The organism is Amycolatopsis sp. NPDC051758 (assembly GCF_044453095.1).
Taxonomy (GTDB): Bacteria; Actinomycetota; Actinomycetes; order Mycobacteriales; family Pseudonocardiaceae; genus Amycolatopsis.
Genome location: NZ_JBITCJ010000015.1, coordinates 170,074 through 226,140 on the forward strand (window position 1 = coordinate 170,074; position 56,067 = coordinate 226,140).

A 56,067-nucleotide genomic window follows, 5' to 3' on the forward strand; every position below is an offset into this window, starting at 1 on the left:
CGAGGGCGGCACGCTGGCTTACCAGGTGACCGGCGGCGGAGCGAGCGTCCTGGACTTCGGCGGCTCGAACTACGTCGAGTCCGAGCTGACGGGGTTGCGCCCGGACGTGGTGCTGGTCCCGGCGGGCGGCGCCAAGGTGACCCAGTACGTTCCGCGCCTGCTGCGGACGCTGGGCAACCCTCCCCACGTGGCGGCAACCCACTGGGACGACTTCGACCTGCCGCTGGGCCAGGCCCACGACCCGAACGGCGGCTTGGAGGTGCTGCGGAAGGCAGTGGCGGCGGCGAGCCCGGGCAGCGAGTTCGTGGTGCTGGACCACCTGGGCGAGTTCTCGCCGTAAGTCACCGGCTGCGAACTCGGCGACGGAACATGCTGAAGGCCCCCACCGCGAGCGATGGGGGCCTTCAGCGCGGAGAAACCTCAGCCGCTCTTGCGGCGGAACGTCCGCTTGTTCGCGGCCGGTCCGTGGGCGTGCTGGTTCTTGCCGCCGGCGTTCTCGTGGGCCGCGCCCGAGCGGGCGTGTGCCTGCTTGCGCTCCAGCGCTTCCCGGAACTTGCGCTTGACGTCGTCCTCCTCGCCGCTGGGCGGCGACGGATTCGGTTCACTCATGCTTACCTCCGGAGATGACGACGTGTGACCGCTCCAGCCTGGCATCAGACAAACCGCTTGGCGAGTCGATTACGTCACTCGGTCAGCGTTTGGGCGTCGGGACTCCGCCGAACTGCACCGTCTTCCGGGTCAGCGGCCGGCCGCAGTGGTCGCACAGCAGCATCGGCTGCAGCCGGTTGCCGCACTCGACGTGGTTCAGGGTGATGTCCGGCTCCTGGCCGGCCACCTCGAAGCCGCGTGACCACTCGGCGATGAACGCCAGGGCCGGGAAGAACGCCAGCCCCTTCGCGGTCATCCGGTAGTCGCGCGCGTCCGTGCGGGTCTTCGCCGTGCCGGTGCGCAGCACGCCGACCTCGACGAGCTTGCTCAGCCGCGCCGACAGCACGCTCGGCCCGATCCCCAGCTCCCGCTCGAACTCCGAGAAGTGGTGGCAGCCGAGCAGCGCCGAGACCAGCAGACCGGTCGACCAGCGGTCGCCGAGCAGCTCCATCGTGTCGGGGAAGAACATCATCGGGTCGCCGGCCAGGGATTCCGCGTCCTTGCGGCGGAAGCGCTTGGACGCCGTCGCGGCCGCCACGCCCGTGCTGTCGAGCCGGGTGGCCCGGACGTCGCGAGCGTCGACCCGGCGGCCGCAGGCTCCGCAGCCGAGGGGTGCTGATGTAGCCAGCTCGCAGTCGAGGTGGATCAGCGTCGGCAGCACCTCACGGCGTCCCTCGACCCACTCGCGCTCCCAGGCCCAGATCGAAATCAGCAGCGGCCACAGCTCCAGGCCGCGCTCGGTGAGCCGGTACTCGTGCCGCGTGCGGCGCGCGTCCCGGTACGGCACGCGGGTGAGCATGCCCGCTTCCACCATGTCCCGCAGCCGCCCGGACAACGCGGTCGGCGAGATGCCCAGCCGCAGGCGCAGCTCCTCGTACCGCCGGAAGCGCAGGAACAGGCTCTGCAGGATCAGCAGCGTCCACTGGTCACCGACCAGCTCCAGCGCTCTGCGGAGTGGATCCCCCGCGGGCCGGATGCGTTGTGCGGTCGCCTCGGTCACCGAAATCCCCCTTGTAACTTGCTGCCTCAGCGTACACCTGACTACAGCAAAAGAAGCCTATTGACACCTGACTACACAAATCATAGTCTCGTCCTCATCAGCCAGCGCGGTGAGCCCGACATCCAGGGAGAAGCCCGATGACCAGCACCTCCGAACAGCCGCTGATGGTGGCCCGGACGGCGGACACGGACGAGGCCAATCCCTACCTGCTCGGCGTCTACGCCCCGGTCGGCGAAGAGATCGACGCGGAAGACCTGCAGGTCATCGGCGAGATCCCGAAGGACCTCAACGGCGTTTACCTGCGCAACGGCCCGAACCCGCGGTTCGCCCCGGAAGGCCGCTACCACTGGTTCGACGGCGACGGCATGATCCACGCCGTCCACCTCGAGAACGGCAAGGCGCGCTACCGCAACCGCTGGGTCCGCACGAAGGCCTTCGAAGCCGAGTCCGAAGCCGGCCGGGGTCTCTGGACCGGCGTCATGGAGAACCCGAAGGACAACCCCTTCGGCAACGGCCACGGCCTGGGCCTCAAGGACAACGCGAACACCGACGTCGTCTTCCACCGCGGCCGGATCCTCGCGACCTGGTACCTGTGCGGCTCGCCGTACGCGGTCGACCCGCTCTCGCTGGAGACGCTGGGCGCCGAAGACTTCCTCGGCACGCTGGTCGGCGACATGATGGCCCACCCCAAGGTGGACGAAGCCACCGGTGAGCTGTTCTGGTTCGACTACGGCCCGCGCCCGCCGTACCTGCGCTACGGCGTGATCAGCGCGGACGGCCAGGTCGTCAAGACCACCGAGATCGAGCTGCCCGGCCCGCGCCTGCCGCACGACATGGCCATCACCGAGCACCACGCCGTGCTGATGGACCTGCCGCTGGTCCAGGACCTGGAAGCGGCGAAACAGGGCCGGCACAAGCTCCACTTCGACCGTTCGATGCCGAGCCGCTTCGGCGTCATGCCACGCTACGGGAACGGTAGCCAGATCAGGTGGTTCGAAGCGAGCCCGTGCTACATCTACCACGTCGTCAACGCCTGGGAAGAGGGCGAAGAGGTCGTCCTCGACGTCTGCCGCGTGCAGAAGCCGCAACCGCGAGCCGACGCGCACACCCCGCTGGCGAAGATGCTGTCCTACCTGCGTCTCGACGCCCAGCTGCACCGCTACCGCTTCAACCTGCGGACCGGCGCGTGCCGCGAGGCCCCGCTCGACGACGCCAACACCGAGTTCCCGACCGTCGACGCCCGCAGCGTCGGCACGCGGAACCGGTACTCCTACGCGGTGCACATCTCGCCCGAGTCGACGCTGAAGTTCGACGGGCTGGTGCGCCACGACAATCTTGCCGGCTCCAAGACCGAATACCGGTTCGGTCCAGGTCGGTGGGGCAGTGAGGCGCCCTTCGCACCCCGCGATGGCGCATCCGTCGATTCGGCGGACGGTTATCTGGTGACGTTCGTGCAGGACGAGCGCGAGGGACGCTCGGAACTGGACATCTTCGACGCCGCCGATCTTGCTGCCGGACCCGTGGCCAGGGTCCTGTTGCCCCAGCGGGTTCCGCTCGGTTTTCACGCGACCTGGGTCCGGGCGGACCAGCTGGAAAACCTCCGTTCATGAGATGCCATCGAGAGGGTCGCGCCCGGGATTTCCGGACGCGGGGATGGTGGAGTGCGGAGACGATCGACCGGCTCGTGAAGGAGCGGGTCAGTGCCGACCCGGAGGGTCTCGCGCTGGTCGATCCACCGAACACCGCCGCACTGGTCGGACGCGACCCGGTGCGGTGGACCTGGAACCGGCTCGACGAACGTGTCGACGTCCTGGCCGCGTTCCTGCTCGCCAGAGGGGTGCGAGCAGGTGACGTCGTGGCCGTGCAGCTGCCGAACTGCTCGGCCCTGGTCCAGGCGTTCCTCGCGATCGTGCGGATCGGTGCCGTGGTCACCCCGTTCCCGGTGTCCTACCGGGAACACGAGATGGTTCCGATGTGCCGGCGCACCGGGGCCGTCGCGGTGGTGACCGCATCCAGATACGGCGAGCACCCGCTCGCCGGGGCGGCCCTTGGGCTAAAAGGCGCTTCGGCGCCGTCGGTCCGGTTCGTCGTCGCCCGGGGGGACGACGAACCGGCCGGCGCCCTGGCCTGGCCCGAAGCTCCACTGTCCGAAGCGGAGAAGTCCACTTTGGACGCGCACCTGAGCGCGCTCGACACCGACGTCAACGACTGCGTGACGATCTGCTGGACGTCCGGCACCGAAGCCGAGCCGAAGGCGGTCCCGCGCTGTCACGGCGACTGGCTCGCGACGGCCGCGGGCTGCGTCCAGGCCGCGGGCATCACCCGTGCCGACGTCCTGCTTTCCCCGTTCCCCATGACGAACATGGCCGGCATCGGCGGGATGTTCCTGCCGTGGCTGCTCACCGGCGCGGTGTTCGTCCCGCACCACCCCTTCGACCTGCCGGTGTTCCTGGGGCAGCTCGCGGCCGAGCGCGTGACGTACACGCTCGCACCACCGGCGTTGCTGACCATGCTGCTGCACAACGAAAAGATCCTGTCCGGAGTGGACATTCGGGCGCTCGGGAAGATCGGGTCGGGCTCGGCGCCGCTCTCGCCCTGGCTGGTGCGCACCTGGGCCGAGCGGTACGGCATCAACATCATCAACTTCTTCGGCTCCAACGAAGGCACCGCGCTGCTGTCCGGTCCCGTCGACCTCCCGGACCCGGACCAGCGGGCGAGCTACTTCCCGAACTACGCCTCCGACGTCACCTGGTCGACCCCGGTCGCCGGCCGGACGTCGGTGCGGCTGCACGACCCGGTCACCGGCGAGCACGTGACCGAACCCGGGCGGCCCGGTGAGCTGCACATCGCCGGGCCGACGGTGTTCGCCGGCTACCTGAAGCAAATGGGCGAGCCGCTCGACACGTCGTCGTTCGACGACGACGGGCACTTCCGCACCGGTGACGTCTTCGAGATCGCCGGGGAGCGCGGCGAGTTCCTGAAGTACGTCGACCGCGCCAAGGACCTGGTCATCCGCGGCGGGATGAACATCTCGCCGGCCGAGGTCGAGGGCCTGCTCGCCGGGCACCCGGACGTCGCCGACGTCGGTGTCGTCGGCGTGCCCGACGAGGTCATGGGGGAGCGGGTCTGCGCCGTCGTCGTGCCGGGCGAGCGCAAGCCGTCGCTCGAGGACCTGGTGGCCTACCTGCGCGAGCGGCAGGTCGCCGCGTTCAAGCTGCCGGAACGGCTGGAGTACGCGGACTCCTTGCCCCGCAACCCGGTCGGGAAGATCCTGAAGCGGCAGCTGCGGGAGAGTCTGGAGTGAAACCATGACGGTGTTCGTGCTGGGCGGGGCGCAAACCGACTTCGCGCGCAACTACACGAAGGAGGGGCGCGGGATCCTCGAGCTGTTCGCCGAGGTGGTGCCCGCGGCCCTCGCGGACGCGGGGGTGACCGCCGAGGACGTCGAGGTCGCGCACGTCGGCAACCTCGCCGCGGAGCTGTTCACCGGCCAGGCCCAGCTCGGCGGGCTGCTGGTGGCGGCGGTCCCCGAGCTCGACGGGGTGCCCAGCACCCGGCACGAAGCCGCGTGCGCGTCCGGCAGCACCGCCGTCCTCGCCGCCTGTGCGGACCTCGAAGCGGGCCGCTACGACCTGGCCCTCGTCGTCGGGGTCGAGCTCATGCGCAACACCGACGGGCAGCGCGCCGCCGAGCACCTCGGGTCGGCCGCGTGGGCCGGCCACGAGGCCGTCTCCGCGAAGTTCCCGTGGCCGGCGCTGTTCGCCGAGGTCGCCGACGCCTACGACGCGCGGTACGGCCTCGATCCCGCCTGCCTCGGGCAGTTCGCGTCGCACGCGTTCGACCGGGCGACGCGGAATCCGCTCGCCCAGGCCCGCGACTGGCGCTTCCCGGACGGCGCGTTCGGGGCCGACGACGAACTGAACCCGCTGATCGAGGGGCGCCTGCGCAAGCAGGACTGCGGCCGGATCACCGACGGCGCCGCGGCGGTCCTGCTGGCCTCGCCGTCGTTCGCCGAACGCCTCGGCGGCGATTTCCCGCGCATCGCGGGCTTCGGCCACCGCACTGCGCACATCGGCCTGGCGGACAAGATCGCTGCCGAGGGCGAGTACCTGTTCCCGCACCTGCGTGGCGCGGTTGTCGACGCCTACCGGCGGGCGGACGTGCCCGGGCCGGACACGCTCGACGTCGTCGAGCTGCACGACTGCTTCACGATCACCGGGCTCGTCGCGCTGGAGCACCTCGGCGCCGCGCCGCCGGGTGGCGGCGGCCGGTTCATCACCGATGGCGGTCTGGACACGGCCGGGATCAACCCGGGCGGCGGCCTCATCGGCCTCGGTCACCCGGTTGGCGCGACCGGCGTCCGCATGCTGCACGACGTGGCGCGGCAGGTGAGCGGGACGGCGGGCGCGACGCAGGTCGACGGCGCGCGCACGGCGTTGACGCTCAACGTGGGTGGCTCGTTCACTACTGTCGTGACCATGATCGTGACGAAGGACGCCGCGTGAGGCTTTCGGTTTCGCTCGGGTTCTGGCAGGACCGCCCGCCGGAGGAAGTGCTGGAAACCGCGCGCGCCGCCGAAGCCGCGGGCTACCCGGAGCTGTGGATCGGCGAGATGGCGACGTGGGACGCGTTTGCGCTCGGCACGGCGATCGGGGCGGCGACGTCCCGGATCTCGCTCACCTTCGGGCCGCTCCCGGTGACCGTGCGGGACCCGGCGACGATCGCCATGGGGGTCGCGTCGGTCGCGGCGCTGACCGGCCGGTCGACCGGCGTGGCGCTGGGGACGTCCAGCGACGTCCTGGTGCGCGGCTGGCACGGCCGGTCCCGCGACCGGTCCGCGACGGCGCTGGAAGAGTCCGCGATCGCCGTGCGCCAGCTGGTGCACGGCGAGAAGTCCACTGTGGACGGCAAGGTCGTCGGCTCACAGGGGTACCGGTTGCGGGTGGCGGCACCGAAATCACCGGTGACGATCGCCGCGTTCGGCCCGCGGGCCCTCGACGTCGCCGCGCGGCACGCCGACCGGATGGTGATCAACCTCGTCAGCCCCGCCGCGGCGGCGACCCTGGTGCGTGGTCTGCGCGAAGCCGCGTCACGCGCCGGGACCACCCCGCCGCCGGTGGCCGCGTGGGTGGTCGGCGCGGCGGATCCGGGCCCCGCCGAGCTGGAGCAGCTCCGCCGTGGTGTTGTCGGATACCTCGCCGCACCCGGCTATTCGGACATGTTCCGCGCCGAAGGGTTCGGCGACCTGGTCGACTTCGCGCGCACCCGGCCGCACCCGCGTGAGCTCCTGGCCGCGGTGCCGGTCGAGGCCATCGCGACGGTGGGCCTGCTGGGCTCGTCGGCGGAGATCGCCGCGAAGGCGCAGGAGTACGCGGAAGCCGGCGTCGACGAGCTGGCGATCGTCCCCGCAACCAGCGACGACGACCCCGGCGGCGGGAAAACTCTCGTCGCGTGTCGATCCGCCGTCGTCTCGTTCGACGCGTAAGCATGACTGAGCCGACGAAGACCAAGAACCTCGACCAGAACGGGCTCCCGGCGCTGCCGTGGAGCCGGGCGCGCGACCTCCTCGCGACCCAGACCCCCAAGGAGGACCTGACGTTCTTCGTCGGGACCGTCCGGCCCGACGGCCGGCCGCATTCCGCCGGCGTCGGGGCCATCTGGGTGGACGACGTCCTCTACTTCGTGAGCGGGGCCGGCACGCGCCGGGCCCGCAACTTGGCGGCGAACCCGGCGTGCAGCGTCTCGGTGCGCCTGAACGGCCTCGACCTCACCTTGGAAGGCGAGGCCGAGCACGTCGCCGATCCCGCCACCCTCGAGCGGGTGGCGGCCGTCTACCGCGAGGGCGGCTGGCCCGCGACGGTGACCGGCGGCGGGTACGACGCGCCGTTCATGGCGCCGAGCGCCGGACCCGCGCCGTGGCTGCTGTACCGGCTCGTGCCGACGCGCGCGATCGGTGTCGCCTGCGCCGAGCCGCACGGCGCCACCCGCTGGGACTTCAGCCGCTGACCGCCGCCCCGATGGCCGAAGCGACCTGAGCGCCGATGGCGCGCATGCCGTCGGCGTTCGGGTGCAGCGGCGCCGCGATCGACGTCGGGATGACGCTCTCGAACCACTTCACGCCGGGCAGCTTGCAGACGTCGTGCCCGATCGAGTGCGTCCGCACGTCGACGTAGTGCGCGTTGTGCGCCGCGGCCTGCCGGGCCAGGGCCGCGTTCGTCTTGTCGATGCTGCCCTGGATGTAGTTGGCGTCGCGCGGGGTCAGCGGCGCGATCGGCCAGCACCCGTTGCGCGGCAGGTAGGTGCCGTAGCCGGCGACGTACACCTCGGCGTTCGGCGCGCGCGTGTGGACGGCGTCCAGCAGCGCGCCCCACGTCGGCTCGAACGCGGCGATCTTCTCGGCCAGCTGGTCGTGGCCGCCGGCGGTGTACCGGTCGACGCAGTCGGGGTTGATGCCCGGCAGCAGGTTGATGCAGCTGGTCGCGGCGCCGACGAGGCCGACGTCGTTGCCGCCGATGGTCAGGCTGACGATGCGCGTGGACGCGCTCAGCGCGTCGAGCTGGGGTGGCACCGCGCCGGTCTGGGTCTGCTGCGGCGACGTCATGTCCGCGGTGGTCGCGCCGGAGCACGTGACGTCCTTGAGCGGCACGCCGAGTTTCTTGGCCGCGACGTGCGGATAGTCGGCCAAGGACCGAAGGCAGCCGGGTGAGGAAAGATCCGGCGGGAGGACCAGCGGCCCGGCTGCCGCGGAGTCTCCCAGTGCGACGTATTCCACCGTGGTGGCCGCCGTGGCCGTGCCCGCCGTCGCGCCCGTGAGCGCGGTGACCATGATCGTGATGAACGCCGTCGTTCTTCCTCGCACGCCGTCCTCCTTGACGTTGTGCCGATGTCTGGTCTCCGTGACACCATCGGCACCGGGCGTGCCCGGATTGACTGGGAATCCGGGCAGAGAACGAGGGGATCGGTTGTGACGGAGCACAAGTCCGGTGGCGACCTGACCCTCGGCGGGCAACGGGTGCACGAGCGGCTCAACCAGGAGGAGCCCGAGCTGATCGCGCGGGTGCTGGCGCGCATCCAGACCGAGGTCGCCGACTACCGGCGGCTGCCGGTCGAAGAACTCGCCGGCGACATCGCGCGGATCACCCAGCAGGCAGTGCGGGCCTTCGCCCGGAGCCTGCGTGAGGACCGCGAGCTCAACACGGCCGAGCTGCAGCAGATCGGCGCGTCCGCGGTGCGCCGGGCCGAGGAGGGCTTTCCGCTGGAGGCGGTGCTGACCGCCTACCACGTCGGCGCGCGGGAGATCTTCGCCGTCGGCTCGGCCGACGCGGGCAGCACGGACGTCGCCGACCTGCTGGACGTCGCCGACCGGGTGCTCGCGTTTGTCGGCACCGTCACCGGCGCGGTCACCCGCGGCTACCTGGAGGAGCTGCGCACCAAGGTCGGGCAGGAGCACACCGCGCGCCGGACGCTGCTTTCGGTGCTCGTCGACGGGGGCCAGGTCGACGTCGTCGCCCGCAGTGCCGGGATCACGCTGCCGGGGCGGTACCTGGTGCTGAGCGTCGAGCTCGGGCCGCACGCCGACGAGGCGTCGCCCGGCGTGGACGCCGAGATCGCGGTCCGCCGCAAGCTCCGGCGGTTCCTCGCCGCGTTCGAACGCACCTGTGGTGACGGCGTCCTCGCGTCCCTGGACGGCCCGGGCGGTCTTGTCCTGGTGCCGCTCGGCCGGCTTTCGTCGATCCCGGAGTGGCGGGCCCTGCTGGCGGCGGCCGGGCGCGCGGCGGACGTCGACGTGCTGGCCGCGGCCGAGCCGGCGGAGCCGTCCGACGTCCGCGAAGTGGCCGGCCGGACGGCCGAGGTGCTGGACGTGCTGCGCTGGTTCGGCCGCGCACCGGGCCTGTACTGCCTCGACGACGTCCTGCTCGAGTACCAGCTGACCCGCCCGGGCGCGGCCCGCGACCGGCTGGCCGCGGTGCTCGAGCCGCTGGCCCCGCACCCGGAGTTGTTCGAAACCCTGGCGGCCTACCTCGAGCTGGACACGAACCGCCGCCGCACGGCGACCCGCCTGCACGTCCACCCCAACACCGTCGACTACCGCCTGCGCCGGGTCCGCGACCTGACCGGCATCGACCCGGTCCACCCGGCGGGCCTGCCGCGCATCATCGCGGCCCTGGCCGCCCGCCGCGCGTCCGCACCCCGCCGAACCTGACGTGTCGTCCACCCAGGTACGTGTGTCGTCCATCGGGGCACGCGTGTCGTCCGGCCAAGCACGCGAGTCGCGTACTCAGCCGGACAACTTGCGTACCTGGACGGACGACTCGCGTACTCAGACGGACGACTCGCGTACCTGGAGGGTCGGTTCGCGTACCGGGAGGGTCGGCGCGGGGCGGCGGGGTGCGGGGATCCGGACCGGAGTCCGGGTGACCGCCTTGGCGACCACGCCCGCGGCCAAAGCCGTGGTCAGCACCAGGGCGGCGGCTGCCGAAGCCGGGCTGAACGCGAGCGCGCCGGCGCGGCCGAGCACAAAGCCGTCGTGCAGGGCCCAGGCGACCACCGCGACGCCGGCAGCGGCGGAAAAGGACGTCCGGTACCCGGTCGCCAGCACGACCGCACCCAGCGTGACCAGCGCGTACCACGGATACACCGTCGCCCCGGCCAGGTCCGCGAGGATCACCGCGGCCACCGCCGCGGCGCAGCCGACCGGGAACCCGAACCCACCACTCATGCCGTCCAGGAGAACCCGGCGGGCGGGCGCGGACCATGACCCAGGACACCTTCCCTACGCCCGGACCACCGGATCTTGACGCGTTATTGACCCGTCACGCGCCCGATCGCGTCGGCGACCTCCGGCCAGACCGCGCGGGGCAGGTTGTGGCCCATCCCGGGGATCACGACCAGCTCCGCGCCCGGGATCGCCTCCGCCGTCGCCTTGCCGCCGCTGACGTTGATCAGCGGGTCGGCTTCGCCGTGCACGACCATCACCGGCAGCCGCACGTCACGCAGCCGCGAAGTGCGGTCGCCCGAGGCCATCACCGCCGCCGCGTGGCGCAGCGTGCCGACGGGGTGGCGGGCGCGGTCGAAGTGCAGCGTCGCCTTGGCCAGCAGGAACGCCTCGTCGTCCGGGTAACCGGGGGAGCCGAGGCTCCGGTAGCCCTCGACGCTGTCGGCGAGGGCCTGCTCGCGGGTCGTCGCCGGCGGGCGGGTCAGCACGGCCAGGGCCCACGGCTCGGCCTGGCCGACCGCGGGGTCACCGGTGGTCGACATGATCGAGGTGACGGACAGCAGCCGGTCCGGGTGGTCGATCGCCAGCTGCTGGACGATCATCCCGCCCATCGACGCGCCCACGACGTGCGCCTTGGTGATGCCGAGCGCGTCGAACAGCCCGATGGCGTCGTCCGCCATGTCCGAAAGCCGGTACGGCGCGCTCGCCAGGTCGCCGCCGGCCAGCGCGGCCAGGTCCGGCGCGGGCAGGTCGTCGAGCCAGGTGGAGAGCCCGACGTCCCGGTTGTCGTAGCGCACCACGAAGAACCCGCGGCCGGCGAGCAGCTCGCAGAACGCGTCCTCCCAGGTGATCATCTGGGCGCCCAGCCCCATCACCAGCACCAGGGGCGGGCGCGCCGGATCACCGAAGGTGTCGTACTCGAGCTCGAGACCATTGGCCTGTGCACGTGCCATGCCCCGATCCTGCCGTACCCGCGCGGACCTGGCACCGGCCCGGCTCGTGCCGTTACCGTTACCCCCCATGCCGACCTCATCCTCGGGCACCGGAGAACGCCCCCGGTCACGGGCCGCCGCGGGACTGCCGGCGCTCACGGCCGACCGGATCATCAGCGCGGCGACGACCCTCACCGGCGAACGCGGGCTCGACAACTGGACGTTGCGGGAGCTCGCACGCTCGGTCGAGGCCTATCCGGCGGTGATCTACCACCACGTCGGCGACCGGGACGCGGTGGTGAACGCCGTGGTCGACCGGGTGGTCGGCCTGCTGGAGCTGCCGGACGAGCAGCTGCCGTGGCAGGAGTGGTTCACCGAACTGCTGGCGAACCTGCGCGCGGTGCTGCGGGCCTACCCGGGCTGCGCGCGGCGGCTGGCGCTGTTCGGCCCGTCGGTGAAGGCGGCCACGCGCAGCATCGACGCGGGGATCGGCGTGCTGCTCACCGCGGGCTTCGGCCGCGAGAGCGTGCTCGCCTACAACCTGCTGCTGATGACGGCCTGCCAGTTCGTCGCGATGGAAGACGACCGCGAGGGCGCGCTCGCGCTGCGGATCGGCAACACCGAGGAGTACGCGGCCTACCGCGAGCGGGACGACCTGCCGGGGATGGCCGAACTGGGCTCGGCGATGCACGACCTGATGGGCGACCCCGACCTCGCCGCGGGCTATTACGCGCAGATCTACGACTACGCCGTCCAGCGCTGCCTGGACGGCCTCGCCCATCGCCTGGACGAACTTCGCGAATCGGACGGCGACGGGTTGACAGCGACTTGACAGTGCTCCGGCGTACCGTGGGCGTGCGTCGGTGGTTCGCCCATCGACCCGGAGCCCCTGGCGCCCTCCTCCCCCTCGTGGCGCCGGGGGCTTCGGTCTTTCAACCGCGGCGCGGTGACGGCGGTTCGGTGCGCGGCGGCTCCTGCTGAATGGCGGGGAAGATCTCGCCGACCAGCGTCACCAGCGACTTGGACAGCAGCAGGTGCACCTGTTCGCGGGTCAGCGAGCCGCGCACGAGCCACTCCCGGCCCGCCGACTTCACCATTCCGCCGAACGCCCGCACGAGCGCGTTGAGCTCGGGGCCGTGTTCACTCTCGCTGGACAGGCCGACGGCTTCGAGCACGCGGTCGGCGGACTCCCGGTCGGCCTCCTCGAGGATGCGCTCGACCTCGAGGTCCCGGCCGATGCCTTCGGGCGCGATCGCGGCCAGCCACATCCGCTCCTGGCTGGTGACCATGTCGAGGAACCACTCGATCGCGACGTCGGCCCGCAGTTCCAGCGGCCCCTCCGGCAGGATTTCCACGGCGAGCCGCGGCACGGTCAGCGCGCGCCGGATGATTTCCAGGTACAGCTCGCGTTTGGTGCCGAAGTAGTGGTTGATCAGCCCCCGCGCCACGCCGGCCGCGGCCGCGATGTCCGAAGTGGACACTTCGGAGTAGGGGCGTTCACCGAACAGCCGCGCCGCGCAGGCGTAGATCTGTTCCTTCCGTTCGTCCGGTTCCAGTCTTCGCCATCTCGGCGCCGGCTCGGTGTTCATCCTCCCATCGTCGCATGAGCGGTTGCGCCGGGCAGCTCAGTCCGTGCGTTGCCGGGCGCGATGCCACGATCGGGGCACGGTCAGTCCGGCAGCGTGATCGGGGCGATGTCGGCAAAACCGTCACCCGGGCCCGGGTTCGTGCCGTGCGTCTCGCCGCCGAAGTGGTGCAGCACGCCCCACACCGCGTTCAGCGCGGTCTGGACCGCGCCCTCCGCCCAGCCCGCCGTCCACGAGATGTCGTCACCCGCGAGGAACAGCCCCCGGTACCGCGCCGGCAGCTCGTCCTGCACGAAGTGGGTGAACAGCCGGTGCTGGTAGCGGTAGTGCCCGGGCAGGTTCGCCTTGAAGGCGCCCATGAAGTGCGGTTCGGCTTCCCACGACACGGTCACCGGATCGCCGGTGATGTGCCGCCGGACGTCGACACCGGGGTAGATCTCGCGCAGCGACTGCAGCATCACCTCGACGCGCTCGCCGACGGTGAGCGGCAGCCACTTCAGCGAGTCGTCCGCCCACGTGTAGGACAGGCAGATCACGGCGGGTTTCGCGGGATCGTCGCCGAGCAGGTAGGTGCCGCGCGGCATCCGGTCGGTGAGCGTCATGCTCATCGTGTCGCGGCCGGTCGCCGGGTCGCGGTCCAGCCAGAACGGCCGGTCGACCGGCACGAACACCTTCGACGACTCCATGTAGTGCGTGCGCTCGATCGCCGTCCAGTGGTCGATCGGGAACAGCGCCTCGTCACATTCGATCTTGGACAGCAGCATCCAGCTCTGCGCGGTGAACACGGCCGCCGGGAACGTCTTGATGTGGCCTTCGGTGTCCGTCACGGTGATGTTGTTCGGCGCGGTGCGGTGCAGCCGGGCGACACCGGGGTTCGGCCGGCCGCCGTGCAGCGTGCTCAAACTCGTGCCGGCCGGCCAGAAAACGATCTCCGGCGGCGCGTGCTCCCACAACCGTTGCGGCAGCTGCTGGCTGCCGCCGACGATGCTGCGGTGCTCGTCGTCGGCTCCGGTGTAGACCACCCGCAGGATTTCCAGGATGGAGTTGGGGAAGTCGGTGTCCCAGCCACCGGTGCCGAACCCGACCTGGCCGAAGATCTCGCGGTGGCGGAAGGAGGCGAACGCGGGTGCGCTGCAGAGGAAGCCGTAGAACGTCTGGTCGTCCAGCCGCGGGACGATCTCGTTCCACAGCCGCTTGATCGTCTTCGCGTCGCGGTCGCGGATCGCCGTCTGCATCTCGGCGAACGCGGCGTGCTCGGCGAGGGTCCGGTCCCAGGCCGCCGCGACGTCGCGGAACACGTCCGGCAGGTCGGCCGGCGTCCGCGCGTAGTGGCTCCGTCCCTTGAGGTCGACCACCGTGCTCGGCGTCTCCGGCGCCAGCGGGTTCGGGAACGGCGTGGTTTCGAGCCCGACCTTGGTGATGTAGTGGTAGAGCGCGGTCGACGCGGGCGGGAAGCGCATCGCGCCCATTTCCGCGACGACGTCGTCCGGGCAGCCGGGGAAGCGCACGCTGCGCAGCCGGCCGCCGATCTCGGCGATCTCGTAGACCACCGGGCGCAGGCCGAGCTTCATCAGCTCGTACGCGGTGACGATGCCGGAGAGGCCACCGCCGATCACCGCCACCTCGGTGCCGTGCCGGTCGGCGGGCAGCGCGCCCAGCCCGGCGGGGTGGGCGAGGTAGTCGTCGTAGGCGAACGGGAAGTCGGGGCCGAACATGGTGATCGGGCGGCCCGCCGGTTCGTCGTGATGGATCGCGGTGGGCAGGGCGGAGGTCATGCGGTGGTTCCCCGGTACAGGTCGGGCCGTCGGTCGGCGAGGTGGGTGTTCTCCAGGCGTGACGCGACCAGCGCGGCACGCGTGACTTCGGCGGTGATCAGCTCGGGCCCGGCACCCGCGCGGGCGAGCACGTCGCCGGTCGGCGCCACGACGCAGGAGCGTCCGCAGTAGGTCAGCTCCTGCTCGGTGTCGCAACGGTTCGCGTAGGCGACGAACAGCTGGCTTTCGTAGGCCCGCGCGGGCACGAGCGTGTCGGCGACGAGGTGGTACGGGCTCATCAGCGCGGTCGGCACGACGAGCAGTTCGGTGCCGGCCAGCGCGTGCGCGCGGACCAGCTCCGGGAACTCGACGTCGTAGCAGATCAGCAGCCCGACCCGGACGCCGTCGAGGTCGGCCTGCACGACCGCTTCACCACCGGGGGTGAACCACGCCCGGTCGAGGTCGCCGAACAGGTGCGTCTTGCGGTAGTTCGCGAGCCGGTGCCCGGCCGCGTCGACGAGCTGGACGCTGTTGTAGACGTCGCCGCCGTCGAGTTCCGGGTAGCCGTAGGCCAGCGCGACGCCGGTTTCCCCGGCCAGCGCGGACATCCGCGCCGCGGTGGGCCCGTCGGCGGGTTCGGCGAGCTCGTGCGTCCGCGCGCCGATGTGGTAGCCGGTGGTGATCATCTCCGCGGCGACGACGAGGTCGGCGCCGGACGCCGCGACCGCGTCCGGCAGCTCGGCGAACGGGCCCTGGTGGATCGCGACCTTCATGCCAGCCTCGACCTCCGGATGCCGTAAGCGAAGTAGATGACCAGGCCCAGCGCCATCCAGCCGCCGAAGACCACCCAGGTGGCGCCGTCGAGGCTGAGCATCATGTAGCCGCAGCACAGGACCCCCAGGATCGGCGTGACCGGCGAGAACGGCACGCGGAACGAGCGCGGCCGCTCGGGCTGGCGCCGGCGCAGCAGCAGGACGGCGACGTTGACCAGCCCGAACGCGAAAAGCGTGCCGATGCTGGTGGCGTCGGCCAGCTTCCCCAGCGGGATGAACGCGGCGAGCGCGGCGACAAATCCGGAAACCACCAGGGTGTTGATCCGCGGTGAACCGGTCTTGTCGTCCACTTTGGACAGCGCGCGCGGCACCAGGCCGTCGCGGGACATCGCGAACAGGATGCGGGTCTGTCCGTAGAGGACGGTCAGCACCACGCTCGAGATGGCCACGATCGCGCCGACGGCGAGCAGCCCGGCCCAGAACGGGTTGTCCGACACCACGCCGAGCACGTGCGAGAGCGCGGCTTCCTGGCCGTCGAACTGCTGCCACGGCAGCGCGCCGACTGCGGCCACCGCGACCAGGCAGTACAGCACCGTGACGATGCCGAGCGAGAGCAGGATCGCCCGCGGCAGGTCGCGCTGCGGGTTCTTCGCCTCTTCGCCCGCGGTCGACGCGGCGTCGAAGCCGATGTAGGAGAAGAACAGCTTGGCGCCGCCGGCACTCAGCCCGGCCAGCCCGAGCGGCAGGAACGGCGTGAAGTTCGCGGCCCGCACCGCGCTGAACGCGATCGCGCAGAACAGCACCAGCGTGCCGATCTTGACCACGACCATGATCGTGTTGGCCCGCGCGCTCTCCTTCGCGCCGGACAGCAGCAGGACCATCGCGAGCAGCACGACGACGATGGCGGGCACGTTGACGATCCCGCCGGAGCCGGGTGGCTGGCTCAGCGCGTCCGGGATCGTGAAGCCGAAGGCCAGCCGCAGGAGTTCGTTGAGGTACTGACCCCAGCCGACGGCCACCGACGCCACCGAGACGCCGTATTCGAGCACCAGGCACCAGCCGCATACCCAGGCGACCAGCTCGCCGAGGGTGGCGTAGGCGTAGGAGTACGACGAGCCGGACAGCGGGATCATGCCCGCGAGCTCGGCGTACGACAGCGCCGAGAACAGCGCGGTGATCCCGGCGAGCACAAACGAGAGCACCACCGCCGGGCCGGCCACCGGGACGGCTTCGCCCAGCACGACGAAGATGCCGCTGCCGAGCGTCGCGCCAATGCTGAGCGTGGTGAGCTGGCCGAGACCGAGCGACCGCTTCAACGTGCCATGATCACCTTCGGCGACCAGATCGGCGACCGGTTTCCGCCGCACCGTCGCGGCTCGCAGATTCATGCCGCCGACGGTATCTGCCGTCGCGACTGTAGATAACAGGGAAACATTGCGCATAAAGATGAATCACAGGTGATTCATTGCACAAGCGAGGCACATCTCGGCGATTCGTTCCACCCGCGCCGGCGTGCTCAGCGGGGCATCACCCGTGACTGGAGGGGCATCACGCGTGACTGAGCGGGCATCACGCTCGATGCCCTTCTGATCACGCGTGATGCCTCTCTGATCACGAGTGATGCCTGCCGGATCACGGGTGCTGCCCGTCCGGGCACGGGTCGGCGGTGGGGAGCAGCAGGGTGAACGTCGGCGGGTCCGGGCGGCTCAGGCGGAGCCGGCCGCCTTCGGCCTCGGCGAGGCTGCGCGCCAGGCGCAGGCCGATCCCGTGCCCGGTCGGCGCGGACGCGAACGGGTCGTTCTCACCCAGGTCGGGGCCCTCGTCGGCGACGTCGACGGCCAGCGCGTCCCCGGCGTCGCGGGCCACCACCGTGACCGTGCCGCGCCCGTGCGTCGCCGCGTTGTCCAGCAGCACGCCGAGCACCTGCCGGACCGCCGCGGCCGCCACCCGCGCCGGCGGTGGGTCCTGCCGGATGATCCGCAGCGCACGCCCGTGCGGCTCCAGCAGCCCCGCACCGGCCTGCCGGACCTCATCGAGGAGAGCGTCGAGGTCGAGCTCGGCTCGCGGCGCGCGACGCTCGCGGCCCAGCGCGAGGAGGTCCTCGATGGTGCGTTCCAGCCGGTCGGCGGACGCGATCCCGGCGCGGATCGCGTCGTGCGGGTCCGCGCCCGGTGTCTGCAACGCGGCCTCGAGCTGCAGGCGCAGGCCGGTCAGCGGCGTCCGCAGCTGGTGTGACGCCTCCGCGGAGAACGCGCGCTCGCGTTCCAGGGTCCGGCCGATCCGGGCCGCGGTGGCGTCCAGCGCCTCGCCGACGCGGTCGATCTCGGTGATCCCGGCCCGCGGGCCGCGGGCGGTGAAGTCGCCGTCGCCGAGCCGCTCGGCCGCGCAGACGAGCTCGTCCAGCGGCCGGACCAGCCGGGTGGTGAACCGCCGGGCCATCAGCCAGCTCGCCCCGATCGCCGCGACGGCCAGCCCGGCCATGCCCAGCCAGGTCAGCCCGACCCGCAGGGTCAGGTCGGCCACCGGCACCGCGGCGCGGACCACCCCGGTCGTGCGGGCCCCGCTGACCACCGGGACGGCCAGCACCAGCTCCCCGCCTTCGCGCCCGGTGACGACGTCCATGGTGGCGCTCGCCGCCTGCCGCTCGATCGGGCCGCCGACCGCGGGCCCATGCCCGGCGAGCAGCCGCCCGTCCGGACCGTAGATCCCGACCTGGCCTTCGGCCTCGTCGTCCTCGTCGGGCGGCGGCACGTGCGGCGTCAGCCCGGTGTTCAGCTCGTGCGACACGGCGAGCGCGGCGGCGTCGGCGGCCCGCTCCAGGTCGGCGGTGGTGTCGTCGCGGTAGTACTTCAGCACCGCGATGCCCAGCGGCAGCGCGAACAGCACGGTCGCGACCAGCGCGGCCAGCACCGTCAGCGAGATGATCCGGCGGCGCACGGTTACCCCTCGGCGAGGGTCCGGGCCGGGTCCTCCAGCCGGTAGCCGTGCCCGCGCAGGGTGGCGATCCGCGGCAGCTCGGTGCCGGGCGGCGGCTCGCACGCCGCGAGCTTGCGGCGGACCGCGGCGATGTGCACGTCCAGCGTCTTCGTCGAGCCGTACCAGTGCGCGTCCCAGACCTCGGACATCAGCGTCTCGCGGCTGACGGCGACACCGGGCTGCTCGGCGAGCCGGGCCAGCAGGTCGAACTCCTTGGCGCGCAGCACGACTTCGCGCCCGCCCACGGTGGCGCGCCGCCCGGCGATGTCGACGGTCAGCCCGCCGATCGTCACCGGCGGCCGCGCCCCGGCCGGCGCGCCGCGGCGCAGGTGCGCCCGCACCCTGGCCAGCAGCTCGCCCAGCCGGATCGGCTTCGTGAGGTAGTCGTCGGCCCCGGCGTCGAGGCCGACGACAACGTCCATCTCCTCCTGCCGGGCGGTGAGGATGACCAGGACGGCGGCGGGCAACGCGGCCCGCAGGCGGCGGCAGACCTCGACGCCGTCGAGGTCCGGCAGGCCGAGGTCGAGCAGCACGAGGTCGAACTCACCGGCCTCGGCGGCCTGCAGGGCGCTGCGGCCGTCGCGGCGCCAGCACACCTGGTGACCGTGCAGTCGCAGAGTCGAATCGAGCACGCTGCCGATCGCCGCGTCGTCTTCCACCACCAGCAGGTTCGGCATGCGGAGAGCCTACGTTCTCCCGCGGCCGGACGCGGTTCGTCCCCGGGGGTGACGGCTCAGGTCACATACCGGTCGAACGCGGCGACGGTCTCGGCGAGCACCTCCGCGCCCGGCCGGGCCCACAGGTCGGCGTTGAACACCTCGACCTCGATCGGGCCGGTGTATCCCGCTGCTTCGACGCAGCCGCGCAGGTGGCGGTGGTCGATCGGGCCGTCGCCGGGCAGTGTGCGGCCCAGCAGCGGGTCCGGCAGCGGCACGAGGACGTCGCACACGTGGAAGCCGGCGATCCGGCCGGCGGCCGCGGCGATCGACTCCTCGATCCGCGGGTCCCACCACACGTGGAACTCGTCGACGATCACCCCGACCTGCTCGGCCGGGTGCCCGGCGGCGATCGCCAGCGCCTGCTCCACAGTGGACAGCACCGACCGGTCCGCGCACTGCATCGGGTGCAGCGGCTCCAGGCCGAGCCGCACCCCGCGCTCCCCGGCGTACGGCGCGAGCTCACCGACGGCGTCCGCGACCCGTTGCCGGGACGCGGCGAGGTTGTTGCCCGCGATCCCGCCGACGACCAGCACGAGGACGCCGGCGCCGAGCGCGGCGGCTTCGTCGATCGCCTCCCGGGTCTGTGCCACACCGTCCACCGGGGACCCCTCGGGGGTCACGCCGGTGAAGAACCCACCGCGGCACAACGAGGAAACCCGGACACCGTGCTCCTCGAGCAGCCGGGCGGCTTCGTCGACGCCGGTCTCGGCCACCTTGTCGCGCCAGAGCCCGATCCAGCCGACACCCGCCGCCGCGCACCCGGCCACCGCTTCGGGCAGCGACCAGGCCTTGGTGGTGATCTGGTTGAGGCTGAGCCGGTCGTCCATCACCCCACCCCCGCGGCCTGCAGCAGCGGCCGCATCCGCGCCACGGCCAGGTCGGGGTCGGCGAGCACACCGGCCTCGTCGGCGAGCCGCAGGAGCGTGGCCAGGTGCGTGATCGTCCGCGCGGACTCGCTCCCGGCGAGCATCCGGAAGTGGCGCTGGTGGCCGTTGAGGTGGGCGAGGAACACCACACCGGTCTTGTAGTGGCGGGTCGGCGCGCGGAAGATCTCGCGGGCCAGCGGCACGGTGGGGTCGAGCAGCGCGCGGAACCCGGCCGCGTCGCCGTCGTCCAGACGACGCAGCCCCGCCGCGGCGACCGGGGCGATCGGGTCGAAGATGCCGAGCAGGGCTTCGCTGTGGCCTTCGCCGTCCCCGGCGATGAGCTCCGGGTAGTGGAAGTCGTCGCCGGTGTAACACGCGACCCCGGCGGGCAGCGCCCGCCGGAATTCGGTCTCGACCTCGGCGTTCAGCACCGAAACCTTCACCCCGGCGACGGTGCCGGCGTGCTCGGCGCAGAGCGCGGCCAGCTCACGCGCGGCGGCGCGGACGTCGTCGTGTCCCCAGTAGCCGGCCAGCGCCGGGTCGAACTGCTCACCCAGCCAGTGCAGCAGGACCGGGCCGCCCGCCTCGGACAGCAGCTTCCCGTACGCCGCGTGGTAGTCGGCCGGACCGGACGCCGCCGCGGCCAGCGCCCGGCTGGCCATCACGACCGGGACCGCGCCCGCGCCGCCGACCAGGTCGAGCTGCTCGCGCCAGGCGTCCACAATGGAGGCGACGGTGGCCGGCCCCGGCGGCAGCTGGTCGGTGCCGACCCCGGCGCACCATCGCCGCCCGGCAGCGACGGCGGCGGTGCGGGTCACGAGCTCCTGGGTCGTGGTCCAGTCGAGGCCCATGCCGCGCTGCGCGGTGTCCATCGCCTCCGCGACGCCGAGCCCGCACGACCAGAGGTGCTCGCGGAAGGCCAGGGTGGTGTCCCAGTCCACGGTGCCGGGCTCGTCGGCCAGCGCGTCGGCGACGACGTGCGCGGCGGCGTAGACGATCCGCGACGCCGGCGGTGTCTTGGGCGGCTCGGGCAGCGGCGGCCCGGACGGCGACCAGTCCAGGAACCCGCCGCCGGGGACCGGGAGCACGAGCATCAAGACCTCCGGAGGTGGTCAGAAAGCGCTTTCTCGAATCCACGGTAGGGGGTGTACCAGGGCTCGACAAGGCCCGTTCGGTCAGCGCTTGGGGCGCGCGGTGCTTTCCCTCAGGACAACTTCGCCGGAGAGCCGGACCGTGCGCGGCCGGGTGCCCGAGGCGCCCTTGATGGCCAGGTCCATCGCCCGTTCGCCCAGCTCTTCCAGCGGCAGCCGCACCGTGGTCAGCGCCGGGGCCAGGTCGCGGACCACCGGGATGTCGTCGAAGCCGGCCACCGAGATGTCGCCGGGCACCGACAGGCCTTCCTCCCGCAACGCCGTGAGCGCGCCGATCGCCATCACGTCGGTGACGGCGAAGACACAGGTCGGCAGCTTGCGCTTGCGGCCCGCGAGCAGCCGCTTCGTCGCGTCGTAACCGCCGTCGCGGGTGAAGGCCGCCTCGACGACGTCCTCCTCGCGCAGCGTGATGCCGTGCTCGGCGAGCCCTTCGCTGAAGCCGGCCAGCCGGTCGATGACGGTGCTCAGCTGCCGCGGCCCGGCGAGCACGGCGAACCGCTTGTGGCCGAGCCCGGCCAGCGCCTTCGCCAGCGCCGCGGCGCCGCCCTTGTTGTCCGGCTGCACGGTGTCGATCTTGAGCCCGCGGTGCCGGCTGACCGCCGCGACCTGCCCGCCACCACGCCGGTAGGGCTCAAGTTCGGCGGCCATCGCGCGTTCCCACGCCCGGTCCTCGAACGCAGAGCCGATCAGCAGGATGGCGGCGGCCCGCTGCGCGCGCAGCGTCGAGACGTAGGCGACCTCGCGGTCCGGGTCGCGGAACGTCCCGGCCAGCATCACCAGCAGCCCGTTGTCGGTGGCCACCCGCATCACGCCGCCGGCGATCGCGGCGAAGTAGGGGTCGCTCACGTCGTGGCAGATCACGCCGACCGTGCGGTGCGTGCCGCCCGCGAGGGCCTGCGCGTGCGCGTTCGGGGCGTAGGCCAGCTCGGCCGCGGCGGCGGAAACCCGCTCCCGCAGGTCGGCGCGGACGGACGCGGTGCCGTTGAGCACCCGCGACGCCGTCGCGAGCGAGACGTTCGCGCTGCGTGCCACGTCTTCCAGTGTCACGTGCGGCCGGGCCTTCATGGCTGGCTCCTCCAAGATCGGGTTCGGGGTCTCCGCGTGCTCGGTCGGTGCAATCTACTGGGCGGGGGGTGGGCGAGGAGAAGCCGCTGGCCGGGGGACTTGACCCGAACGAGTGAAATACGCCGGAAGATCGGCGGGGGTCCGTGTGTTGGAAACAAGGAGAACCTTCAAGTGGTGAGCACGCCACTGCATTTTCGATTCTGAAAGGACCCAGCATGCTGTTCGGTGACGAGCACGTCCGCCGCTACGAGGAGACCGACGGCGAGGTCGGCCACGAGTGGAAGGAAGGCGTCCCGACGCTGGTGCTGACCACCACGGGCCGCAAGACCGGCCAGGAGCGCAAGTTCGCCCTCATCTACCAGGAGATCGAGGGTGACGCGGTGGTCGTCGCCTCCAAGGGCGGCGCGCCCAACCACCCCGGCTGGTACTTCAACCTCGTCGAGCACCCCGAGGTCGGCGTCCAGGTGGGGGCCGACCGGTACCGGGCCCGCGCCCGCACGGCCGCCGGCGAGGAGCGCTCGAAGCTGTGGGACGCGCTCGCCGCCGTCTGGCCGGACTACAACGAGTACGCGAAGAAGACCGACCGCGAGATCCCCGTGGTCGTGCTCGAGCGGCTCTGACCCGGTTGCTGTGATCTGCGCCGCGTTCGGCGCGCGCGGGGGCCGATCCACCCGGTCGTGGGCTACGAATGACAGTCATGGACCGCTGGACCGCCCTGGACACCGAAGGTGAGCTGCTCACCCGACGCCGGATGATCGCCTACGGCCGGCGCTTCGCCCGCGCCGGCCGGGGCGCCTGGTACAGCTTCGCGATCGAGGTGGTCTGGCAGTTCCTCGTCCAGACGACCCGGTTCCGGGTGCGCGGCTCGCACCACATCCCGAAGTCCGGCGGTGTGCTGGTGGCGTCGAACCACCTGTCGTTCGCCGACCCGACGACGCTCACGGCGTTCTGCCTCGCCGCCGGCCGCGTGCCGCGGTACCTGGCGAAGGCCTCGCTGTGGAAGCTGCCGGTGGTGGGCCGCGTGATGCGCTCGGGGCGGCACATCCCGGTCTACCGCGGCGCGGCGACGGCGGCGGAGGCCTACCGCGACCTGGTCGCCTCGGTGCGGGCCGGCGAGTGCGTCGCGGTCTTCCCCGAAGGCACGTTCTCCAAGGACCCGGCCGGCTGGCCGATGCGCGGCAAGACCGGCATCGTGCGCGCCGCCCTGGAGACCGGCGCGCCGGTGATCCCGGTGGCCAACTGGGGCACCCACCACCTGCTGCCGTCGACGGCGTGGTTCCCCCGCGGGGTGCCGCGCAAGACGGTCGAGCTGGTGGCCGGGCCGCCGGTCGATCTCTCCGACCTGCGTGACTGCCCGCTCACGCGCGAGGTTTTGGAGGAGGCGACGGCCCGGATCATGGCGGCGATCACCGAGTTGCTGGCCGGGATCCGGGGCGAAGTCCCGCCCGCGGAGGGTAGGTTCGCGTCATGAGTGCACAACACTTTGACGTCGTAGTGCTGGGGGCCGGAGTAGGCGGTTACGTCGCGGCGATCCGCGCGTCCCAGCTGGGGCTGAGCACCGCGGTGATCGAGGAGAAGTACTGGGGCGGTGTGTGCCTGAACGTCGGGTGCATCCCGTCGAAGGCGCTGCTGCGCAACGCCGAACTCGCGCACATCGTGACGCAGGAGGCGAAGGCGTTCGGCATCTCGTCGGACAGCCCGATCCGCGTCGACTACACGGCCGCCTACGAGCGGAGCCGCAAGGTCGCCGACGGGCGCGTCAAGGGTGTGCACTTCCTGATGAAGAAGAACAAGATCACCGAGATCGACGGCCACGGCACGTTCGTCGACGACCACACCCTCGAGGTGAACGGGTCGCAGGTGACGTTCGGCCACTGCATCATCGCGACGGGCGCGACGACCCGGCTGCTGCCGGGGACCTCGCGCAGCTCGCGTGTGGTGACGTACGAAGAGCAGATCCTGTCGGACGAGCTGCCGTCGAGCATCATCATCGCCGGCGCGGGCGCGATCGGCGTCGAATTCGCCTACGTGCTGCACAACTACGGTGTCGACGTCACGATCGTCGAGTTCCTCGACCGGATGGTGCCGCTGGAAGACGCCGAGGTCTCGGCGGAGCTTTCGCGGCGTTACCGCAAGCTCGGCATCAAGGTGCTGACGTCGACCCGCGTCGAGTCGATCGACGAGTCGGGTTCGTCGGTGCGCGTGACGGTGTCTTCGGAGAAGAACGGCGAGCAGGTCCTCGAAGCGGACAAGGTCCTGCAGGCGATCGGCTTCCAGCCGCGCGTCGAGGGTTACGGCCTGGAGAAGACGGGCGTCGCGTTGACGGACCGGGGCGCGATCGCCATCGACGGCCGCGGCCGCACGAACGTCTCGCACATCTTCGCGATCGGCGACGTGACGGCGAAGCTGATGCTGGCGCACGCGTCCGAGTCGATGGGCGTGGTGGCGGCGGAGACGATCGCCGGCGCGGAGACGATGGAACTCGACTTCCCGATGATCCCGCGCGCGACGTACTGCCAGCCCCAGATCGCGAGCTTCGGCTGGACCGAGGAACAGGCCCGCGAGAAGGGTTTCGACGTCCAGGTGGCGAAGTTCCCGTTCACCGCCAACGGGAAGGCGCAGGGACTCGGTGACGCCGGCGGGTTCGTGAAGCTGATCAGCGACCGCACGCACGGCGAACTCATCGGCGGCCACCTGATCGGGCCGGACGTCACGGAACTGCTGCCGGAGCTGACTTTGGCGCAGCAGTGGGACTTGACGGTGCACGAGGTGGCGCGGAACGTCCACGCGCACCCGACGCTCGGGGAAGCGGTGAAGGAAGCTCTCCACGGCCTCGCGGGGCACATGATCAACATGTAGTGCGGACGCCTGTCCTGACGCCGTCTTGCCGGTCAGGACAGGCGTCAGGCTGTAGTCACGCCGTTGAGCGAAGGGTTGCATTCCGGGATGACCGACGAACAGAGCGGTGCAGGCGACTACAGGAGCTATGCCGACCGTGTAGTCATCTCTGTTCGCATCGCTGACGCACCTCTCGATGAGCGTGTCGACGAAGTGATCGAGATCGAGACGGCAGGCGCAGCCTGGCACCGAGACTGGCTCGTAGCCGAGGTCGAAGCCATACCGAATGTGAAGAACAGGGAAGGATTTCCGGCCCCGTACGCCATCGACGTTCAAGAGAAGCGTCATGAATGGGGGGCTTCTGCGGCGGCTATCGCGATAACTGTATTTATCGCTTCGGCGGTGGGTAGTGGCGTTGTTGGTAACGGGGCATATGACGCCCTGAAGGTCGCGGCGAGAAATATGGCAGTTAAGCTTCGGGAAGCTGGCAACGGTGGAGCGGATCCGCTAGGGGAGGCTGAAGCTCTGGGGCGATCGCAAGCCTTGATTCTGGCCAGATATGGTGAGCCGGCAGAGGACCTCAAGTTGGTCTCCGTTGAGGTTGTCCCGCCATTTTCCGCTTCGGTTGTCTATTGTGGCTCTCGTGGTTGGATTTACGATTGCGACCTGAGTGTGGTGGATGGGCTTGTCACTTTTACGAGAGTTAAGCGACGCCGCGATTGACTTGCGCTGCCTCCCGGTTCGCGCGCTGAGGTGTTCGGACGGCGGCCTGAACTTGGGGCGCGTGGCGAAGGCTGTGGGCATCGATCAGAAGGCGGGCGCTGATGATCAGGCGTATGGACAAGGCCTTGCGGTCGCTTCCGGGTGATCAACTTGAGTTCGAGGAAGCTCTGCCCAAAGATCAACATGTAGGCACGTCGAAGCGGAGCTCCGGCCGTTCCCAGCGGACCTTCGGCGGTTTCGCCGGGATCGTGCCGGTGCGCCGCGCGCCCATCCGGACGTAGAACGGCAACGCCGGTGGGTGCGAAACGACGCGAATGCTGCGGATCCCGCGTGCGCGGGCTTCGTCGAGCATGTGCCCGACCAGGCTCCTGCCGATGCCGAGACCTTGCGCGCTGTCCGCCACGAAGAGGATGTCGAGTTCGTCGTTGACGAGTGCGTAGAAGCCTCGGATTTCGCCGTCGGTCATTGCGACGAAGGTGGGGTTGGCTTCGATGTATCCGGGTGTGACTTCGTAGCCCTCCAGGATCGACGCGTAGTCGCCTTGGTATGCCGATGATGCGTGCATCAGCGCGGTCAAGGCGCCGGCGTGGGTGGTGGTGGCGCGGTGGATTTTGATCTGCCCCATGTGGTGAGCCTAGCGACTTGACTTCAAGGTAACTCGAGGTATCAGGCTGAACTCCGACAACCTGGAGGAAAGCCATGAAAGCCGCAGCGTTCACCGAGTTCGGTGGGCCCGAAGTACTGAAAGCCCTCGACCTGCCCGAGCCACACGCCGGGCCCGGGCAGGTGAGAGTGCGGGTCAAGGCCGCCGGGGTGCAGCCGTATGACGCAGCCGTTCGGGGTGGTTGGGAACCGCCCGGGCTCGCGTTGTCGTGGCCTCGGGTGCCCGGCAACGAGTTCGCCGGTGTGATCGATGAGGGGGACGGGGCCGGCACCGAAGTGCTGGGCTTCACCGCCGTCCAGGCCGCCGCCGAATACATCGTCGTGCCCGCCACCGACGTCACGCCGAAGCCGCCCGAGATGCCGTGGGAGGTGGCCGGCGGGTTCTCCGCGGGCACGCAGACCGCCTCCATCGCGCTCGAAGTGCTGCAGCTGGCGGAAGGCGAGACGCTGCTCGTGCACGCCGCCGCCGGGTCGGTCGGCACCGCCGCCGTTCAGCTCGCGCAGCTCAAGGGCGCCAGGGTGATCGGCACCGCGAGTGAGGCGAACCAGGATTACCTGCGCGAGCTGGGCGTCACGCCCGTCGTCTACGGCGAAGGGCTCAAACAGCGGGTCGAGGCCGCCGCGCCGCAGGGGATCGACGTGGTGCTCGACGGGGCCGGCGGTGACGCTCTCAACGTCTCACTCGAACTGGTGAAGCAGCGCAACCGGATCCTCACCCTGGTCGACCACGGACGGGCCGCGGAGCTCGGGGTGCTCGTCTCGAAGTCCGGACGTTCCGCCGCGCGGCTCGCCGAATTGGCCGCGCTCTACGCCAAGGGCGACTTGCGCTTCCACGTACGCCGCGTTTACCCGTACGCCGAGGCAGCGGCGGCGCACCGGGAAATCGAGACCGGGCACGGGCGGGGAAAAATCGTTCTCACGTTTCCCTGAGTGTTCCACCATGTGGGCGGCCGGACGTTCCCGACTTTGGTGGGTGGACCACCGCACGGTCACTACTTAGATTCTCCCCATTACACCCGGTCGGGTGTCATTCGGTCGAGCGACCGAGTACCACAGGGAGACATCGATGGTGAGATTCAGCCGGGTCGCCGCGCACGCGGTTCCGCTGACGGTCGGCGCGTTGCTGCTGGCGACGGGGGTCTCGGCGGCGCAGCCGTCCACGGTGGACGCGGCGGCCGCGCGCACTGAGGCGGGCATCAACGCGCTGCAGGGCATCAAGAAGAGCCTCACCCCCGCCGAGCGCAAGCAATCGAGTCAACTGGTCGTCGAGAAGCGGTTGCGGGCCGACCGTTCGCTCGCCGCGAAGCTGCCTGACTACCGCTCGGGTGTCGGTGTGAGCAACGCCGGCACCGTCTCGGTCGACATCGCCGCCCACGGCAACGCCGCCGCGAACGCCGTCAAGGCCGCGGGTGGCACCGTCCGCTTCGCCTCACCGGACGGCGCCATCCGCGCCGACCTGCCGCTGTCCGCCGTGGACACGATCGCCGGGCGCGCCGACGTCGCCGAGGTCAAGCCCGCGTCTCAGGCCACGACGTGGCACGAACCGGGCAACCGGGACGCCGGCGTGACCGCGGCCGTGCAAGCCGCCGGAGCGCAGGCTGCCGCCGCGACCCAGGTGTCCGAAGGGGACAAGGCGCACGGCGCCGACACCGCGCGCACGACTTACGGCGTCAGCGGCTCCGGCATCAAGGTCTGCGTGCTCTCCGACGGCGTCGACTCGCTGGCGAAGTCCCAGAGCGCCGGCGAGCTGCCCGCGGTGGACGTCCTGTCCGGCCAGAAGGGCAGCGGCGACGAGGGCACCGCGATGCTCGAGATCATCCACGACCTCGCGCCGAACGCGACCCTCGGCTTCGCCACCGCCTTCACCAGTGAAGCCAGCTTCGCCGCGAACATCCGCGCGCTGCGCACCACCGGCAAGTGCCAGATCATCGTCGACGACGTCGCCTACTTCGACGAGTCGCCGTTCCAGGACACCCAGGTCGCGCAGGCGGTCAACGACGTCACCGCGGCCGGCGTCCTGTATTTCTCCTCGGCCGGCAACTCGGGCAACGCGACCGACAGCACCAGCGGTTACTACGAGGGCGACTTCCGTGCGTCTTCGACGAAGATCAGCGGCGTCACCGGCACCCCGCACGACTTCGACCCCAGCAGCACCACGCAGAACTTCGACGCGCTTTCGGCCGGCTCGCTCGGCAAGCCGGTGACGCTGTTCTGGTCCGACCCGTGGGGCAAGTCCGCCAACGACTACGACCTGTTCATCCTGAACTCGTCGGGCAGCGTCGTGGCCTCCAGCGAGAACGGCCAGTCCGGCTCGCAGAACCCGTACGAAATCGCGAGCGTGCCGACGACGGGCTCCGGCTACAAGGTCGCCGTGGTCAAGTACAGCGGCGCCGACCGGTTCATCGCCCTGAACGTCATCCGCGGCCGGTTCGTCGCTTCGGGCTCGCTCAAGGCGTTCAGCACCAACGGCGTCACGAACGGCCACTCGGCCGCGGCGAACGCGTTCAGCGTGGCGGCGGCCCCGGCCGGCCCGGCGTTCGGCCGGCCGCTGGAGACCGGTGACCCGGCCAACCCGGCGGGCCCGTACCCCGGCCTGTACACCGCGTCGAGCAAGTGGGAGCGGTTCTCCTCCGACGGCAAGCGGCACCTGTTCTACAACGCCGACGGCACCGCGCTCACCCCGGGCAACGTCTCCTCGACCGGCGGCGCGACCCGCAACAAGCCCGACATCACCGCGGCGGACGGCGTGGCCACTTCGGTGACCGGCTTCCAGCCGTTCTTCGGGACGTCGGCGGCGGCCCCGCACGCGGCGGCCATCGCGGCCCTGCTGCTCTCGGGCAAGCCGACCGCGACCCCGGCCCAGGTCCGCAGCGCGCTGGTGTCGTCCGCGATCGACCTGGGCGCACCCGGGTTCGACACGGTGACCGGCAGCGGCGTGATCATGGCGGGCCCGGCGCTGGCCGCGCTGGGTGTGGCGGCGAAGTAGGTTCCGCTCGCTCAAAGAGGGCCCGGCGTTCGCCGGGCCCTCTTTCGTTAGGGTCGGGGCATGGTGAAGACGGCGGTGGTGACCGGGGCCGGATCGGGCATCGGGCGGGCGGTGGCGCGGGCGCTGCTCGACGACGGCTGGTCCGTCGCCCTCGCGGGACGACGCTCCGACGTACTGGAAGAAACCGCCGCGGGTGCGGAGAACGCGCTCGTCGTGCCCACCGACGTCTCCGACGAGGACTCCGTCGAAGCCCTCTTCGACGGCGTCCGGGCGCGCTGGGGACGGCTCGACCTGCTGGTCAACAACGCCGGTGTCGGCGCGGCCGGGACCATCGCCGACCTGTCCGTCGAGGACTGGAAGCGGACCGTCGACGTCAACCTCACCGGGATGTTCCTCTGCGCGCGGCAGGCCGTCCGCATGATGAAGGACCAGGACCCGCGCGGCGGCCGGATCGTCAACAACGGCTCGATCTCCGCGCACGTGCCGCGGCCCGCGAGCGTCGCCTACACCGCGACGAAGCACGCCGTCACCGGGCTGACCCGGTCGATCTCGCTGGACGGCCGGGCCTGGAACGTCGCCTGCGGGCAGATCGACATCGGCAACGCGGCCACCGAGATGACCGAGCGGATGGCCGCCGGCATCCCGCAGGCCGACGGCCGCGTCATCGCCGAGCCGACGTTCGACGTCAAGCACGTCGCCGACGCCGTGCGGTACATGGCCGGGCTGCCGCTCGACGCCAACGTCCAGTTCCTCACCGTCACCGCGACGACCATGCCGTTCATCGGCCGAGGCTAGGTCAGGGGATCACCCGCGCCTTCCGGAACTCGTCGAAGAGCCGGTAGAACATCTGCTCCGTCTCCACATACGTGTGGAAGCCCGCGCGCCGCGACTTCGAGGTGTCGGCGAACATGTCGTAGTCCCAGCCGAACACGAAGTCACCGAAGCCCCACGAGGCGGAAACGTCCGAATAGGACGCGGTGAGGCCGTGTTTCGCTGCCATCGAGGTCCACAGTGGACCCTTGTCGGCCATGACGTCGGCCAGGGACATCTGCAGCGGCGGCGCGACGTCCAGCTCGAAGTACGCCGCCAGTTTCGGCCACAGCTCGCTCCACCGGAACAAATCGCCGTTCGCGATGTTGAACGCGCCCCGCTGACCCGTTGCCCAGACCGTTGCCGACGCCAGCAGGCCCGCGTCGGTCATCTCCAACAGGCTGTTGTACGCGCCGGGCTTGCCCGGGAACCGCAGTGGCAGCCCGAGCTCCTTCGAGATCGACGCGTACACCGCGATCACCAGCGCCAGGTTCATCGGGTTGCCCAGCGCGGTGCCGCCGACCACCGACGGCCGGATCGCCGACCACGTCCACGCGCCCGACCGCTGCTCCAGGAACTGCTGCTGGTCGACGTTGAACTCCGGGGGCATGTGCCCGGCGTCGGTCTCGCGCGCTGGGGTTTTGAACGGGCCCAGGTGCGCGCCGTAGACCTTGTAACCCTGCATCAGGCTGACGTGCTCGAGGGGAGCGGACGCCAGCGCGTCGACCAGGTTGGTCAGCATCGCGACGTTCGGCGCCACCAGTTCGGCCCACGTCGGCCGGTCCTGGTAGGCCGCGTAGAAGAGGTGGGTGACGTCGGGCAGCGAGCTGAGCTTCGCGCGGGTGTCGGCGGGGTCGAGCAGGTCGACGGCGACGGTGCCCGGCCCGCCCCGGCGGGAGAGGCCGACGACGTCCCAGCCGCCGTCCGCCCGCAGGTGCTCGACGAGGTTCTTGCCGATGATGCCGTTGGCCCCGGCGACCAGGGCGGTCTTGCGTTCCATGACACCCAGGCTGCTCGCGGACGCGCGATAAGTCCAAGGCTTAGTTATCACCAAAGCGATAAGCTGGAGTCATGGCAAGCCTGCGTCAGCTCGAGTACCTGGTCACGGTGGTCGACACCGGCTCGTTCACGCGCGCGGCGGAGCAGCTGCACGTGACGCAGCCCGCGTTGTCCCACCAGATGCGGGCGCTCGAACAGGGCCTCGGCGGGCCGCTGCTCGAACGGCTGCCCCGCGCCGTCCGGCTCACGCCGATGGGCCGGGCGATGCTCCCGCACGCGCGGGCGGCGCTGGCCGACGCCGAACGCGCCCGCTGCGCCGCGCGGCTCGCGTCCGGCACCACGGCGGGTGAGCTGCAGGTCGCGACGGTGTACTCGGTGAGCCTCGGCGTGCTGCCACCGGCGTTGCGGGTGTGGCGGCGCGACCGGCCCGACGTCGACGTCCGGCTCATCGAGTTCCGGCACGCCGACGAACTGCGTGACGCGATGGCCGCGGGTGAGGCCGACGTTGCGCTCGGCCCCGTTCCCGCGGACTGGCCGGGCCCGGTGCGGCAGCTGGGGGTCGAGGAGTTCGTTGTTGTGCTGCCGGCGGACGGCGCTTCCGAGGACGACACGACCGGCGTGGTCGACCTGGCCACGCTCGCGGACTGTGCGTGGGTGCACTACGCCCCGGGCAACGGGCTCGCGGAGCTGGTCGACACGACGTGTGCGGCGGCGGGATTCCGCCCGCGCGCGGCGGTCCGCACCGAGCAGACGGCGGCCGCGCCGATCCTCGCGGCGGCGGGCCTCGGTCCGGCGCTGGTCCCGGCGAACGTCCTCCCGCCGCGGTTCGAGGGCCGGGTGCTGCGCCCGTCGGTGCCGGTCCGCCGGACGCTCGCCGCCTACACCCGGGCGGCGCCGGACCCGCTGACGGCGGCGTTCATCGAGACCCTGGTCGAACACACCACGGTCTGATCGTGTGCAAGGCGTGCTACGTCAGCGGTTCGGTCGAGCCCTCGGTCAGCGCGCGGCTCACCTTGTCCAGGATGCCGCTGACCAGGCCGCCGTAAGCGTCGTCGCCCAGCGCGTCCGCCGTGGCCCGCGCCTTCTCGAGGAATTCGCGTGCGCGGGTCGCGTCACCGAGCCGCCGGTGGTCGTCGGCGAGACTGAGGTACAGCGACGGCATGAACCCCCGGACCCGCAACGACCCGTCGAACTCCTGCGCACGCTCGTCGCTCACGCCGTCGACCGCGGCCAGGGCGCGCTCATCCCACCGCAGCTCCTCACGAAGGTCGTCCTGCAGGTCGGCCAGGAAGTGCGCGATCACGCAGCGGTGGAAGTCGTCACCCCCGCCCTGCTCGACCTCGGCCCACATCGACTCCAGCTCCCGGCGGGCCGTCGCTCGCTCCCCGGCCTGTCCACGCTGCACGGCCGCGGTCACCCGGGCCATCACGTCGTCTTCCATCCACTCTTCCCTCGTGCTGCCTACGTCGTGATCCCGGCCAGCACCGGGCCGGTGAACGGAGTCGTCTTGACGTCGTGGGTGCGTGACGACCAGACCGCGTGGCCGTGGCCGGACCACAGCGGGGCCACCGGGAGGTCGCGCAGGAGCTGGTTCTCCGCCAGGCGGTACAGCTCGCCCGCTTCGTCCGGGGTCGCCGCGGCGTCGGCCAGGGCGAGGTTCTGGCGGAAGATCTCGTCGGTGTAGCCCGACCGTACGGCGAGCTGGGAAAGCAGCTCGTACGGGCTCGCCGTGGCCAGTTCGACGTCCAGTGTGGACGGACCGTCGAGTGGCCCTGAGCCCGAGGTTGCCTGCGCCGTCACCGAAACGTCCAGTGCTTTGTGGAGTCCGACGACCAAAGTCCGGGTCCATTCCTCGGTGCCGGGTCCGTAGTAGACGGTCGCGCCGCCGGGGAAGGCCGCCTGCTGCAGCAGAGCCTTGCCGGCCGCCGCGTCGAAGCTGCACGGGCGGCAGGTGCCGGACCGTTCGCCGGGTGCGTCCGCCGGGGGCAGCAGCGCCTTGGCCGGGTCGACCTGGTGGGCCAGCGGACCGGCCTCCAGCGCCGCGCGGTCGACGCCGAGGGCGAAACCGTGGCGGACCGTCGCGTCGGCGAACCGGGGGTTCGCCACCGGGAAGGCGAGGTAACCGGCCCGCGGCAACGCCCAGGTCGCGTGGTGGTCGTCGCCGAAGTCGCCGTGCATGGCCTCGTGCTTCTCGCCGGGGACCTCGGTCGCGACGTCGAGCGTGCCCGCCTTCACCTCGTTGTACTGGGCGGCCGGTTCGCCGACCCGCAGGGTGATCTCCGCGGACTTGCCGTCGCCGACCCGCTTCAGCGTCCCGCCCGAACCGCGCTTCCACGGGCCGTCGAGGCGGTACGGGCCGTTGCCCACGGGCGCCGCGGCGAAGCCGGCCCAGTCACGGGACGTGAGCACCGACGCGGGCAGCGGCACCAGGCCCGGCGCCGAGAGCAGCGCGGGCACCTGGCCGGACGGCCGGTCGAGCGTCAGCACGATGGTGTCCGGCGCCGAAGCCTTGATCTCGCGAGCGCGCAACAGCTGCGTGAGAACCGGTGAAGAAACCCATTTCTCGGCGGCGACGGCCTGCCATGTGTCCACATAGGACTGCGCGGTGACCGGGGTGCCGTCGTGGAACGTCGCCGGCCGCAGCTTGACCGTCCAGTGCACCCGGTCGGCGCTCTCGATCGACGCCGCCGCCCGCGGCGTGACCTTCCCGGACGCCGCGTCGTAGTCGGCGAGCGGCGTCCACAGCGCGCCGGTCACCAGCCGGCCGGCCTGGTCGCCGACGTCGGCGGGCAGCAGCGTCGCGGGCTCCCGGATGCCGACGGACAGGACGCCGGGGGCCGGGCCGGAGCCGGAACAGCCCGTGACGGCGAGGGCCAGGACGGCGAGCAGGGCGAGCAGGCGCATGCGCCAGTCCTACCAGTCGGATGCAAACCAAAGACGGTTGTGTCCGGTTGATCTCCGTCGTACCGTTCGGTTGGTCACGCTTCTAGCGTTCTGGGAGGTTCGCGTGCGCACCTGGTTGCGGTCGTGCTTCGCCGCCGTCACCGTCAGCGCCACGCTGGTCGCGACCGGGCTCCCGGCCGCCGCCTGCGGCGAGGACGACAAACCGGCGGTCCCGGCCACGCGGACGGCGGGTGACCCCGGCGCGATCAAGAACGTGAAGTCCGTGGGCAACGTCCCCGACGCCGCCGGCGCCATCTCGATCAACTTCCTCGACTACGGCCGCCGCGACGTCATGGTCGTGTCCGGCGAGTTCGGGCTGAAGGTCTACGACCTGACGAAGAACCCGGCCGCGCCGAAGCTGGTCGGGCAGGTCAGCCTGCCGGGGCTGTGGGAGACCGAGGACACCGAGGTCGACCCGGACCGCAAGCTGGTGTTCCTGTCCCGGGACCCGCGCGCGTTCGGGGGCACCACGCAGACCGGCGAGTCCGGCATCTACGTCGTCGACGTCGCGAAGCCCGAAGCGCCGAAGATCATCAGCTACGTGAAGGCGCCCGGCGGGCACACCACCAGCTGCGTCGACGGGTGCCGCTACCTGTGGACGGGTGGCCCGTCGAAGGCCGCCGACCAGCCGGCCGACTGGGGCGGGCGGCCGATCTGGGTCACCGACATCCGCGACCCGCGGCACCCGAAGGTGAACCCGGAGCCGATCGAGCTGGCCCGCAACGACGGCAAGACCGACTACGTCCACGACGTCCAGGTGGACGACAACGGCGTGGCCTGGGTGTCCGGGCGCGGCGGCGTGCGCGGCTACTGGACTTCCGGGGTCCACCGCGACCCGCTGACGAACAAGGTCCGCCGCGCGACGGCGCACGAGCCGATCCCGTACGCCGGTGGCGGCATCGCCGAGACCGCGGCGCCCTCGCGGTTCATGCACAACAGCTTCCACCCGGCCGGCCACCGCGTCGGTGACGGCGCCTGGCGCGGCCAGGACCTGATCTACGCGACGGAGGAGAACTTCGTCGACGGCTGCGCGGGTGACGGCGTCCTGACGATTTCGTCGCTGAAGGGCTCGTACCACGGCGAAGGCTGGCGTTCGACGCCCGAGCAGCCGTTCCGCCTGGAGAGCGTCGGCACGTGGGGCGTCAACGGCCAGGAGGGCAGCGACCCGGCGTCGGACGACTGCTCCGCGCACTACTTCGACGTCCGCGGCAAGATCCTGGTGCAGTCGTTCTACGCGCAGGGCACGCGTTTCCTCGACGTGAGCGACCCGACGAACCCGCGCCAGATCGCGTACTACCGCCCGGGTGACGCGAGCGCGTGGGCGCCGTACTGGCACGGCAAGTACGTGTACGTGGCCGACAACGCCCGCGGCATCGACGTCCTGCAGCTCACGAAGTAGCCGGCGCCGGGGTCGCCGTCCAGCTCGCCAGCAGGCGGAGCTTCTCTTCCGACGGTGACCCCGTGTCCGCGCTGTAGACGATGACGCTCTGGCCTTGGCCGTCCGGCAGGTGCAGCGTCTGCCAGTTGAGCGTCAGGTCGCCGACGGCCTCGTGGAAGAACCGCTTCACGCCGTGCTGGTGCTCGGCCACCCGGTGCTCGGCCCACATCGCCGCGAACTCCGGCGACCGCGTGCAGAGGTTCCCGACGAGCCGGGCCAGCGAGTCGTCGGCGGGACCCGCTCGCAGGACGGCGACGACGTCCGCGGCGATCCGGGCCCAGTCGCGGTAGACGACCCGGGCGCGCGGGGCGAGGAACATCCACCGGGCGGTGTTGCGCTCCGCGACCGGCATCGTGTCGAAGTCGGCGAGCAGCGCCTTGCCCGCGTGGTTGATGCCGAGCACCGCCAGGTGCGGGCCGTGGATGATCGCCGGCACGTCGAGGGCGTCGATCATCGACCGAAGCGCCGCCCGGGCCCGCGGCGGAGCGGGCACCGCGGGAGAGCCGGGCTGCTGCAGCAGAGTGCGGAGGTAGCGGCTCTCGACGTCGTCGAGCCGCAGCGCCCGGGCGATCGCGGCCACCACTTGACCGGAGACGTTGCCGGCGCGGCCCTGCTCGAGCTTGACGTAGTAGTGGACGCTGACCCCGGCGAGGCTGGCGACCTCTTCGCGCCGCAGCCCCGGCACGCGCCGGGCCGTGGACGGGCTGGGCAGGCCGACGTCCTCGGGCGCCAGGGCCGCCCGCCGCGAGGTGAGGAAGCCACGCAGTTCGGCACCGCTCATCCCCGGATTATGGCCGGTGAAACGGCCGCCGGGGAGCCGCTGGGTGGTACTGGCGGAGCCACCACCGAGGGGACTAGCCATCCCCTTCCCCGCGCGGCCGGGACGGGCCGGAATGGAACGCGTCCAGCCCGACCGCCCACCCGGAGCCGATCATGCCTTTGCCCGCCACCCCGCCCCAGGACCCCGCGTCGCCGTTCGCATCCATGCGGGGGCACCACACCGGGATCCGCTACCCCGACTTCGAGGCGGCCCGCTCGTTCTGGGTCGACACGATGGGCTGGCGCGTCCTGCAGACCTGGCCCTACGGCGACCTGACGCTGGCCTACGTGCTGCCGCCCGCCCAGGACGACTTCCACCTGGAGATCCTCGGCGGTCCCGGCGCCGCGGCCCAGCCGCGGTTCGGCGACGTCGACGCGAGCCTGGCCGTCAACGGCTACAACCACGTCTGCCTGTCGGTGGAGAACGTCGACGAAACCCTCGTGGAGCTGCGCAAGCGCGGGGTGGACATCGTCAACCCGCCGTTCGAGATCGCCGACATCAGCGCCCGGCTCGCGTTCTTCCGCGACCCCTGGGGCAACATGTTCGAGCTGTCCGAGCGTGTCGGCTGATCCACCGGAGGCCGCCGCCGAGTCTGCTCGGTGACGGCCTCCGGTGCGTCTCAAGAGCGGAGCCAGACCGCGGTGTCCGTCGGCAGGGTGTCCGTAACCGGGCCACTGGCCAGCAGAACCTTCCCGGAAGGCAGCGGCACCGGCGCGGCCGAGAAGTTCAGCGCGAACGTGAACCCGGAGCCGATCCGGAACGCCAGAACTCCTTCGCCGAGGGAGAGCCACTCCAGCTCGCCCGTGGGCAGGTCCCGCCGCAGCCGCAAGCCGTCGCGGTAGAGCGACAGCATCGACGACGGGTCCGCCGCCTCCACTTCCGCCGTGTAGGCCTTCCACTCCTCGGGCTGCGGCAGCCACGCGTCGCCGGAGCCGAAGCCGAACGGCGGCTCGTCACCCGACCACGGGATCGGTACCCGGCAGCCGTCACGGCCGGGGTCGGCGCCGTTCGTGCGGGCCCACACCGGGTCCTGCCGCAGGTTGTCGGGGATGTCGAGAACCTCCCACAGCCCGAGCTCCTCGCCCTGGTAGACGTACAGCCCACCGGGCAGCGCCAAGGTCAGCAGCGCCGCCGCCCGGGCCCGGAGCGTGCCCAGTTCCAGGTCCACCGGCAGCTCGTGCAGCCGGTTGGCGAACGAGAAACCCGTGTCGCCCTGCCGGCCGTACCGCGTGACGTGCCGCGTGACGTCGTGGTTCGACAGCACCCACGCGGCCGGCGCGCCGACCTCGTCGTGCGCCCGCAGCGTGCGGGTGATGACGTCGCGGAAGCGCGCCGCCTCCCACGGGCAGACCAGGAAGTCGAAGTTGAACGCCGAGTGCAGCTCGTCGCGGCGCAGGTAGCGCGCCGCGCGGGACATGTCCGGCAGCCACATTTCGCCGACCAGCACGCGCTCGCCCGCGTAACTGTCGGCGATCTTGCGCCAGGACCGGTAGATCTCGTGCAGGCCCTCCATGTCGGAGAACGGCGTCTCGTCGCCCTCGTCGACGTCCGGCAGCCGCGGGTCCTTCACCAGGCCGTCGGCGACGTCGATGCGGAAGCCGTCGACCCCGCGGTCGAACCAGAACCGCAGCACGTCCTCGAACTCCTGGCGGATGTCCGGGTTCTCCCAGTTGAAGTCGGGCTGGCGCGAGCTGTAGAGGTGCAGGAACCACTCGCCGTCCGGCACACGGGTCCAGGCCGACCCGCCGAAGCGCGACTTCCAGTTGTTCGGCGGCTCGGCGCCGTCCGGGCCGCGGCCGGGCCGGAACCAGAACCGTTGCCGCTCCGGTGATCCCGGGCCCGCGGCGAGCGCTGCCTGGAACCATCGGTGCTCGTCGGAGCAGTGGTTGGGCACGATGTCGATGATCACCCGGATGCCCCGGGCGTGTGCCTCGGCGATCAGCTCCTCCGCCTCGGCGAGCGTGCCGAACAGCGGCTCGATGTCGCGGAAGTCGGCGACGTCGTAGCCGCCGTCGTCCATCGGCGACGGGTACCACGGGGTGAACCAGATCGCGTCGATCCCCAGGTCGGCCAGGTGGTCCAGGCGCGCGCGGACGCCGGCGAGGTCGCCGATGCCGTCGCCGTTGCCGTCCGCGAAGCTGCGGATGTAGACCTGGTAGATCGCCGCGCTCCGCCACCAGCCGGTCTTTTCGGTCACGAAAGTGCCCTCCTAGTCGTCGTGAAAACCCGGCTCAGCCCTTGATGCTGCCGGCGGTCAGCCCGGCGAGGATCTGCCGCTGGAACGCCAGGAACAGCGCCACCATCGGCAGGCTGGCCAGCACCATCCCGGCGACGAGCACGTTGAGCGGCATGTCGATCGCCACCCGTTGCAGCATCACCGAGAGCGTCTGCTTTTCGGTGTCCGGGAACACCAGCAGCGGCCAGATGAAGTCCTTCCACGCGGTGACCACCGCGAGGATCGACACCACGGCCAGGATCGGCCGCGAGATCGGCAGGATGATCCGCCAGAGCGTGCGCACCGGCCCGGCGCCGTCGATGCGCGCCGCTTCGATCAGCTCGTCCGGGATCTGGTCGAAGAACCGCTTCAGCAGGTAGATGTTGAACGCGTTGGCCGCTGCCGGGAGCCAGACCGCGGTCGGCGAGTTGATCAGGTTGAGGTGCAGCAGCGGCAGGTCCGTCACCGTCACGTAGGTCGGGACCAGCAGCGCTGTTGCGGGCAGCATCAGCGTGGCCAGCATCAATCCGAGCACGACGTTGCCGAACTTCGGCCGCAGCTTCGACAACGCGAACGCGGCCGGGACGTCGATGGCCAGCTGCGCCAGCCACGCGCCGCCGGCGACGATCAGCGTGTTGAGGAAGTACTTGCCCAGGTTCAGCTGGCTCCAGGCGTCGCCGAAGGTCTCCGGGTGCCACTCGTGCGGGACGAGCGTGGCCGGCGTCTGCGCCAGTTCCTGCGGTGACTTCATCGCCCCGGTGATCACCCAGTACAGCGGGAACATGAAGGCCAGCACGAACACCGCGAGCGTGCAGGCGAAAACGACGCCGTAGACGACCTTGCCGCGCGGGCTGCGCAGCGCGCCGGGGGAGACGAGGGTCCTCATGTCTGGTCCGCCTTCCGCGTCAGCCGGACGTACCACGCCGAGAACAGGCCGAGCGCGATGAAGAGCAGCAGGCTCATCGCACTCGCCGAGCCGAAGTCGTTGTAGACGAAGGCGTAGCGGTAGAGCAGCAGGAGCACGGTGACCGTCGAGTCGTCCGGCCCGCCGCCGGTCATCACGTACGGCTCGGTGAACACCTGCATCGTCGCGACGATCTGCAGCAGCAGGAGCACCAGCAGCACGAACCGGGTCTGCGGGAACGTCACGTGCCGCAGCCGCTTCCACAGCCCGGCGCCGTCGAGCTCCGCGGCTTCGTAGAGCTCGCCGGGGATCGTGCCGAGCGCGGCCAGGTAGATCAGCGTGGTGCTGCCCATGTTGGCCCAGGTCGAGACGAACACCAGCGACAGCATCGCCGTCGTGGAGGAGTCGAGCCACTGGCCGCCGGGCAGGCCGACCGCGCCGAGCGCGGAGTTGAACAGGCCGGGACCCGGGTCGTAGAACCACTTCCACATCAGCGCCGTGACGACCGGCGGCAGCATCACCGGCAGGTAGACGGCGAGCCGGAAGAACGCCTTCGCGTGCCGGATCTCGTTCAGCAGCACCGCGGTGAGGAACGGGACGGCGAAGCCGAAGACCAGCGCGAGCCCGGTGAACAGCAGCGTGTTGCGCCAGGCGACGCCGAACAGCGGGTCGGCGAACAGCCGGCTGAAGTTGTCGAACCCGACCCACGTCGGCGCGTTGACGAAGTCGACCTGCTGAAAGCTCAGCAGGACCCCGCGCACGATCGGGTACCAGGAGAACAGGGCGAACACCACGAGCGCGGCGCAGAGCAGGCCGTACGCGGTGAGGTTCTCCTTGAGCTTGCGCTTGAGCCGGGTCCGGCGGCGTTCCTCCGGGGACACGACCGGGCGCCTGGCCCGCGACGAGGACGTCGCGGGCCAGGCGAGCAGGCTACTTGACCTGGGCGAGGACACTGTTGACCTTCGACGACGCGGACGACAGCTGCTGGTCGATGTTGGCGTTCTGGTCGGTCAGCACCGCCTGCATGACGCTGTCGAGGGCGGCGTAGATCTGCTGCGCGCTGGGCGGCTCGATGCTGCCCTTGATCTTGCTCGTGGTGTCCACATAGGACTGGTAGTTCGTCGCGGGGACGTTGGCGTACTTGGCCTTCAGCGCCAGCTGCTGGTCACGCACCGAGCCCTGCCAGACGTCCGGGGTCGGCTCGGCGGGCAGGCCCACCGGCTGCTTGCCGTCGACGTACTGCTGGATGTGCTTCTCGAAGCGGTCCGGGTTCAGGTACTTCCACTGGATCCACTCGAGGCCGGCCTTGATCTTCTCCGGCGAGGCCTTCGGGTTGAGCATGTAACCCTCACCGCCGAGCAGCGTGCCCTGGCCGCCGGGCATGCCGGCGATGCCGTAGTCCTCGTACTTGCCGTTGAACTGCTTGACCAGCACCGGGACGTTGTCCGGGGCGGCCATGTACATGCCGAGCTGGCCGGAGCCCATCATCCGCTGCACGTCCGTGGCTTCCAGGAGCTGCTTGGCGCCCATGGAGTTGTCGGTCCAGCGCATGTCGTGCAGGTACTGGAGGGCCTGCTTGCCCTTTTCGTTGTTGAAGTCGGCAACCCACTTGTCGCCGTCCTTGCGGGCGATGTCGCCGCCCATCGAGTAGAGCCAGCCGGTCATGTGCCAGCCGCCCTGGTTGTTCTTGCTGTAGTCGGCGTACCCGACCACGCCGTTGCCCAGCGCGGAGATCTTCTTCGCGGCGTCGCGGACCTCGTCCCAGGTCTGCGGCGGCTTGTTCGGGTCGAGCCCGGCCTTCTGGAACAGCGGGCGGCTGTAGACCAGGCCCATCGTGTAGTTCATCGTCGGCAGGCCGAAGAGCTTGCCGTTCGCGTCACGGAAGTTGTCGAGCAGTTCCGGCTTGAGGTCGTTGATGTGCGGGACGCTCTTCGCGGCTTCGGTGATGTCGGCGGCTTGGTGCCGCGCGATGATCTGCGCCGGGTCGGTGAAGTAGACGTAGTAGACGTCTTCGAGCTGCCCGCCCGCGAGCTTCGCGGAGAAGGTCTTGGGGTCCATGAACCCCTCGTGCGGGTCGATGTCGATGTTCGGGTGCGACGCCTCGAACTCCTTGACGTCGGCGTCGAACACACCGCGCTCGAACGGCTGGCTGGTCGGCGGCTGGCCGGTGACCGTGATCTTCACCTTCCCGCCCGGCTGGGCGGCGGTGTCCCCGTCACCGCAGGCGGCCAGGGAGAGGGCAAGGCCGCCTGCGGCGAGCAGGCACAACGTTCGGCGGGAGACGCTTCGGGACCGGGGACTGCTCATCTCAAGCCTCTTCTCGGGGTCGCGACGGCTGTCACGTGATTGCGGTCACCATAAAGTGTGAGACCGGATCGACGCAATAAGCCGACGAGACTTTGCAAGTTACGAACAGACCGCGAACGAGTCGGCACGGAGATCGGGTTGAGTGGGTACCCCCGAACGCCCCAATGTGGCCTTCGGTGCGTGAGACGCAACGAAGGCGGCCTTGGGTGCGTGAGACGCAACCAAGGCCGCCTTGGGGCGCTCGAGGTCGTGACCGGGCGGGCGCGCGGGCGGAGCGGAGCGGCGCAGGTGCTGCGGGTCAGGGGTCACGTCGGGGATGGGCGGAGGCCCGGGGGTGGAGCCGGCCGGTGGCTCGGCGTCGGCTGGTCGCGGCGCCATGCACCCAATGTGGCGTTGGGTGCGTTGGACGCACCCAACGCCACATTGGGGCGTATGGGGAGCGAGGTCGGGCGGCGCGAAAGAGCGCGACGGCTCGTGGAGCCGTCGCGCGTCTCGAGGGGTGGGGTCAGGCGATGCGGCGGGCTGTGGAGCCCCGGACCACCAGCTCCGGCGCGAACAGCAGCTCCTCGGCCGCGACCTCGCCGCCGTTGATGCGCTTGACCAGCAGCTCCACCACCGCGCGGCCCATCGCCTCGATCGGCTGGCGGGTGGTCGTCAGGGGCGGGTCGGTGCAGTTCATCAGGGCCGAGTCGTCGTAGCCGACCACCGAAATGTCGTCGGGTACCGAAAGCCCCTGACGGCGGGCCGCGCGGACCGCGCCGAGGGCCAGCAGGTCGCTTGCGCACAGCACGGCCGTCGCGCCGCGGGGGTAGAGGCGGGCCGCTGCCGCGTGGCCGCCTTCGATCGAGAACATCCCGTGCTCCACCAGCTCGTCCAGCACCGGGAGCCCGAGCTTCGACGCGTACGCCTGGAACGCCTCGAGCTTCCGCTTCGACGGCACGTGGTCCGTCGGCCCCAGCACCAGGCCGATCTTCTCGTGCCCGAGCGAGCTGAGGTGCCCGACCACCTGCTCGACGGCGACGGCGTCGTCGCACGAGACCTGCGGCAGCCCGAGGTGGTCGACGGCGGCGTTGATCAGCACCGTCGGCAGCCGGCGTTCGACCAGGTGGTGGTAGTGCGAGTGCACCGCGTCGGACTGGGCGTAGAGCCCGCCGGCGAACACCACGCCGGACACCTGTTGCTGCAGAAGCAGCTCGACGTACTCCGCCTCGGACACCCCGCCCGCGGTGCGGGTGCAGAGCACCGGGGTGAAACCCTGCTGCGCGAGGGCGTTGCCCATGATCTCGGCCAGCGCCGGGAAGATGGGGTTCTGCAGCTCGGGCAGCACCAGGCCGACCAGGCGGGCGCGCTCGCCGCGAAGCTGGGTGGGCCGCTCGTACCCCATCACGTCCAGTGCGGTGAGGACGGCGGCCCGGGTGCTCGCGGACACCCCGGACCGGCCGTTGAGCACCCGGCTCACCGTGGCTTCGCTGACCCCGACCTGGCGGGCGACTTCGGCAAGACGACGCGTCATGAGTGAAACTTTACAGCAACCGGGCGCAAAAGCATGACAAGCCCGTACCGGTCCCGGGGACCGGTACGGGCTTGTCGTCCCCTCAGGCCGCGGCCACTTCGAACTCGGACACCTGACCGGCGGGCCAGCCGGTGTTGCCGGTGAACGTCAGCCGCACGAACCGCTGGGACGTCGCCGTGAAGGACCCCGACGCCGTGTTGCCGGATGCCGGGTCGAACGCATAGCCGCGCGAACCCACCAGAGTCGTGTACGAGCCGCCGTCCGTGCTGCCGGAGATCGTCACCGTTTCCGTCCGCGCGCCCCACGCCGACGACGGCGGCAGCCGCAGCGTCACCTTGGTGATCGACGCCGCCGCGCCCAGGTCCACCGTCAGCGTCTGCGGGAACGCGTTGTTCGCGCTCTCCCAGTACGAGCCGGCGTCCCCGTCCACGGCGTTCGACGGCGGGAAGCCACCGACGGACGCCGACGCGCTGATCGCCTTGCCGCGCGCGAGGTTCGTGCCCGACTGCGGCGGCTGCGGCGGGCCCGAGTTCGGCGCGGGCCACGTCGAGCAGTCACCCCACGTGCCGGTCCAGCCGCTGTTGCCCGACCCGCTGAACGTCATGCGAGGGATCGACGTCGGGTACGGGCAGTTGTACGTCCCGGTGACACCGACGCCGGACGCCGACAGGTTGCTGATCGACACCGACCCCTGCGTCTGCGACTGCGCCACGAACGTGCCTGCGCCCTGCACCGAGACGCCGTCGATCGTGATGCCCTGGATCTGCTTGCCCTGCCCGTTGCCGTCGATGAACTGGATCGCCTCGTACGGGCTCTGGATCGCGGTGAACCCGGTGACGCGGATCGTCACGCCGGTGATCGCCTGGTCACGCGCGTCGAACCACAGCGCGCCGACGCCGAACTGCCAGTTCGGGTCGAGCGCCCCGGCCCGCAGCGCCGTGTTGTTCGACAGCGTCACCGTGCCGCCGAGCGGCACCGAGTTGAACCGGTTGGCCACCAGGTAACCGCCGCCGAGCGCGTTGGTGTCCTGCACCAGGTTGCCGCTGACGGTGTTGTTCGAACCGCCGTACAACGCGATGCCGTTGGCCAGGTTCGGCTGCACCACGGTGTTGTTGGCGATCGTGTTGCCCGAGTCGGCCTGGCCGTTGGACCACAGCGCGAGGCCGTCGTCGCCGTTGTTGCGCAGGTAGTTGTTGCGCAACGCCGAGTTCGTCACCGCGCCGTCGAAGTTCACCCCGTCGGCCTGCGTGTCCAGGATGCGGTTGTTCTCGATGGTGAGGTTCGAGGACGCGCCGTTCATCAGCCACAGCCCGCACTTCGTGTCCTGGATCCAGAGACCCGAAACGACCGAGCCGTTCCCGAGGACACCATGGAACGCGTTGTCCGGGCTGCCGTCGTTGCGCTCGGTCACGTCCCCGAACACCGCGAAGTCGTACAGCTTGATGTTCCCGGACGCGCTGCCGTTGTTGAAGATGTTGTTGCCGTGCAGCACGGTGTACCACTGGCCGGCGCCGCGGACGGTGGTCTGGTCGATCTGCAGCGCCGAGCCGATCTCGAACCGGCCGGACGGCACCCAGACTTCGCGACCCTGGGAACGCGCCGCCGACAGCGCGGTGCGGAACGCCTGCGAGTCGTCCGACGAGTCGTTCGCCGTGGCACCGTAGTCGGTCACCGAAAGCGAGTTCGCCGGCTTCGAGCCCGCGCCGCCGACCTGCTCGAAGTCGGCCAGGTCGATGGTCGCCTGGCCGACGTCACCGGAGTCGGCCTGCACCCGGACCTTCGCGCCGGCCGACGCGTTCTGGCCGAAGAGCAGCCGGGCGTCGTCGAAGAAGTGGTGCGTCTTCGCGCCCGGGATCCAGCTGGTGTCCACATAGGAATACCGGGACGTCACCGAGAGACCGCTGCCGAGCTTGGTCCCGTTGACGTACACCGAAAGCCGGCCCGAGGAGCCGTCGGGCAGGTTGTAGTGGACGTTGATCGAGTTGGCCGCCGCGGGCAGCGTGAACTCGACGTACTGGCCGGTCCCGATGCGGACGGCCTGCCGTCCGGAGGCTTCCGAGGCGATCGAAGCCTGCGTGTAGTCGGGGCCGACGGCGGAACCGTTCGTCGCCGAGCACTCGGCCTCGACCGTCCGGAACGGCACGCTCGCACCGCCGGACGCCGTGGTCGGGCAGGTCGCGGCCGCGGCGGGAGTGCCGCTGAACACCACGGTGAGACCGGACGCGGCGAGAGCGGCGGCAAGCAAAGCCGCGCCGCGGGGAATGCGGGACATCGTCATCACCTCTCAGGACGCATAGGCTTCGAGCTCGGACAGCTGCCCGGCGGGCCAGCCGGTGTTGCCGGTGAAGGTCAGCCGCAGGGTGCGCACGGACGTCGCGGGGAACGTGATGGTCGCGGTGTTGCCGGACGCGGGATTGAACGTGTACCCCGCCGCGGCCTTGACACCGTCGACCGAGATCGTCTGGGTGCGTGTGCCCCACGCCGAGGACGGCGGCAGCTTCAGCACCAGCCGCGACACCGAAACCGTGGCGCCGAAGTCGACGGTCAGTGACTGCGGGAACGCGTTGTTCGCGCTCTCCCAATACGAGTTCGCGTCACCGTCGACGGCGTTCCCCGCCGGGAAGCCACCCTGGGACGCGGACGCCGTGACGCTCTTGTGCAGCGCCAGGTTCCCGGTCGGCTGAGTCGTGGTCGTGGTGGTCGGCGGTGTGGTGGGAGTCGTGGTGCCGCCGCCGTTGTCCGAGCCGTAGACCGGCGTCGGCCACGAGCCGCAGAAGGTCGTCGACCAGCCCGAGTTGCCACCCTGGTCGGCCAAGCCGGTGAGAGCGTCCGGGCCCATGCAGTTGTAAACACCGGCCCGCCCGACCCCGGTCGCGACGACGTTCTTGACCGAACCCGAAGGCTTGGCCTGGATCTGCCAGGCGAACGTCCCCGCCCCGGTGATCCGGACGTTGGTGAAGTGGACGTCCGTGGTGGCGCTGTCGATGAACTGGATGGCCTCGTAGTTGTTGTCCAGCAGGTCGAGGTCGGTGACGTCGACCCGGCCGGTGATCGCCGAGTCGCGGCCGTCGAACCACAGCGCGCCGACGCCGAACTGCCAGTTCGAGTCGAGCACGCCGGTGCGGATCGCGGTGTTGCGCGCGACGGTCGTCGTCCCGGACAGGGGCACCGCGCTGAACCGGTTGGCGATGTGGATGCCACCGCCCTGGTCCTGGTTGTCGGCCACGACGTTGTCGGACACGGTGTTGTCGTGCCCGCCGTAGATCGCGATGTTGTTGGCGAGGATCGGCAGCAGCACGGTGTTGAACGAGAACGTGTTGTGGTGGTCGGCGTCGTGCTCGGACCACATGGCCAGGCCGTCGTCGCCGGTGTTGCGCAGGAAGTTGTTCGTCACCGTCACGTTGCTGATGCCCTGGTGCAGGTTCAGCCCGTCGGCGGTCTGGTCGAGGATGCGGTTGCCGGACACGGTGAGCCCGTCGAACGGCCCGTCGAGCCACAGCCCGACCTTCGTGTGCTGCAGCCACAGGTTCTGCACGACCGAGCCGCCGCCCAGCGCGCCGCCGATGGCGTTGGACTGGTCGCAGTCGACGCGGGCGTCGACCTGGCCGATGATCGCGAAGTCGTACAGCTTGACCGCGCTGCTCGTGCCCGGGATCGCGGCGTTGCCCGGATACGTCGACGTGCCGCAACTCGCCGGTTCACCCTTGCCGAAGATCCCGGCGCGTGGCCCGGTCAGCACCGAGTACCAGGGCCCGGCGCCGCGGATCGTCACCTGGTCGACGGTGACGTGGTGGCCGAGGGTGAAGGTCCCGGAGGGGATCCACACTTCCTTGCCCTGGCTGCGAGCCGCGGCCACGGCCGAGTCGAACGCCGAAGCGTCGTCGCTCGTGTCGCCCGCGGTGGCGCCGTAGTCGGTGACGGACACCGAGTTGGCGGGACGCGCGGCCGCGGCGCCGACCTGCTCGAAGTCGGCGAGGTCGATCGTCGCCGGGGTGACGTCGCCCGCGTCGACCTGCAGCTTGATCTTGGTGCCGGCCGGGTACAACGTGCCGAGCAGCGCGCGGGTCTCGTCGTAGAAGTGGTGCGCGTGGCCGTCACCCGGGTTGTTGGTGAACGGGTACGAGCCGTAGTACCAGGCCCACTTCGACGTCAGCGCGATGTCCCGGTTGTGGGCACCCCCGACGTAGAGCGAGATCGTCCCGTTCACGGAGTCCGGGACGCTGTAGCGGAAGTCGATCGAGTTCGCCGGCGCGGTGAGCGTGAACTCGACGTACTGGCCCTGGGCCGACAGCGTCACCGCCTTGCGGCCGGACGCCTCGCCGGCGAGGGTGCCCGCGGCGCGGTTCGGGCCGATGACCGAGCCGTTCGTCGCCGCGCTCTCGGCCTCCTGCTCGAGGAAGGGCACGGTCGCGCCGCGCCCGGCGGCGAGCGCCGAACCGGTTGCGGGCGCCGCGGCGAGCGTGCCGATCGTCAGGCCGGCCGCGGCGGTGACCGCGGCGGCCAGCGCGCCGAATCTCTTGGCCCGGAAGCGATCCCGGGGATTTTCGGGCGCGTTGAAGACAGGGTGGGGAGTCACGGGGCAGCACTCCTCGTCTGCGGAAGGTGGGGACCTCTGTGACCGGGATCATACGAACGCCGGACAAGAAATCGCAATAGTTGAACTAACTTACGCAAATTTGCGACAGAAATTGACGACTGCGCCGGATGCCCGACGTTCGCCTCACCCTCGCGGAGCAACCCGACCACCGCCCGGAAGCGCTGCTAGTTTTCAGTCATGAGCCAGCGACGTGCGGACGGGAGCGCCGGGGACGCCGACTACGGCGCGATCGGCGGGGTCTACACCGATTACCGCAAGCCGGACCCGCGCATCGGCCAGTACATCCTCGACGCGCTGGGGGACGCCCGGACCGTGCTCAACGTGGGCGCCGGCGCCGGTTCCTACGAGCCGGCCGACCGGGAGGTGACGGCGGTCGAGCCGTCCGCGTCGATGCGGGCGCAGCGCCCGGCGGACCTGCCCCCGGCGGTCGACGCGGTGGCCGAGAAGCTGCCGTTCCCGGACCGGGCGTTCGAGGGCGCGATGAGCACGTTCAGCGTCCACCAGTGGAACGACCTGTGGGCCGGGCTGAAGGAGCTGCGCCGGGTCACCCGCGGCCCGATCGCGATCCTGACCTGCGACCCGGCCCTGCTGCGGCGGTTCTGGCTGCTCGACTACGCACCCGAGGTGATCGAGACCGAGGCCGGGCGCTACCCGTCGGTGGACGACATCGCCGACGGGCTCGGCGGCCACACCTCGATCGTGGGCGTGCCGATCCCGATCGACTGCACGGACGGCTTCAACGAGGCCTACTACGCCCGCCCGGAACGGCTCCTCGACCCGGGCGCGCGGCTGTCGTGCTCGGCGTGGAGCTTCGTCGACGACCGGGTGCACCACCGCTTCGCCGCCGAACTGCAGCACGACCTCGACGACGGCACGTGGGAACGCCGCTACGGGCGCCTGCGCGAGCAGCAGACGTTCGAAGGCTCGCTGGTCCTCGTCGTCTCGGAGCCCGCCGGATGACGCCGCCGCCGTTCGACCCGGAGCTGGCGCCCGTCGTCGAGACCCTGCGCGCGCTCCGCCCGCCGCTGGCGTCGCTCGAAGACATCCCCGGGCGCCGCGAGCTGAACGCCGCCGAGCACCGGACCGTCGAGGAGCTGGCTGCCGCTTACCCGGAGTACAAGGTCACCGAGGAGTACGCGGGGGAGGTTCCGCTGCTCGTGATGACACCGGCGTCGAGCGCGGGCGTCCTGTACTACGTGCACGGCGGCGGCACGATCGTCGGCAGCCACCTCGGCCAGGACGTGCCGAACCTGCTGGCCTGGGCGGGCGGGACGGACCTGACGATCGTCTCGCCGGGTTACCGGCTCGCGCCCGAGCACCCGTACCCGGCGCCGGTCGAGGACTGCTACACCGGTCTCTTGTGGACGGTCGAGCACTGCGCCGGCCCGGTGGTGGCCGGCGGGATCAGCGCCGGCGGCGGGCTCGCGGCGGCCACGGTGCTGCTCGCCCGCGACCGCGGCGGGCCGGAGCTCGCCGGGCAGCTGCTGATCTGCCCGATGCTCGACGACCGCAACAACACGCCGTCCGCCGTCGACCTCGACGGCCGCGGCCTGTGGGACCGCACGGCCAACAACGTCGGCTGGACGGCTTACCTGGGTGATCGCCGGGGCATGGACGACGTCCCGGCCTACGCCGCCGCGGCCCGCGCCGAGGACCTGTCCGGCCTGCCCCCGGCGTTCCTGGACGTCGGCACGGCGGAGACGTTCCGCGACGAGGTGGTCGCCTACGCGAGCCGGATCTGGCGGGCGGGCGGCGAAGCCGAGCTGCACGTCTGGCCCGGCGGTTTCCACGGCTTCGATTCGCTGGCACCGGAAGCTCAGGTCAGCCGGGCGGCCCGCGCCGCCCGGCTGACCTGGTTGCTCAAGCGCCTGCCAGGAGCTCCTGCAGCTCGCTGACGGCCTTCGCGAGCTCGTCGGCGAAGCGGTACATCTCCGCCGAAACGTGCTTCGGCGTGCTGAGGTAGATGTTCCACCGGTCCGGCAGCAGCACGTACGCGATGCCGATGCACTGCGGGCTGGTCGAACCGAACCCGAAGTACTGGATGTTGACCGACGGCGCCGAGCTGGTGCTCAGGTAGTCGTCCCGCATCTTCAGCCAGCCCGGCGACGTGTATAGCGCCGGGCTTTTGGTGTCCCCACGGCGTTTCCCGATCAGCTGCAGCTCCCAGAGGTGCTGCTCGGGCGCGTCCCCGGCCTGGCATTCCTTGGCCCGGGCCACGTGTTTCGCTGCGGCCGCGCGGAAAGCTTCCCGCTTTTCGTCCGCCGTCGCGTTGCCGTCTTCGAGCACCGAGACGAACCGGAAGACCTCGGGCGTGACGACCCGCATCGCTTCGGTCCGGCCGTTCTGGAACTGCCGCGTGGCGATCGACTCGTACGTCGCACCAGTGAGGCCCTTCGCGCGCTTGTGCGCGAGCTGGTACGACATCTGCGCGAGGGCGTCCGGCGACATCTTGAGCTCCTTCGCCCGGTTGGCGCCGAAGTCGAACGACACGGTCTGCGTCGCCGTCGCGTCCGCGTACGCCCTGAAGGCCGCTCCGGCCGCACGGGCGTCTTCGCGCAGGGCGTCGGTCAATGCGAACTCGACCACTTCGTAGCCCGGGACGCCCGAAGCCGGTTCGCGCGCTTCCCGCGAACCGCTCAGCAGCGCGTCGGTGAAGCCGAGGATCGTGGTGCCGTCGAGCTCGCAGTGCTCGACGTTGATCCCCGCGGTGCCGTCCTGGAACACGATCAGCGAGACGGCCTTGTCGTACCAGCGGTTGTCGCCGTACAGCAGCCGGTCACTCGCTTCCAGGGCGTCGGACGGCGTGAAGTCGTCCAGACACAGGCAGAACAGCGCCGTCTCGATGGTCTCGAGCGCTTCGGCGTTGCCGGCTTCGAGCAGTGCCTTGCGGCTGACCGCCCACTCCGCACGGGCTTTGGTGGTGAAGTGCCCGGCCGGGACGTCGGCGACGTGGTCGTCCTTGAGGATCGCGCGCAGGCCGTCGGCGATCTGCTCCGGCGAATGGGGCCGGCCGTCCGCGGCGATGACGTCCATCCGGAAGGGCGTGCCGCGGTGGAACACGACGATGTGCCGCTCGGGTGACGGGAACCGCGTGCGCGCGGTGTCCAGCAGCTCACCCGGGATGCGCGTCGCCGAGAACAGGTACTTGTGCTGCACCATCGACTGCGGCGCGCCGCGCACGAGCACCGGCGGCACCAGTTCCTCGTCGAGCTTCAGCTTGTAGTCCACGGCGGACGCGGCCAGCTCGGCCGCGCGCTCCACCTGACCCAGCGGGGAGTCCTGGAACAGGAAGAAGAAGTTGGCGTTGAGCGCGATCCGGTCGCGGCGGCCGAGGTAGCGGTACGGCCAGAAGGTGTCCAGCCAGCTGTGCACCCCCGGCGACCGGTCGTACTCCGCCAGCGCGGCCTGCAGCTCGTGGGCCGGGCTGCCGGGCGCGAGGAAGTCCTCGACCGCCGCTTCGGTCTCCGCCAGCTCGTCCGGCGTCAGCAGCGGGCCGCACCACTCCAGGAAGCGGCGGCCGCTGTCGGCGAGGGTGGGCACGGGGACCCGGGGAAGCCGGTCCTCGTTGCCGAACGTGCGGGGGGACCATTCCGGACTGCTCACTCTGTCATCCTCGTTAGTCGACGGAAACCGTGCTGAGCGCGGAAGCCAGTCCGGCGGCCGCACCCTTCTTCGGTCGGGAAACATACAGCTGCGCGTACAGCCAGCCGTCGGCTTCGAGCCCTTCGGGATCGACGCCGGCCGTGTTCAGCGAGTCGACGATGTGCGCCTGCTCCTCCTCGGAGGCGAACCGCCGCTGCCGGTACACCCCGTCGATGGCCGCGGTCTCGTAGCCCAGCTCGGCCAGGCTTTCCGCGACCGGGTCGTAGGAGAACATCCGCAGCACGAAGTGCGCCATCCACGGCCGCGAACCGCGCGCGATCCGGGCGATGGTCTTCTCGGTGACGTACCCGACGCAGCCGGTCGACACGACGAGATCCACCTGATCGAGCAGCGCCTGCTGCGTCTCGTCCGGCTCGTAGCGTTCGAAGTCGGCGTAGATCGTCTCGTCCAGGAAGCCCGCTTCACGCGCGTAGTCCAGCGCCGCCCCCGCGGCGTCTAGGCCGAAGAACCGGGCGCCGTCGGGGGTCGCGCGGCTGAGCACGAGCCGCTGGTCGCGTTCGAGCAGCGCAGCGCGGTCGAGGTCCTCGACACCGGGCGCGGTGTACTGCTCGTAGAGGTCGTCCAGCGTTGTTTCGCAGCGGAGCAACGCGCTGTTGACGCCGTACGAACAGCCGACGTCGAGCACGGTCGGCTGCGCGATTCCGCGCTCCGCCTGGTATTCCTCGATCAATTTCGTGAAGTAGGGCTTCGCCAGCTGCGGAATCTGGTAGTCAACGCGCCGCAACGTTCCGAAGAACGGACGAGGGTCGGACGCGGTGTAGATGTGGTCGAACGAGATCTTGCCGGTCGAGTCGAAAGGCACGGGCCAGGCTCCTAGATCTAGTCGAGCAGGGCGTCGCCCCGCACAGCGTGACCAGCCAGGTGTTCGGGCAGGACCCGGCCGAAGAGCTGCCTGGTCCGCTCCGGGCTGCCGATGACGCCGGGGCGCTCGCTGTAGGCGAAGATCGCGGAGTTCCGGGCGATCTTCCCCTCCACCCTAGTGACCCGATGCAAGGCGAAGCGGCCTTTGAACAGCTGCAGATCGCCCGGACGGAGGTCCAGCCGCTGGACCGAATGGCTGGTTTCCCCGGAAATCACCGCCCGCACGTCGGCGAAATTCTCGGCCTCGGCGGATCGGATGTTCGGGCAGTACTCGAACGTCCCGCCGGCGTCCGCGGCCTGCGTCAGCATGCTGACGGTGTGGGAGTTCGTGTCGAAGTGCCACGGGTGCGCGCGGCCGGGCGCGATCACGTTGAGCGTCAGCCCGGACAGCGGGTCGGCGAGCTCGTGCAGCTTCGGCAGCCCGAAGCAGTCGGCGATGAACCGCTGGAACACCGGGCTGGTGTAGAGCCGGCTGATGATCGCGCCCGCCGGGACGTGGTCGCGGGCGACAAAAGCGTTGCCCCGCTCCATGATCGTCCGGCCGGGGTGGTCTTCGGGCAGCGGCGCGTCGATCGCGGTGTTGTACGCGTTGACCTTTTCGATCTTCGTGTACGCGTGCGGTTCGAGCGCGGCACACTCGGCGCGCAGGACCTCGTGCAGCTCGGGCCGGACGAAGTCGGCGAGCACACTGCAGCCGACGTCGGCCAGCTCGGCGCGGGTGCGCTCGACGGTCTCCCGCCAGGCGGGGCTTCCCGGATCGGTGAGCGGGTAGCGGTCGGTGTCGACCATTTCCAGCGCGGCCACGGAGGTGCTCATCGAAGTCCCTTCCGGCGGGTGAAGCTTCGGTGCTTGCCCTGGTCGTGAAGGGAAAGAGTTAGCACAGATCCGCGGGAGTCAACCGTGGGTTTGTGAGCGGTGACACAAGGTCATCAGTTGCCGATTTCGGTCGCCCACGAGCTGACGGTGACGGTGTCCGTGGTGCCGAGGTCGGTGTCCAGCGGCTGCTGCTGCGCGGGTTCGCCCGGGACGGGCACCACCGAGATCGCGGCGCCGGTGTGCTGGTCGCCCTCCGTCACGGTGGCCGACCAGGCGAGCACGGCCACGACCTTCTCGCCCGGCTTGAGGGTGACGTTCTGCGGCCCGAGGTCCCGCGCGAAGTACGACGTCCCGTGCTCGACCTTCACCTCGAGCGGTGCACCGTCACCCGCGAGGACCTTCAGGTCCGGATAACCGGTGACCTTGCGCGGCTGGGTGTCCAAGTTGGTCAGCGTCAGCACGCTCGCGCGGTGCCCGAGCCCGGCTTCGACCTGGCCGACCGAAAGCGACAGTCCGGCCGACGGCGGCGGCGCGTACGTCGGGCTCGGCGTTGCCGTGGGCACCGGCACGGGCGGCGGAGGCGGCGGAGTGCTGCAACCCGCGAGAAGCGCGACGAAGAGAAGTGGTGCGAAGCGGAAAACCCCCATGATCCGGAAGAGTAGCGGGCGCCCTGGAGCCTGGGCGCCCGCTACCGTCTTACGGCGTGAGCAGGGGGAGCAGTGGCTTGCGCACGGCCGTCGCGACGCCGTCCGACGCCTCCGCGGCGGCGACGCGCTCGGCCGTCGGCCGGCCGTAGCCCGTCGTCCGCTGCACCAGCGGCCGGCCCAGCGGCTCGACCATCTCGCGCATGTCGCTGATCGTCTTGTACGACCCGTTCGACGCGCCGGCCATCCGGCTGATCGTCTCCTCCATCAGCGTGCCGCCGATGTCGTTGACACCGCCCTGCAGCACCGCGCGGCTGCCCTCGGTGCCGAGCTTCACCCAGGAGCTCTGGATGTTGTCGATCATGCCGTGCAGCAGCAGCCGGGCCAGCGCGTGCACCGCGCGGTTCTCGTTCTGGGTCGCGCCCGGGCGGGCGAGGCCGGCGAGGTAGATCGGCGAGCTCTGGTGGATGAACGGCAGCAGGACGAACTCGGTGAACCCGCGTCGGCCGTGCTTCTCGAGGCCTTCGCGCTGCAGGCGGGCGAGCAGCTTGAGGTGCGCGACCCAGTGCGCGGGGGTGTCGACGTGGCCGTACATCATCGTGGACGTCGTCGGTAGCCCGACCGAGTGCGCGGTGGTGACCACCTTGATCCACTCCGACGTCGGCAGCTTGCCCTTGGTGAGCACCCAGCGGACGTCGTCGTCGAGGATCTCCGCGGCCGTGCCCGGCAGTGAGTCGACACCGGCTTCCTTCGCCTTGATCAGCCAGTCCTCGAGGGACAGGTTGGTCCGCGAAGCGCCGTTCACGACCTCCATCGGGCTGTAGGAGTGCAGGTGGATCTCCGGCTGGCGGCGCTTGACCTCGGCCGCGAGGTCGAAGTAGGCGGTGCCCGGCAGATCGGGGTGGATGCCGCCCTGCATGCAGATCTCGGTCGCGCCGGCGGCCCACGCCTCGTCGACGCGGTCGCCGACCTGCTCCAGCGAGAGCGTGTACGCGTCGGCGTCGGTGCGACGCTGCGCGAACGCACAGAAGCGGCAACCCGTGTAGCAGACGTTGGTGAAGTTGATGTTCCGCGTGACGACGAAGGTGACGTCGTCGCCGACGGTCTCGCGACGCAGGTCGTCGGCGAGCTTCGTGAACGCGTCCAGCTCCTTGCCCTCGGCGGACAGCAGCGCCAGCGCGGCGTCGTCGGACAGCCCGGCGGGGTCCTTTTCCGCACTGCGCAAGGCTTCCAGGACGGTGGAGTCGAACTTCTGCGGCCCGGTCTTGATCCGGTCGCCGATCTCCTTCCAGTCCCCGTACACCGAGTCGAAGTCGCTGCGGCGGTCCTCGGTCCGGCCGGTCGTGTCGATCTCGGTGTGCAGGTCGGTGCGCCCGGACTGCTGCCAGCCGCCGTCCGGCTCCTGCCACGGGATGCCGACCGGCATCGCGCCTTCGCGGGCCATCCCGGTGGCCGGGTCGACGAGCGCGGCCACGTGGCGGGTGATCCGCGGGTCCAGCCACGGCTCGCCGGCGTTGACGAACTCCGGGTAGATGGTGAGCCGTTCCTTGAGCTCGAACCCGGCCTCCTCGGTGCGCCGGGCCAGCTCGTCGATCTGCGGCCACGCGCGCTCGGGGTTCACGTGGTCCGGGGTCAGCGGCGAGACACCGCCCCAGTCGTCGATGCCGGCCCGGATCATCAGGTCGTACTGACGGCCGATCAGGTTCGGCGGCGCCTGGATGCGCATCTTCGGGCCGAGCACCAGCCGCGCCACGGCGATGTTCGCGGCCAGCTCTTCGAGGTCGGCGTCCGGCGTCGCGCGCATCTTCGTGTCCGGCTTGGCCCGGAAGTTCTGCACGATGACTTCCTGGATGCCGCCGTAGGTCTTGGCGATCTTGCGGATCTCGAACAGCGCGTCCGCGCGTTCCTCGAACGTCTCGCCGATGCCGATCAGGACGCCGGTGGTGAACGGGACGCTGCTGCGGCCGGCGTCTTCGAGCACCCGCAGGCGGACGGCGGGATCCTTGTCGGGGGACCCGTAGTGCGGCCCGCCCTTCTCGGACCACAGCCGGGTCGCGGTGGTCTCCAGCATCATGCCCATCGACGGCGCGACCGGCTTGAGCCGCTGGAAGTCCTGCCAGGACAGCACGCCGGGGTTGAGG

The 56,067-nt window shown here is 70.7% G+C and carries 51 protein-coding genes (2 of these 51 cut by a window edge); 20 read left to right on the forward strand and 31 right to left on the reverse strand.

Annotated elements, in window-relative coordinates; translation table 11 throughout:
• A protein-coding gene (locus tag ACIA5G_RS46840) for an MBL fold metallo-hydrolase (protein WP_395935741.1) crosses the window boundary here: on the forward strand, window positions 1-340 show its 3' end. It extends 614 nt beyond the left edge of the window; only the last 340 of its 954 coding nucleotides appear in the window; its start codon lies beyond the left edge, outside the window; its stop codon occupies window positions 338-340.
• Between the two features lie 80 nt (window positions 341-420).
• On the opposite strand, the gene ACIA5G_RS46845 is transcribed toward ACIA5G_RS46840, so the two are convergent.
• A complete protein-coding gene (locus ACIA5G_RS46845; RefSeq protein WP_395935743.1) occupies window positions 421-609 on the reverse strand; it encodes a DUF5302 domain-containing protein in 189 nt (62 codons plus the stop codon).
• Window positions 610-691: 82 nt separating this feature from the next.
• Entirely contained in the window at window positions 692-1,648 is a 957-nt protein-coding gene (locus tag ACIA5G_RS46850; protein ID WP_395935745.1) for a winged helix-turn-helix transcriptional regulator, read from the reverse strand.
• 137 nt (window positions 1,649-1,785) lie between these two features.
• Between ACIA5G_RS46850 and ACIA5G_RS46855 the strand changes: the two genes are divergently transcribed.
• The 5 genes from ACIA5G_RS46855 to ACIA5G_RS46875 all read left to right on the forward strand — a co-directional run bounded on the left by ACIA5G_RS46855 (window position 1,786) and on the right by ACIA5G_RS46875 (window position 7,654).
• A complete protein-coding gene (locus ACIA5G_RS46855; protein ID WP_395935747.1) occupies window positions 1,786-3,258 on the forward strand; it encodes a carotenoid oxygenase family protein in 1,473 nt (490 codons plus the stop codon).
• Between the two features lie 74 nt (window positions 3,259-3,332).
• A complete protein-coding gene (locus tag ACIA5G_RS46860) occupies window positions 3,333-4,952 on the forward strand; it encodes a class I adenylate-forming enzyme family protein (protein WP_395935749.1) in 1,620 nt (539 codons plus the stop codon).
• Window positions 4,953-4,956: 4 nt separating this feature from the next.
• On the forward strand, window positions 4,957-6,153 hold the full coding sequence (locus tag ACIA5G_RS46865; RefSeq protein WP_395935751.1) for an acetyl-CoA acetyltransferase: 1,197 nt from the start codon (window positions 4,957-4,959) through the stop codon (window positions 6,151-6,153).
• Entirely contained in the window at window positions 6,150-7,133 is a 984-nt protein-coding gene (locus ACIA5G_RS46870; RefSeq protein WP_395935753.1) for an LLM class F420-dependent oxidoreductase, read from the forward strand. The genes ACIA5G_RS46865 and ACIA5G_RS46870 overlap by 4 nt, the downstream gene beginning before the upstream one ends.
• A 2-nt stretch (window positions 7,134-7,135) precedes the next feature.
• A complete protein-coding gene (locus ACIA5G_RS46875; RefSeq protein ID WP_395935755.1) occupies window positions 7,136-7,654 on the forward strand; it encodes a pyridoxamine 5'-phosphate oxidase family protein in 519 nt (172 codons plus the stop codon).
• On the opposite strand, the gene ACIA5G_RS46880 is transcribed toward ACIA5G_RS46875, so the two are convergent.
• Entirely contained in the window at window positions 7,644-8,474 is an 831-nt protein-coding gene (locus ACIA5G_RS46880) for an SGNH/GDSL hydrolase family protein (RefSeq protein WP_395935861.1), read from the reverse strand. The genes ACIA5G_RS46875 and ACIA5G_RS46880 overlap by 11 nt on opposite strands.
• Before the next feature lie 138 nt (window positions 8,475-8,612).
• Here ACIA5G_RS46880 and ACIA5G_RS46885 point away from each other — a divergent pair, with 138 nt between their 5' ends.
• The gene (locus tag ACIA5G_RS46885) at window positions 8,613-9,851 is read left to right on the forward strand and encodes a PucR family transcriptional regulator (protein ID WP_395935757.1); all 1,239 of its coding nucleotides are present in this window, start codon (window positions 8,613-8,615) and stop codon (window positions 9,849-9,851) included.
• Window positions 9,852-9,968: 117 nt separating this feature from the next.
• Here ACIA5G_RS46885 and ACIA5G_RS46890 read toward each other — a convergent pair whose 3' ends face one another.
• Window positions 9,969-10,367: a hypothetical protein gene (locus ACIA5G_RS46890; protein ID WP_395935759.1), complete on the reverse strand. Its 399-nt coding sequence runs from the start codon at window positions 10,365-10,367 to the stop codon at window positions 9,969-9,971.
• A gap of 83 nt (window positions 10,368-10,450) precedes the next feature.
• Window positions 10,451-11,317, reverse strand: a complete 867-nt coding sequence (locus ACIA5G_RS46895) for an alpha/beta fold hydrolase (protein ID WP_395935761.1) — start codon at window positions 11,315-11,317, stop codon at window positions 10,451-10,453.
• A 67-nt stretch (window positions 11,318-11,384) separates the two neighbouring features.
• Between ACIA5G_RS46895 and ACIA5G_RS46900 the strand changes: the two genes are divergently transcribed.
• Window positions 11,385-12,128: a TetR/AcrR family transcriptional regulator gene (locus ACIA5G_RS46900; protein ID WP_395935763.1), complete on the forward strand. Its 744-nt coding sequence runs from the start codon at window positions 11,385-11,387 to the stop codon at window positions 12,126-12,128.
• A 100-nt stretch (window positions 12,129-12,228) separates the two neighbouring features.
• Here ACIA5G_RS46900 and ACIA5G_RS46905 read toward each other — a convergent pair whose 3' ends face one another.
• The 9 genes from ACIA5G_RS46905 to ACIA5G_RS46945 all read right to left on the reverse strand — a co-directional run bounded on the left by ACIA5G_RS46905 (window position 12,229) and on the right by ACIA5G_RS46945 (window position 22,186).
• Window positions 12,229-12,885 (reverse strand): TetR/AcrR family transcriptional regulator, encoded by a 657-nt coding sequence (locus ACIA5G_RS46905; RefSeq protein WP_395935765.1) that lies wholly within the window; start codon window positions 12,883-12,885, stop codon window positions 12,229-12,231.
• 80 nt (window positions 12,886-12,965) lie between these two features.
• Complete coding sequence (locus ACIA5G_RS46910) at window positions 12,966-14,657, reverse strand: flavin monoamine oxidase family protein (RefSeq protein WP_395935767.1); 1,692 nt, start codon at window positions 14,655-14,657, stop codon at window positions 12,966-12,968.
• Complete coding sequence (locus tag ACIA5G_RS46915; protein ID WP_395935769.1) at window positions 14,654-15,409, reverse strand: carbon-nitrogen hydrolase family protein; 756 nt, start codon at window positions 15,407-15,409, stop codon at window positions 14,654-14,656. The genes ACIA5G_RS46910 and ACIA5G_RS46915 overlap by 4 nt, the downstream gene beginning before the upstream one ends.
• Complete coding sequence (locus tag ACIA5G_RS46920) at window positions 15,406-16,797, reverse strand: amino acid permease (protein ID WP_395935771.1); 1,392 nt, start codon at window positions 16,795-16,797, stop codon at window positions 15,406-15,408. Before ACIA5G_RS46920 ends, ACIA5G_RS46915 begins: the two co-directional genes overlap by 4 nt.
• Before the next feature lie 244 nt (window positions 16,798-17,041).
• A complete protein-coding gene (locus ACIA5G_RS46925; protein WP_395935773.1) occupies window positions 17,042-18,346 on the reverse strand; it encodes a sensor histidine kinase in 1,305 nt (434 codons plus the stop codon).
• Window positions 18,347-18,348: 2 nt separating this feature from the next.
• Entirely contained in the window at window positions 18,349-19,062 is a 714-nt protein-coding gene (locus ACIA5G_RS46930) for a response regulator transcription factor (RefSeq protein WP_395935775.1), read from the reverse strand.
• Between the two features lie 56 nt (window positions 19,063-19,118).
• Complete coding sequence (locus tag ACIA5G_RS46935; RefSeq protein ID WP_395935777.1) at window positions 19,119-19,931, reverse strand: sugar phosphate isomerase/epimerase family protein; 813 nt, start codon at window positions 19,929-19,931, stop codon at window positions 19,119-19,121.
• Window positions 19,931-21,064 carry a DUF993 family protein gene (locus ACIA5G_RS46940; protein WP_395935779.1) on the reverse strand — a complete coding sequence of 378 codons (1,134 nt, stop codon included), beginning with the start codon at window positions 21,062-21,064 and terminating at the stop codon, window positions 19,931-19,933. Before ACIA5G_RS46940 ends, ACIA5G_RS46935 begins: the two co-directional genes overlap by 1 nt.
• 81 nt (window positions 21,065-21,145) lie before the next feature.
• Entirely contained in the window at window positions 21,146-22,186 is a 1,041-nt protein-coding gene (locus tag ACIA5G_RS46945; RefSeq protein ID WP_395935781.1) for a LacI family DNA-binding transcriptional regulator, read from the reverse strand.
• Window positions 22,187-22,401: 215 nt separating this feature from the next.
• Here ACIA5G_RS46945 and ACIA5G_RS46950 point away from each other — a divergent pair, with 215 nt between their 5' ends.
• The 4 genes from ACIA5G_RS46950 to ACIA5G_RS46965 all read left to right on the forward strand — a co-directional run bounded on the left by ACIA5G_RS46950 (window position 22,402) and on the right by ACIA5G_RS46965 (window position 25,747).
• A complete protein-coding gene (locus tag ACIA5G_RS46950) occupies window positions 22,402-22,806 on the forward strand; it encodes a nitroreductase family deazaflavin-dependent oxidoreductase (RefSeq protein WP_395935783.1) in 405 nt (134 codons plus the stop codon).
• A gap of 77 nt (window positions 22,807-22,883) precedes the next feature.
• Window positions 22,884-23,657 carry a lysophospholipid acyltransferase family protein gene (locus ACIA5G_RS46955; protein ID WP_395935785.1) on the forward strand — a complete coding sequence of 258 codons (774 nt, stop codon included), beginning with the start codon at window positions 22,884-22,886 and terminating at the stop codon, window positions 23,655-23,657.
• Window positions 23,654-25,045, forward strand: coding sequence for a dihydrolipoyl dehydrogenase (gene lpdA / locus ACIA5G_RS46960; RefSeq protein ID WP_395935787.1), 1,392 nt, complete (start codon window positions 23,654-23,656; stop codon window positions 25,043-25,045). Before ACIA5G_RS46955 ends, lpdA begins: the two co-directional genes overlap by 4 nt.
• 87 nt (window positions 25,046-25,132) lie before the next feature.
• Complete coding sequence (locus tag ACIA5G_RS46965) at window positions 25,133-25,747, forward strand: hypothetical protein (protein WP_395935789.1); 615 nt, start codon at window positions 25,133-25,135, stop codon at window positions 25,745-25,747.
• Between the two features lie 178 nt (window positions 25,748-25,925).
• Here ACIA5G_RS46965 and ACIA5G_RS46970 read toward each other — a convergent pair whose 3' ends face one another.
• Window positions 25,926-26,372: a GNAT family N-acetyltransferase gene (locus ACIA5G_RS46970; protein WP_395935791.1), complete on the reverse strand. Its 447-nt coding sequence runs from the start codon at window positions 26,370-26,372 to the stop codon at window positions 25,926-25,928.
• A 74-nt stretch (window positions 26,373-26,446) separates the two neighbouring features.
• Here ACIA5G_RS46970 and ACIA5G_RS46975 point away from each other — a divergent pair, with 74 nt between their 5' ends.
• The 3 genes from ACIA5G_RS46975 (at window position 26,447) to ACIA5G_RS46985 (ending at window position 30,191) form a co-directional block, all read left to right on the forward strand.
• Window positions 26,447-27,340, forward strand: coding sequence for an NADP-dependent oxidoreductase (locus tag ACIA5G_RS46975; RefSeq protein WP_395935793.1), 894 nt, complete (start codon window positions 26,447-26,449; stop codon window positions 27,338-27,340).
• 136 nt (window positions 27,341-27,476) lie between these two features.
• Window positions 27,477-29,396 carry a S8 family peptidase gene (locus ACIA5G_RS46980; RefSeq protein ID WP_395935795.1) on the forward strand — a complete coding sequence of 640 codons (1,920 nt, stop codon included), beginning with the start codon at window positions 27,477-27,479 and terminating at the stop codon, window positions 29,394-29,396.
• A 60-nt stretch (window positions 29,397-29,456) separates the two neighbouring features.
• Window positions 29,457-30,191, forward strand: a complete 735-nt coding sequence (locus ACIA5G_RS46985) for an SDR family oxidoreductase (RefSeq protein ID WP_395935797.1) — start codon at window positions 29,457-29,459, stop codon at window positions 30,189-30,191.
• 1 nt (window position 30,192) lies between these two features.
• On the opposite strand, the gene ACIA5G_RS46990 is transcribed toward ACIA5G_RS46985, so the two are convergent.
• Window positions 30,193-31,206: an SDR family oxidoreductase gene (locus ACIA5G_RS46990; RefSeq protein ID WP_395935799.1), complete on the reverse strand. Its 1,014-nt coding sequence runs from the start codon at window positions 31,204-31,206 to the stop codon at window positions 30,193-30,195.
• Window positions 31,207-31,277: 71 nt separating this feature from the next.
• Here ACIA5G_RS46990 and ACIA5G_RS46995 point away from each other — a divergent pair, with 71 nt between their 5' ends.
• On the forward strand, window positions 31,278-32,156 hold the full coding sequence (locus tag ACIA5G_RS46995) for a LysR family transcriptional regulator (protein WP_395935801.1): 879 nt from the start codon (window positions 31,278-31,280) through the stop codon (window positions 32,154-32,156).
• A 16-nt stretch (window positions 32,157-32,172) separates the two neighbouring features.
• Here the strand turns inward: ACIA5G_RS46995 and ACIA5G_RS47000 are convergent, their stop codons facing one another.
• On the reverse strand, window positions 32,173-32,646 hold the full coding sequence (locus tag ACIA5G_RS47000; protein ID WP_395935803.1) for a hypothetical protein: 474 nt from the start codon (window positions 32,644-32,646) through the stop codon (window positions 32,173-32,175).
• 20 nt (window positions 32,647-32,666) lie between these two features.
• Window positions 32,667-34,109, reverse strand: a complete 1,443-nt coding sequence (locus ACIA5G_RS47005; protein ID WP_395935805.1) for an ABC transporter substrate-binding protein — start codon at window positions 34,107-34,109, stop codon at window positions 32,667-32,669.
• 103 nt (window positions 34,110-34,212) lie between these two features.
• Between ACIA5G_RS47005 and ACIA5G_RS47010 the strand changes: the two genes are divergently transcribed.
• Window positions 34,213-35,547, forward strand: a complete 1,335-nt coding sequence (locus ACIA5G_RS47010; RefSeq protein WP_395935807.1) for an LVIVD repeat-containing protein — start codon at window positions 34,213-34,215, stop codon at window positions 35,545-35,547.
• On the opposite strand, the gene ACIA5G_RS47015 is transcribed toward ACIA5G_RS47010, so the two are convergent.
• The gene (locus ACIA5G_RS47015; RefSeq protein ID WP_395935809.1) at window positions 35,537-36,367 is read right to left on the reverse strand and encodes a helix-turn-helix transcriptional regulator; all 831 of its coding nucleotides are present in this window, start codon (window positions 36,365-36,367) and stop codon (window positions 35,537-35,539) included. The genes ACIA5G_RS47010 and ACIA5G_RS47015 overlap by 11 nt on opposite strands.
• 152 nt (window positions 36,368-36,519) lie before the next feature.
• On the opposite strand from ACIA5G_RS47015, the gene ACIA5G_RS47020 reads away from it, so the two are divergent.
• Window positions 36,520-36,975, forward strand: a complete 456-nt coding sequence (locus ACIA5G_RS47020) for a VOC family protein (RefSeq protein ID WP_395935811.1) — start codon at window positions 36,520-36,522, stop codon at window positions 36,973-36,975.
• A 50-nt stretch (window positions 36,976-37,025) separates the two neighbouring features.
• Here the strand turns inward: ACIA5G_RS47020 and ACIA5G_RS47025 are convergent, their stop codons facing one another.
• From ACIA5G_RS47025 to ACIA5G_RS47055, 7 genes are all read right to left on the reverse strand, one after another.
• On the reverse strand, window positions 37,026-38,603 hold the full coding sequence (locus ACIA5G_RS47025) for a glycoside hydrolase family 13 protein (protein WP_395935813.1): 1,578 nt from the start codon (window positions 38,601-38,603) through the stop codon (window positions 37,026-37,028).
• A 34-nt stretch (window positions 38,604-38,637) separates the two neighbouring features.
• A complete protein-coding gene (locus ACIA5G_RS47030) occupies window positions 38,638-39,507 on the reverse strand; it encodes a carbohydrate ABC transporter permease (RefSeq protein ID WP_395935815.1) in 870 nt (289 codons plus the stop codon).
• Window positions 39,504-40,478 carry a carbohydrate ABC transporter permease gene (locus ACIA5G_RS47035; protein WP_395935817.1) on the reverse strand — a complete coding sequence of 325 codons (975 nt, stop codon included), beginning with the start codon at window positions 40,476-40,478 and terminating at the stop codon, window positions 39,504-39,506. The genes ACIA5G_RS47030 and ACIA5G_RS47035 overlap by 4 nt, the downstream gene beginning before the upstream one ends.
• Window positions 40,456-41,832, reverse strand: coding sequence for an ABC transporter substrate-binding protein (locus ACIA5G_RS47040; protein WP_395935820.1), 1,377 nt, complete (start codon window positions 41,830-41,832; stop codon window positions 40,456-40,458). The genes ACIA5G_RS47035 and ACIA5G_RS47040 overlap by 23 nt, the downstream gene beginning before the upstream one ends.
• A 505-nt stretch (window positions 41,833-42,337) precedes the next feature.
• Window positions 42,338-43,345, reverse strand: a complete 1,008-nt coding sequence (locus ACIA5G_RS47045; protein ID WP_395935822.1) for a LacI family DNA-binding transcriptional regulator — start codon at window positions 43,343-43,345, stop codon at window positions 42,338-42,340.
• 82 nt (window positions 43,346-43,427) lie between these two features.
• Window positions 43,428-45,623, reverse strand: coding sequence for a discoidin domain-containing protein (locus ACIA5G_RS47050; protein ID WP_395935824.1), 2,196 nt, complete (start codon window positions 45,621-45,623; stop codon window positions 43,428-43,430).
• Window positions 45,624-45,629: 6 nt separating this feature from the next.
• Complete coding sequence (locus ACIA5G_RS47055) at window positions 45,630-47,921, reverse strand: discoidin domain-containing protein (protein WP_395935826.1); 2,292 nt, start codon at window positions 47,919-47,921, stop codon at window positions 45,630-45,632.
• Window positions 47,922-48,119: 198 nt separating this feature from the next.
• Here ACIA5G_RS47055 and ACIA5G_RS47060 point away from each other — a divergent pair, with 198 nt between their 5' ends.
• The gene (locus tag ACIA5G_RS47060) at window positions 48,120-48,902 is read left to right on the forward strand and encodes a class I SAM-dependent methyltransferase (protein ID WP_395935828.1); all 783 of its coding nucleotides are present in this window, start codon (window positions 48,120-48,122) and stop codon (window positions 48,900-48,902) included.
• A complete protein-coding gene (locus tag ACIA5G_RS47065; RefSeq protein ID WP_395935830.1) occupies window positions 48,899-49,837 on the forward strand; it encodes an alpha/beta hydrolase in 939 nt (312 codons plus the stop codon). Before ACIA5G_RS47060 ends, ACIA5G_RS47065 begins: the two co-directional genes overlap by 4 nt.
• Here the strand turns inward: ACIA5G_RS47065 and ACIA5G_RS47070 are convergent.
• From ACIA5G_RS47070 to ACIA5G_RS47090, 5 genes are all read right to left on the reverse strand, one after another.
• A complete protein-coding gene (locus ACIA5G_RS47070) occupies window positions 49,803-51,545 on the reverse strand; it encodes a choline/carnitine O-acyltransferase (RefSeq protein WP_395935832.1) in 1,743 nt (580 codons plus the stop codon). The genes ACIA5G_RS47065 and ACIA5G_RS47070 overlap by 35 nt on opposite strands.
• A gap of 13 nt (window positions 51,546-51,558) precedes the next feature.
• Window positions 51,559-52,407: a class I SAM-dependent methyltransferase gene (locus ACIA5G_RS47075; RefSeq protein ID WP_395935835.1), complete on the reverse strand. Its 849-nt coding sequence runs from the start codon at window positions 52,405-52,407 to the stop codon at window positions 51,559-51,561.
• Window positions 52,408-52,424: 17 nt separating this feature from the next.
• On the reverse strand, window positions 52,425-53,282 hold the full coding sequence (locus ACIA5G_RS47080) for an arpA protein (RefSeq protein ID WP_395935837.1): 858 nt from the start codon (window positions 53,280-53,282) through the stop codon (window positions 52,425-52,427).
• A 113-nt stretch (window positions 53,283-53,395) separates the two neighbouring features.
• Window positions 53,396-53,929, reverse strand: a complete 534-nt coding sequence (locus tag ACIA5G_RS47085; RefSeq protein ID WP_395935839.1) for a DUF4232 domain-containing protein — start codon at window positions 53,927-53,929, stop codon at window positions 53,396-53,398.
• 49 nt (window positions 53,930-53,978) lie between these two features.
• Window positions 53,979-56,067 carry the 3' portion of a bifunctional FO biosynthesis protein CofGH gene (locus tag ACIA5G_RS47090; protein ID WP_395935841.1) on the reverse strand. Its footprint extends 509 nt past the window's final position, so 2,089 of the gene's 2,598 nt are visible here — the last part of the coding sequence; its start codon lies beyond the right edge, outside the window — the gene reads right to left on this strand; the stop codon is at window positions 53,979-53,981.

Excerpts from the sequence above, each read along its gene's own strand:
- ACIA5G_RS46950 (WP_395935783.1), top strand. The coding sequence starts at position 22,402 with ATGCTGTTCGGTGACGAGCACGTCCGCCGCTACGAGGAGACCGACGGC.
- ACIA5G_RS47060 (WP_395935828.1), top strand. The coding sequence starts at position 48,120 with ATGAGCCAGCGACGTGCGGACGGGAGCGCCGGGGACGCCGACTACGGC.
- ACIA5G_RS46990 (WP_395935799.1), bottom strand. The coding sequence starts at position 31,206 with ATGGAACGCAAGACCGCCCTGGTCGCCGGGGCCAACGGCATCATCGGC.
- ACIA5G_RS46880 (WP_395935861.1), bottom strand. The coding sequence starts at position 8,474 with ATGGTCACCGCGCTCACGGGCGCGACGGCGGGCACGGCCACGGCGGCC.
- ACIA5G_RS47065 (WP_395935830.1), top strand. The coding sequence starts at position 48,899 with ATGACGCCGCCGCCGTTCGACCCGGAGCTGGCGCCCGTCGTCGAGACC.
- ACIA5G_RS46975 (WP_395935793.1), top strand. The coding sequence starts at position 26,447 with ATGAAAGCCGCAGCGTTCACCGAGTTCGGTGGGCCCGAAGTACTGAAA.
- ACIA5G_RS46920 (WP_395935771.1), bottom strand. The coding sequence starts at position 16,797 with ATGAATCTGCGAGCCGCGACGGTGCGGCGGAAACCGGTCGCCGATCTG.
- ACIA5G_RS46970 (WP_395935791.1), bottom strand. The coding sequence starts at position 26,372 with ATGGGGCAGATCAAAATCCACCGCGCCACCACCACCCACGCCGGCGCC.
- ACIA5G_RS46865 (WP_395935751.1), top strand. The coding sequence starts at position 4,957 with ATGACGGTGTTCGTGCTGGGCGGGGCGCAAACCGACTTCGCGCGCAAC.
- ACIA5G_RS46895 (WP_395935761.1), bottom strand. The coding sequence starts at position 11,317 with ATGGCACGTGCACAGGCCAATGGTCTCGAGCTCGAGTACGACACCTTC.
- ACIA5G_RS46875 (WP_395935755.1), top strand. The coding sequence starts at position 7,136 with ATGACTGAGCCGACGAAGACCAAGAACCTCGACCAGAACGGGCTCCCG.
- ACIA5G_RS47045 (WP_395935822.1), bottom strand. The coding sequence starts at position 43,345 with ATGACGCGTCGTCTTGCCGAAGTCGCCCGCCAGGTCGGGGTCAGCGAA.
- ACIA5G_RS46940 (WP_395935779.1), bottom strand. The coding sequence starts at position 21,064 with ATGCTCGTGCTCCCGGTCCCCGGCGGCGGGTTCCTGGACTGGTCGCCG.
- ACIA5G_RS47085 (WP_395935839.1), bottom strand. The coding sequence starts at position 53,929 with ATGGGGGTTTTCCGCTTCGCACCACTTCTCTTCGTCGCGCTTCTCGCG.
- ACIA5G_RS47020 (WP_395935811.1), top strand. The coding sequence starts at position 36,520 with ATGCCTTTGCCCGCCACCCCGCCCCAGGACCCCGCGTCGCCGTTCGCA.
- ACIA5G_RS46955 (WP_395935785.1), top strand. The coding sequence starts at position 22,884 with ATGGACCGCTGGACCGCCCTGGACACCGAAGGTGAGCTGCTCACCCGA.
- ACIA5G_RS47015 (WP_395935809.1), bottom strand. The coding sequence starts at position 36,367 with ATGAGCGGTGCCGAACTGCGTGGCTTCCTCACCTCGCGGCGGGCGGCC.
- ACIA5G_RS46935 (WP_395935777.1), bottom strand. The coding sequence starts at position 19,931 with ATGGACGACCGGCTCAGCCTCAACCAGATCACCACCAAGGCCTGGTCG.
- ACIA5G_RS46965 (WP_395935789.1), top strand. The coding sequence starts at position 25,133 with ATGACCGACGAACAGAGCGGTGCAGGCGACTACAGGAGCTATGCCGAC.
- ACIA5G_RS46995 (WP_395935801.1), top strand. The coding sequence starts at position 31,278 with ATGGCAAGCCTGCGTCAGCTCGAGTACCTGGTCACGGTGGTCGACACC.
- ACIA5G_RS46985 (WP_395935797.1), top strand. The coding sequence starts at position 29,457 with ATGGTGAAGACGGCGGTGGTGACCGGGGCCGGATCGGGCATCGGGCGG.
- ACIA5G_RS46890 (WP_395935759.1), bottom strand. The coding sequence starts at position 10,367 with ATGAGTGGTGGGTTCGGGTTCCCGGTCGGCTGCGCCGCGGCGGTGGCC.
- ACIA5G_RS46930 (WP_395935775.1), bottom strand. The coding sequence starts at position 19,062 with ATGCCGAACCTGCTGGTGGTGGAAGACGACGCGGCGATCGGCAGCGTG.
- ACIA5G_RS46900 (WP_395935763.1), top strand. The coding sequence starts at position 11,385 with ATGCCGACCTCATCCTCGGGCACCGGAGAACGCCCCCGGTCACGGGCC.
- ACIA5G_RS46845 (WP_395935743.1), bottom strand. The coding sequence starts at position 609 with ATGAGTGAACCGAATCCGTCGCCGCCCAGCGGCGAGGAGGACGACGTC.
- ACIA5G_RS47030 (WP_395935815.1), bottom strand. The coding sequence starts at position 39,507 with ATGAGGACCCTCGTCTCCCCCGGCGCGCTGCGCAGCCCGCGCGGCAAG.
- ACIA5G_RS46915 (WP_395935769.1), bottom strand. The coding sequence starts at position 15,409 with ATGAAGGTCGCGATCCACCAGGGCCCGTTCGCCGAGCTGCCGGACGCG.
- ACIA5G_RS47040 (WP_395935820.1), bottom strand. The coding sequence starts at position 41,832 with ATGAGCAGTCCCCGGTCCCGAAGCGTCTCCCGCCGAACGTTGTGCCTG.
- ACIA5G_RS46945 (WP_395935781.1), bottom strand. The coding sequence starts at position 22,186 with ATGAAGGCCCGGCCGCACGTGACACTGGAAGACGTGGCACGCAGCGCG.
- ACIA5G_RS47080 (WP_395935837.1), bottom strand. The coding sequence starts at position 53,282 with ATGAGCACCTCCGTGGCCGCGCTGGAAATGGTCGACACCGACCGCTAC.
- lpdA (WP_395935787.1), top strand. The coding sequence starts at position 23,654 with ATGAGTGCACAACACTTTGACGTCGTAGTGCTGGGGGCCGGAGTAGGC.
- ACIA5G_RS46980 (WP_395935795.1), top strand. The coding sequence starts at position 27,477 with ATGGTGAGATTCAGCCGGGTCGCCGCGCACGCGGTTCCGCTGACGGTC.
- ACIA5G_RS46910 (WP_395935767.1), bottom strand. The coding sequence starts at position 14,657 with ATGACCTCCGCCCTGCCCACCGCGATCCATCACGACGAACCGGCGGGC.
- ACIA5G_RS47050 (WP_395935824.1), bottom strand. The coding sequence starts at position 45,623 with ATGACGATGTCCCGCATTCCCCGCGGCGCGGCTTTGCTTGCCGCCGCT.
- ACIA5G_RS47000 (WP_395935803.1), bottom strand. The coding sequence starts at position 32,646 with ATGGAAGACGACGTGATGGCCCGGGTGACCGCGGCCGTGCAGCGTGGA.
- ACIA5G_RS46905 (WP_395935765.1), bottom strand. The coding sequence starts at position 12,885 with ATGAACACCGAGCCGGCGCCGAGATGGCGAAGACTGGAACCGGACGAA.
- ACIA5G_RS47005 (WP_395935805.1), bottom strand. The coding sequence starts at position 34,109 with ATGCGCCTGCTCGCCCTGCTCGCCGTCCTGGCCCTCGCCGTCACGGGC.
- ACIA5G_RS46855 (WP_395935747.1), top strand. The coding sequence starts at position 1,786 with ATGACCAGCACCTCCGAACAGCCGCTGATGGTGGCCCGGACGGCGGAC.